58 protein-coding genes (1 of these 58 cut by a window edge) are annotated in these 53,705 nt (G+C 70.2%); 34 read left to right on the top strand and 24 right to left on the bottom strand.

Annotated features, from left to right (window positions below):
• Positions 1-87 precede the first annotated feature (87 nt).
• Entirely contained in the window at positions 88-1,092 is a 1,005-nt protein-coding gene (locus tag SGCZBJ_RS06595) for a L,D-transpeptidase (RefSeq protein WP_101717204.1), read from the bottom strand.
• Positions 1,089-1,484, bottom strand: a complete 396-nt coding sequence (locus tag SGCZBJ_RS06590) for a DNA breaking-rejoining protein (protein WP_101717271.1) — start codon at positions 1,482-1,484, stop codon at positions 1,089-1,091. The genes SGCZBJ_RS06595 and SGCZBJ_RS06590 overlap by 4 nt, the downstream gene beginning before the upstream one ends.
• Positions 1,485-1,596: 112 nt before the next feature.
• On the opposite strand from SGCZBJ_RS06590, the gene SGCZBJ_RS06585 reads away from it, so the two are divergent.
• The 5 genes from SGCZBJ_RS06585 (at position 1,597) to SGCZBJ_RS06565 (ending at position 5,318) form a co-directional block, all read left to right on the top strand.
• Complete coding sequence (locus tag SGCZBJ_RS06585) at positions 1,597-2,613, top strand: 2-hydroxyacid dehydrogenase (protein ID WP_101717203.1); 1,017 nt, start codon at positions 1,597-1,599, stop codon at positions 2,611-2,613.
• 2 nt (positions 2,614-2,615) lie between these two features.
• The gene (locus tag SGCZBJ_RS06580; RefSeq protein WP_101717202.1) at positions 2,616-3,425 is read left to right on the top strand and encodes a bestrophin-like domain; all 810 of its coding nucleotides are present in this window, start codon (positions 2,616-2,618) and stop codon (positions 3,423-3,425) included.
• A 151-nt stretch (positions 3,426-3,576) separates the two neighbouring features.
• Positions 3,577-4,218 (top strand): RcnB family protein, encoded by a 642-nt coding sequence (locus SGCZBJ_RS06575; RefSeq protein WP_101717201.1) that lies wholly within the window; start codon positions 3,577-3,579, stop codon positions 4,216-4,218.
• Positions 4,219-4,241: 23 nt separating this feature from the next.
• Positions 4,242-4,772, top strand: a complete 531-nt coding sequence (locus SGCZBJ_RS06570; RefSeq protein ID WP_101717200.1) for a hypothetical protein — start codon at positions 4,242-4,244, stop codon at positions 4,770-4,772.
• Positions 4,773-4,790: 18 nt separating this feature from the next.
• Positions 4,791-5,318 (top strand): hypothetical protein, encoded by a 528-nt coding sequence (locus SGCZBJ_RS06565; protein WP_101717199.1) that lies wholly within the window; start codon positions 4,791-4,793, stop codon positions 5,316-5,318.
• Between the two features lie 34 nt (positions 5,319-5,352).
• Here the strand turns inward: SGCZBJ_RS06565 and SGCZBJ_RS06560 are convergent, their stop codons facing one another.
• The 6 genes from SGCZBJ_RS06560 to SGCZBJ_RS06535 all read right to left on the bottom strand — a co-directional run bounded on the left by SGCZBJ_RS06560 (position 5,353) and on the right by SGCZBJ_RS06535 (position 9,752).
• Positions 5,353-5,613, bottom strand: coding sequence for a YjhX family toxin (locus SGCZBJ_RS06560; protein ID WP_101717198.1), 261 nt, complete (start codon positions 5,611-5,613; stop codon positions 5,353-5,355).
• 165 nt (positions 5,614-5,778) lie between these two features.
• Positions 5,779-6,582 (bottom strand): CPBP family intramembrane glutamic endopeptidase, encoded by an 804-nt coding sequence (locus SGCZBJ_RS06555; RefSeq protein WP_101717197.1) that lies wholly within the window; start codon positions 6,580-6,582, stop codon positions 5,779-5,781.
• A 2-nt stretch (positions 6,583-6,584) separates the two neighbouring features.
• Entirely contained in the window at positions 6,585-7,367 is a 783-nt protein-coding gene (locus SGCZBJ_RS06550; RefSeq protein WP_101717196.1) for a MipA/OmpV family protein, read from the bottom strand.
• 128 nt (positions 7,368-7,495) lie between these two features.
• Positions 7,496-8,632, bottom strand: a complete 1,137-nt coding sequence (locus SGCZBJ_RS06545) for a helix-turn-helix domain-containing protein (RefSeq protein ID WP_101717195.1) — start codon at positions 8,630-8,632, stop codon at positions 7,496-7,498.
• 78 nt (positions 8,633-8,710) lie between these two features.
• Positions 8,711-9,472 (bottom strand): Crp/Fnr family transcriptional regulator, encoded by a 762-nt coding sequence (locus tag SGCZBJ_RS06540; protein ID WP_101717270.1) that lies wholly within the window; start codon positions 9,470-9,472, stop codon positions 8,711-8,713.
• 70 nt (positions 9,473-9,542) lie between these two features.
• On the bottom strand, positions 9,543-9,752 hold the full coding sequence (locus SGCZBJ_RS06535; RefSeq protein ID WP_101717194.1) for a hypothetical protein: 210 nt from the start codon (positions 9,750-9,752) through the stop codon (positions 9,543-9,545).
• Positions 9,753-9,963: 211 nt separating this feature from the next.
• Here SGCZBJ_RS06535 and SGCZBJ_RS06530 point away from each other — a divergent pair, with 211 nt between their 5' ends.
• The 7 genes from SGCZBJ_RS06530 (at position 9,964) to SGCZBJ_RS06500 (ending at position 15,404) form a co-directional block, all read left to right on the top strand.
• Complete coding sequence (locus SGCZBJ_RS06530) at positions 9,964-10,410, top strand: TIGR02301 family protein (RefSeq protein WP_101717193.1); 447 nt, start codon at positions 9,964-9,966, stop codon at positions 10,408-10,410.
• Positions 10,411-10,490: 80 nt separating this feature from the next.
• A complete protein-coding gene (locus SGCZBJ_RS06525; protein ID WP_101717269.1) occupies positions 10,491-11,450 on the top strand; it encodes an SPFH domain-containing protein in 960 nt (319 codons plus the stop codon).
• A 4-nt stretch (positions 11,451-11,454) separates the two neighbouring features.
• Entirely contained in the window at positions 11,455-11,919 is a 465-nt protein-coding gene (locus tag SGCZBJ_RS06520) for an NfeD family protein (protein ID WP_101717192.1), read from the top strand.
• Positions 11,920-12,095: 176 nt separating this feature from the next.
• A complete protein-coding gene (locus SGCZBJ_RS06515) occupies positions 12,096-13,208 on the top strand; it encodes an ATP-binding protein (RefSeq protein WP_240621431.1) in 1,113 nt (370 codons plus the stop codon).
• Positions 13,209-13,280: 72 nt separating this feature from the next.
• Entirely contained in the window at positions 13,281-13,640 is a 360-nt protein-coding gene (locus SGCZBJ_RS06510; RefSeq protein ID WP_101717190.1) for a hypothetical protein, read from the top strand.
• 79 nt (positions 13,641-13,719) lie between these two features.
• Positions 13,720-14,646 (top strand): ABC transporter ATP-binding protein, encoded by a 927-nt coding sequence (locus SGCZBJ_RS06505; protein ID WP_101717189.1) that lies wholly within the window; start codon positions 13,720-13,722, stop codon positions 14,644-14,646.
• Positions 14,643-15,404: an ABC transporter permease gene (locus SGCZBJ_RS06500; RefSeq protein ID WP_101717188.1), complete on the top strand. Its 762-nt coding sequence runs from the start codon at positions 14,643-14,645 to the stop codon at positions 15,402-15,404. The genes SGCZBJ_RS06505 and SGCZBJ_RS06500 overlap by 4 nt, the downstream gene beginning before the upstream one ends.
• Before the next feature lie 51 nt (positions 15,405-15,455).
• Here SGCZBJ_RS06500 and SGCZBJ_RS06495 read toward each other — a convergent pair whose 3' ends face one another.
• The 5 genes from SGCZBJ_RS06495 to SGCZBJ_RS06475 form a co-directional block, all read right to left on the bottom strand.
• Positions 15,456-16,034, bottom strand: a complete 579-nt coding sequence (locus SGCZBJ_RS06495; RefSeq protein ID WP_165799258.1) for a TetR/AcrR family transcriptional regulator — start codon at positions 16,032-16,034, stop codon at positions 15,456-15,458.
• Positions 16,035-16,145: 111 nt separating this feature from the next.
• Positions 16,146-16,658: a hypothetical protein gene (locus SGCZBJ_RS06490; protein ID WP_101717186.1), complete on the bottom strand. Its 513-nt coding sequence runs from the start codon at positions 16,656-16,658 to the stop codon at positions 16,146-16,148.
• Between the two features lie 63 nt (positions 16,659-16,721).
• Positions 16,722-17,699, bottom strand: coding sequence for an L-threonylcarbamoyladenylate synthase (locus tag SGCZBJ_RS06485; protein WP_101717185.1), 978 nt, complete (start codon positions 17,697-17,699; stop codon positions 16,722-16,724).
• Positions 17,630-18,979: a YceI family protein gene (locus SGCZBJ_RS06480; RefSeq protein ID WP_101717184.1), complete on the bottom strand. Its 1,350-nt coding sequence runs from the start codon at positions 18,977-18,979 to the stop codon at positions 17,630-17,632. Before SGCZBJ_RS06480 ends, SGCZBJ_RS06485 begins: the two co-directional genes overlap by 70 nt.
• A 27-nt stretch (positions 18,980-19,006) precedes the next feature.
• Complete coding sequence (locus SGCZBJ_RS06475; RefSeq protein WP_101711541.1) at positions 19,007-19,630, bottom strand: YceI family protein; 624 nt, start codon at positions 19,628-19,630, stop codon at positions 19,007-19,009.
• Between the two features lie 196 nt (positions 19,631-19,826).
• On the opposite strand from SGCZBJ_RS06475, the gene SGCZBJ_RS06470 reads away from it, so the two are divergent.
• A complete protein-coding gene (locus tag SGCZBJ_RS06470) occupies positions 19,827-21,575 on the top strand; it encodes an acyl-CoA dehydrogenase family protein (RefSeq protein WP_101717183.1) in 1,749 nt (582 codons plus the stop codon).
• A 259-nt stretch (positions 21,576-21,834) separates the two neighbouring features.
• Here the strand turns inward: SGCZBJ_RS06470 and SGCZBJ_RS06465 are convergent, their stop codons facing one another.
• Positions 21,835-22,590 carry a MauE/DoxX family redox-associated membrane protein gene (locus tag SGCZBJ_RS06465; protein WP_240621430.1) on the bottom strand — a complete coding sequence of 252 codons (756 nt, stop codon included), beginning with the start codon at positions 22,588-22,590 and terminating at the stop codon, positions 21,835-21,837.
• A gap of 68 nt (positions 22,591-22,658) precedes the next feature.
• Between SGCZBJ_RS06465 and SGCZBJ_RS06460 the strand changes: the two genes are divergently transcribed.
• The 11 genes from SGCZBJ_RS06460 (at position 22,659) to SGCZBJ_RS06410 (ending at position 33,382) form a co-directional block, all read left to right on the top strand.
• Positions 22,659-23,075, top strand: a complete 417-nt coding sequence (locus SGCZBJ_RS06460) for a MerR family transcriptional regulator (protein ID WP_101717182.1) — start codon at positions 22,659-22,661, stop codon at positions 23,073-23,075.
• A gap of 61 nt (positions 23,076-23,136) precedes the next feature.
• Positions 23,137-24,927, top strand: a complete 1,791-nt coding sequence (locus SGCZBJ_RS06455) for a M3 family oligoendopeptidase (protein ID WP_101717181.1) — start codon at positions 23,137-23,139, stop codon at positions 24,925-24,927.
• 151 nt (positions 24,928-25,078) lie between these two features.
• Positions 25,079-26,440 (top strand): ABC1 kinase family protein, encoded by a 1,362-nt coding sequence (locus tag SGCZBJ_RS06450; RefSeq protein WP_101717180.1) that lies wholly within the window; start codon positions 25,079-25,081, stop codon positions 26,438-26,440.
• 122 nt (positions 26,441-26,562) lie between these two features.
• The gene (locus SGCZBJ_RS06445) at positions 26,563-27,411 is read left to right on the top strand and encodes a pirin family protein (protein ID WP_101717179.1); all 849 of its coding nucleotides are present in this window, start codon (positions 26,563-26,565) and stop codon (positions 27,409-27,411) included.
• A 90-nt stretch (positions 27,412-27,501) separates the two neighbouring features.
• Positions 27,502-27,975, top strand: coding sequence for a PaaI family thioesterase (locus SGCZBJ_RS06440; protein ID WP_101717178.1), 474 nt, complete (start codon positions 27,502-27,504; stop codon positions 27,973-27,975).
• A gap of 2 nt (positions 27,976-27,977) precedes the next feature.
• Positions 27,978-28,901, top strand: coding sequence for an alpha/beta fold hydrolase (locus SGCZBJ_RS06435; RefSeq protein ID WP_101717177.1), 924 nt, complete (start codon positions 27,978-27,980; stop codon positions 28,899-28,901).
• The gene (locus SGCZBJ_RS06430; protein ID WP_240621429.1) at positions 28,898-29,896 is read left to right on the top strand and encodes a glycosyltransferase family 9 protein; all 999 of its coding nucleotides are present in this window, start codon (positions 28,898-28,900) and stop codon (positions 29,894-29,896) included. The genes SGCZBJ_RS06435 and SGCZBJ_RS06430 overlap by 4 nt, the downstream gene beginning before the upstream one ends.
• Before the next feature lie 100 nt (positions 29,897-29,996).
• Entirely contained in the window at positions 29,997-30,236 is a 240-nt protein-coding gene (locus SGCZBJ_RS06425) for an aa3-type cytochrome c oxidase subunit IV (protein WP_101717176.1), read from the top strand.
• 206 nt (positions 30,237-30,442) lie between these two features.
• On the top strand, positions 30,443-31,585 hold the full coding sequence (locus tag SGCZBJ_RS06420) for a Re/Si-specific NAD(P)(+) transhydrogenase subunit alpha (protein ID WP_165799257.1): 1,143 nt from the start codon (positions 30,443-30,445) through the stop codon (positions 31,583-31,585).
• Positions 31,586-31,608: 23 nt separating this feature from the next.
• A complete protein-coding gene (locus SGCZBJ_RS06415; protein ID WP_101717175.1) occupies positions 31,609-31,932 on the top strand; it encodes a proton-translocating transhydrogenase family protein in 324 nt (107 codons plus the stop codon).
• Positions 31,933-31,963: 31 nt separating this feature from the next.
• On the top strand, positions 31,964-33,382 hold the full coding sequence (locus SGCZBJ_RS06410; protein ID WP_101717174.1) for an NAD(P)(+) transhydrogenase (Re/Si-specific) subunit beta: 1,419 nt from the start codon (positions 31,964-31,966) through the stop codon (positions 33,380-33,382).
• Positions 33,383-33,508: 126 nt separating this feature from the next.
• Here the strand turns inward: SGCZBJ_RS06410 and SGCZBJ_RS06405 are convergent, their stop codons facing one another.
• A complete protein-coding gene (locus tag SGCZBJ_RS06405; RefSeq protein ID WP_101717173.1) occupies positions 33,509-33,859 on the bottom strand; it encodes a UrcA family protein in 351 nt (116 codons plus the stop codon).
• Between the two features lie 380 nt (positions 33,860-34,239).
• Here SGCZBJ_RS06405 and SGCZBJ_RS06400 point away from each other — a divergent pair, with 380 nt between their 5' ends.
• Positions 34,240-35,016 (top strand): M23 family metallopeptidase, encoded by a 777-nt coding sequence (locus SGCZBJ_RS06400; RefSeq protein WP_101717172.1) that lies wholly within the window; start codon positions 34,240-34,242, stop codon positions 35,014-35,016.
• Here SGCZBJ_RS06400 and SGCZBJ_RS06395 read toward each other — a convergent pair.
• Positions 35,013-35,369 (bottom strand): phage holin family protein, encoded by a 357-nt coding sequence (locus tag SGCZBJ_RS06395; protein ID WP_101717171.1) that lies wholly within the window; start codon positions 35,367-35,369, stop codon positions 35,013-35,015. The genes SGCZBJ_RS06400 and SGCZBJ_RS06395 overlap by 4 nt on opposite strands.
• Positions 35,370-35,578: 209 nt before the next feature.
• Here SGCZBJ_RS06395 and SGCZBJ_RS06390 point away from each other — a divergent pair, with 209 nt between their 5' ends.
• Positions 35,579-37,711, top strand: coding sequence for a histidine kinase dimerization/phosphoacceptor domain -containing protein (locus SGCZBJ_RS06390; protein WP_101717170.1), 2,133 nt, complete (start codon positions 35,579-35,581; stop codon positions 37,709-37,711).
• Between the two features lie 2 nt (positions 37,712-37,713).
• Here SGCZBJ_RS06390 and SGCZBJ_RS06385 read toward each other — a convergent pair whose 3' ends face one another.
• On the bottom strand, positions 37,714-38,076 hold the full coding sequence (locus tag SGCZBJ_RS06385) for a DUF805 domain-containing protein (RefSeq protein WP_101717169.1): 363 nt from the start codon (positions 38,074-38,076) through the stop codon (positions 37,714-37,716).
• A gap of 329 nt (positions 38,077-38,405) precedes the next feature.
• Here SGCZBJ_RS06385 and rpoH point away from each other — a divergent pair, with 329 nt between their 5' ends.
• Both rpoH and SGCZBJ_RS06375 read left to right on the top strand, forming a co-directional pair.
• Entirely contained in the window at positions 38,406-39,293 is an 888-nt protein-coding gene (gene rpoH / locus SGCZBJ_RS06380) for an RNA polymerase sigma factor RpoH (RefSeq protein WP_101717168.1), read from the top strand.
• Between the two features lie 171 nt (positions 39,294-39,464).
• On the top strand, positions 39,465-39,947 hold the full coding sequence (locus SGCZBJ_RS06375; RefSeq protein WP_101717167.1) for an ASCH/PUA domain-containing protein: 483 nt from the start codon (positions 39,465-39,467) through the stop codon (positions 39,945-39,947).
• 15 nt (positions 39,948-39,962) lie between these two features.
• Here the strand turns inward: SGCZBJ_RS06375 and vapC are convergent, their stop codons facing one another.
• From vapC to SGCZBJ_RS06355, 4 genes are read right to left on the bottom strand one after another with little or no spacing between them, the layout of a single operon-like run.
• Positions 39,963-40,370 carry a type II toxin-antitoxin system tRNA(fMet)-specific endonuclease VapC gene (vapC, locus tag SGCZBJ_RS06370; RefSeq protein WP_101717166.1) on the bottom strand — a complete coding sequence of 136 codons (408 nt, stop codon included), beginning with the start codon at positions 40,368-40,370 and terminating at the stop codon, positions 39,963-39,965.
• Entirely contained in the window at positions 40,370-40,612 is a 243-nt protein-coding gene (gene vapB / locus SGCZBJ_RS06365; RefSeq protein WP_276308934.1) for a type II toxin-antitoxin system VapB family antitoxin, read from the bottom strand. The genes vapC and vapB overlap by 1 nt, the downstream gene beginning before the upstream one ends.
• Before the next feature lie 28 nt (positions 40,613-40,640).
• Complete coding sequence (locus SGCZBJ_RS06360) at positions 40,641-41,516, bottom strand: alpha/beta fold hydrolase (protein ID WP_101717165.1); 876 nt, start codon at positions 41,514-41,516, stop codon at positions 40,641-40,643.
• A 2-nt stretch (positions 41,517-41,518) separates the two neighbouring features.
• Positions 41,519-42,835, bottom strand: coding sequence for an MFS transporter (locus tag SGCZBJ_RS06355; RefSeq protein ID WP_101717164.1), 1,317 nt, complete (start codon positions 42,833-42,835; stop codon positions 41,519-41,521).
• A gap of 171 nt (positions 42,836-43,006) precedes the next feature.
• Between SGCZBJ_RS06355 and motA the strand changes: the two genes are divergently transcribed.
• From motA to mnmC2, 3 genes are all read left to right on the top strand, one after another.
• Positions 43,007-43,876, top strand: a complete 870-nt coding sequence (gene motA, locus SGCZBJ_RS06350; RefSeq protein ID WP_101717163.1) for a flagellar motor stator protein MotA — start codon at positions 43,007-43,009, stop codon at positions 43,874-43,876.
• A gap of 156 nt (positions 43,877-44,032) precedes the next feature.
• On the top strand, positions 44,033-44,335 hold the full coding sequence (locus tag SGCZBJ_RS06345) for a hypothetical protein (RefSeq protein WP_101717162.1): 303 nt from the start codon (positions 44,033-44,035) through the stop codon (positions 44,333-44,335).
• A gap of 69 nt (positions 44,336-44,404) precedes the next feature.
• Positions 44,405-46,177, top strand: coding sequence for a tRNA (5-methylaminomethyl-2-thiouridine)(34)-methyltransferase MnmC2 (gene mnmC2, locus SGCZBJ_RS06340; protein WP_101717161.1), 1,773 nt, complete (start codon positions 44,405-44,407; stop codon positions 46,175-46,177).
• Position 46,178: 1 nt separating this feature from the next.
• Here the strand turns inward: mnmC2 and SGCZBJ_RS06335 are convergent, their stop codons facing one another.
• Positions 46,179-47,171, bottom strand: a complete 993-nt coding sequence (locus tag SGCZBJ_RS06335) for an SRPBCC family protein (RefSeq protein WP_240621428.1) — start codon at positions 47,169-47,171, stop codon at positions 46,179-46,181.
• Positions 47,172-47,301: 130 nt separating this feature from the next.
• A complete protein-coding gene (locus SGCZBJ_RS26345) occupies positions 47,302-48,528 on the bottom strand; it encodes an OmpA family protein (protein ID WP_101717159.1) in 1,227 nt (408 codons plus the stop codon).
• Between the two features lie 740 nt (positions 48,529-49,268).
• Here SGCZBJ_RS26345 and SGCZBJ_RS06325 point away from each other — a divergent pair.
• From SGCZBJ_RS06325 to SGCZBJ_RS06315, 3 genes are all read left to right on the top strand, one after another.
• A complete protein-coding gene (locus SGCZBJ_RS06325; protein WP_133149203.1) occupies positions 49,269-50,564 on the top strand; it encodes an MFS transporter in 1,296 nt (431 codons plus the stop codon).
• Between the two features lies 1 nt (position 50,565).
• Entirely contained in the window at positions 50,566-51,573 is a 1,008-nt protein-coding gene (locus SGCZBJ_RS06320; protein WP_101717157.1) for an AraC-like ligand-binding domain-containing protein, read from the top strand.
• Between the two features lie 978 nt (positions 51,574-52,551).
• On the top strand, positions 52,552-53,364 hold the full coding sequence (locus tag SGCZBJ_RS06315) for a DUF3313 family protein (protein ID WP_101717156.1): 813 nt from the start codon (positions 52,552-52,554) through the stop codon (positions 53,362-53,364).
• On the opposite strand, the gene chrR is transcribed toward SGCZBJ_RS06315, so the two are convergent.
• Positions 53,361-53,705 carry the 3' portion of a cadmium/peroxide/UV radiation responsive anti-sigma factor ChrR gene (gene chrR / locus SGCZBJ_RS06310; RefSeq protein WP_101717155.1) on the bottom strand. The gene runs 291 nt beyond the window's last position, so 345 of the gene's 636 nt are visible here — the last part of the coding sequence; its start codon lies beyond the right edge, outside the window; it ends in the stop codon at positions 53,361-53,363. The genes SGCZBJ_RS06315 and chrR overlap by 4 nt on opposite strands.

Below are 53,705 nucleotides of genomic sequence, written 5' to 3'. Positions count from 1 at the left end.
GTGAGGTCCTCTCCTGACCCGCCGAGTTCGAAATGGTCCTCATCCTGAGCCTGTCGAAGGACGAGGACAACGCTTGACCTTTCGGGGCTATCGCCCCGACGACAGCACCGTCAGATGCTTGCCGCTGGTATCGGGCGCCAGCGGCGACTGGGTGGCCAGGATCGTCGTGCCGGGAACGATCACCTTGCGCACCGCCGCGCGGAAACCGTCGGGCATCCGGGTCTTGGCCATCAGGTCCGGATCGAGCGGCCGGTCGGCCTCGTCCTCGTGGCCGGGCGCGCCGACATAGGCCCAGCGCGGCACGCCGTCCTCGACGCCGGTGCAGACCAGCACGTGGGTCTGGAAGTCCTCGTCGGGGAAGACGACGCCGGCGCGGCCGATCTCGACGCCGTTGCGCAGCACCACCGCCCGCCCGTCGCTGCGCGAGGCGATGATGGTGACGGGACCCGTCGGCGAAGCCTCCGGCGCCCAGCGCCAGTCCTCGCCATAGGGCGGCGGCTCGGCCCCCGCTTCGAAGCCGGCGTTCATCGCCATGCCCAGCACCCCGGCCGCCTGCGGCATGTCGGCGGGCCGATCGCCGGCCTTGCCGACCACGATCACCGTGCCGCCCATCGGCGTGATCCCGAACAGCAGCTTGGCGAAGCCCATCGGCAGGTGCACGCAGCCGTGGCTTTCCGGATAGCCCGGCAGGCCGCCGGCGTGCAGCGCCACCCCGTCCCAGGTCAGCCGCTGCTGATAGGGCATGGGGGCGCTGTTGTAGAGGCTGGACCGGTGGTCGGCGTCCTTCTGCAGGATCGTGAACACGCCGGTCGGGGTCTCGTGACCCTCCTTGCCGCTGGACACGGTGGAGACGGCGATGCGCACCCCGTTGCGATAGACCGTCGCCAGCTGCCGCGACAGGTCGACATGCACCACGACCGGCCCCTTGGGCGCGATCTGCGGGGCCCACACCCACTGGCCGGGTTTCAGCGTCTCGCCCGTGCGGGCCAGTTCCACGGCCGAGCTGGCCTTGGCACCCTGGGCCAGGGCCGCGCCGGGCGCTGTCAGGCCGGCGGCCAGGACGAGGCCCAGTTCGCGTCTCGAAAGGCTCATTTGGCGGCGATGGTCAGGGTGTAGGCGGCGGTTTCGTTGCGGCGCGCGGCGTTGCGCATCAGGTAGACCTGCACGGTGTAGTCGCCGCTGGACGGGATCTTGACCGCAGCGCTGGCGCCCGAGGTCGAGCCGACGAATATCGCCGCGTCGGCGCCCGGGGCGGTGATGTTGAAATAGGCCGAGGCGTTGCTCGGCTTGAAGTCGACCTTCAGGGTCTGGCCGGCGGCGACCCCGACCTTGTAGTTCACGGACGCATAGCCCTTGATCGAACCCTTGATCGTCTTGGACGAGGTTCCCTTGGCGAAATGCACCGTCTCGGTGCGGGCGGCGTCCTGAGCCATGGCGGGAACGGCGGCCAGCAGGCAAAGCGCGGCGAGCGTGCGGGCGAGCATGTCGATCTCCTGGGCGGCGAAGGCCTGGAAGCGAGGATAGGTTGAGCCCCGGGCTAGGCGCAATCGCACGAACCATCGATAGTCGCCGCAGTCCACAGTCTGGAGCTTGCCCGTGCGCGTCGCCGTGTTTTCGACCAAGGCCTACGATCGCCGCTTCCTGGATCGGGCCAACGCCGCCGGTGAACATGCCATCGACTATTTCGAGGCTCGGCTGGACGTGACCACCGCCTCGCTGGCGGCCGGCTATCCGGCGGTCTGCGTGTTCGTCAACGACCGGCTGGACGCGGCGGCCTTAAGGATCCTGGCGGCGGGCGGCACGCGGGCGGTGGCCCTGCGCTGCGCCGGCTACAACAATGTCGACCTGGCCGAGGCCGAGCGCCTGTCGATCACCGTGGTGCGGGTGCCGGCCTATTCGCCGGAAGCCGTGGCCGAGTTCACCGTCGGCCTGCTGCTGGCGCTGGACCGCAACATCGCCCGCGCCTGGGGCCGGGTGCGCGAGAACAACTTCGCCCTCGACGGCCTGATGGGCCGCAACCTGTCGGGCCGCACCGTCGGGGTGGTCGGCACGGGCCGCATCGGCGCCCTGGCGGCCCGGACCCTGCGACTGGGCTTTGGCTGCCGGGTGCTGGCCAGCGACCTGATCGAGGACCCCGAACTGGTCGCCATCGGGGTGGAGTACGTCGCCCGCGACGCCCTGCTGCGGCAGGCCGACATCGTCACCCTGCACTGCCCGCTGACGCCCGACACCCGCTACCTGATCGACGCGGCCGCCATCGCCGCCGCCCGCGACGGCCTGACCATCGTCAACACCAGCCGCGGCGCGCTGATCGACACCGCCGCCCTGATCGAGGGCCTGAAGAGCCGCAAGATCGGCGGGGTGGCGCTGGACGTCTACGAGCAGGAGGCCGACCTGTTCTTCGAGGACCTGTCGAACGAGATCGTCCAGGACGACGTCTTCCAGCGTCTGCTGACCTTCCCCAACGTGCTGATCACCGGCCACCAGGCCTTCCTGACGGAAGAGGCGCTGTCGGCCATCGCGCAGACCACCCTGGCCAGTCTTGGCGAGATCGAGGCGGGCCAGACGCCGACCAACGCCGTCACCGCCCAGCAGGTCCGCCCGTCGCCATGAGCATGGACCGCTTTCTCAACGAGACCTCGCTGACCGTCGTCGCCGCCACGCTGTTCGTCCTGCTGGTGCTGGCGCGGGAGGGCGCCTCGTGGCTGGCCCGGCGGCTGTCGGGCGAGGGGCACGTGGCCAGCGAGTCCGGCTACGTGCTGTCGGGGGTGCTGGGCCTGCTGGCCCTGCTGATCGCCTTCACCTTCGGCCTGGCGCTAGACCGCTACGAGACCCGCTACAACCTGCTGGTGGCCGAAGCCGCCGCGCTGAACACTGCCGACATGCGGGTGAGGCTGCTGGACCAGCCGGCGTCGGGACGGCTGGTGGAGCTGGTGCGCGCTTATGCCGAGGTGCGCCTTTCCTATGGCGAGGCGGACGCCGCTCGCAAGCCGCCCTTCGCCGAGCAGTCGGCGCGGCTGCGCAAGGCGATCCAGGGCGAGACCCTGCGCGCGGCCCGCAACGTGCGCGACCGGCCCTTCGCGCCGCTGGTGGTGCAGGGGGTCAACGACGCCCTGGCCGTCGGGGTCGAGCGCGAGGCCGCCCACAACGCTCCGCTGCCGACCACGGTGTTCATGGTGCTGGTGGTCTATGCCGTCGTGGTGGCCGCCGTGCTCGGCTACACCCTGCCCGCCCCGCACCACCAGCATCGCCTGGTGTCGGGCCTGCTGTTTCTGCTGCTGACCCTGGCCCTGACGCTGATCCTGGATCTCGACCGGGCCCGCAGCGGCTCTATCCGCATCGACCAGGGACCGATGCAGCGGCTGGTGCGGTCGCTGGAGCACGCCCCGCCGCCGGCCCAGCGCCTGGTGGCCCAGCCGCATTGAAGCGCCCGGCCGCTCTTGCGCGTTTCGCGCAAAAACGTGCGGCGGCGCTGAAGCCATGGGTTGAAGCTGGGCCAGATTGGGTCTTTGCTGGCGACCTACCCGGCGTCGACCGGCGCGAGACGTCCTTCCTCCCTTTCCGCAGGAGCCGCCAATGGACCGCCGCAAGCTTCTCTCCTTCGGCCTGCTGGCCGTCCTGCCCGGCCTGGCGCACGCCCAGGGCCACGGGAACCACGGCCCAGGAGGTCAAGGCCCCGGACAAGGCGGCCCCGGCGGCCAAGGGCCCGGCCAAGGTCCGGGCGGGCAGCGCCCCGGCCAAGGCTCGGGCCCCGGATCGGGCGGCGGCCGTCCTCCGGGACAGGGCTCCGGCCAGGGTCCCGGCCACGGGCCCGGACATCCCGGCGGCGGAGGCTCGCAGCCCGGACGTCCCGGCGGCGGTTCCCCGTCGCGGCCCCCGGCCCCGCGCCCGCCCTCCGGCCAGCGCCCGCCCAGTCGGCCGCGCCCCACCCCGCCGATGGGTCCGCATCGTCCCGGCGCGGGTCGCCCGTCCGGCTTCCGGCCGATCCAGGGCGGCCGCTGGCGCTATCCGCCTGGTCAGCGTTATCGCCGCTGGGCCATCGGCGGGATCCTGCCGGGGCTGTTCCTGTCGTCGGGCTACATCTTCGACGACTACTGGCGCCTGGGCCTGGGCGGCCCGCCCTACGGCTATCACTGGGTGCGGTACGGACCCGACCTGCTGCTGGTCGAGTGGCGCACCGGCCGCGTCGTCGACGTGATCTACGGCGCCTTCTACTGATCGCCTCCAACCGGGAGACCTCGATGAACAGGACGACGAAGGCCGCCGTGGCGGTCGTCGCGGGCCTTGGCGTGCTGGCGACCTCGCTGGCCGCCGTCGCCCAGCCCCGCGACCTGATCGGCGCCCGCGCCGGCCAGGGCGAAAACAGCCTGCGCTCGCGCGGCTACCAGCTCGATCACGCCGACGGCGGCGTGCAGTACTGGTGGCATCCGGGCAACCGCGAATGCATCAACCTGTTCGTCGACGACGGCCGCTACGACACCATCGACCGGCGGCCGACCTCGGAATGCAACGCGGGCAAGGGCGGCAAGAAGGACAACACCGGGGCCATCGTCGCCGGTGCCCTGGCCATCGGCATCCTGGCCGCGGCCGCCGCCTCGTCGAAGAAGAAGCACGAGGACGACCGCTACCGCGACGACGACGACCGCCGCCGCGATCCGCCCTACTCGCCGGCCCGGGGCGTCGACTGCTACCCCTCGCAACGGGCCTGCTACGAGCGCGGACGCGGCTACTCGCCGTCGTGGACGTCGCGCGAATTCGGCTACCGCTACTAAGGCCCGGAGGACCAGATCATGCACACCCTCCGCACCCTGACGTTCACCCTGGCCGCGGCCGCGCTGGCCGCCAGCTGCACGCCCAAGCCCGCCGCCAAGACGGACCCCGCCACCGCGCCGGCGCCGGTCGGCAAGGACGCCGCCCGCCAGGAGACCGGCGCCCTGCTGGCCGACCTGATGACGCCGACCTTCACGGCCGAGCAGCAGGGCCGGATCCTCAACATGGGCTACTTCATGGCCGCCTCGTCGCTGTGCCCGGACCTCGAGGTCGATCCCCTGAAGATGGGCCGCGCCGTCGACGCCGTGCTGGCTTTGGGTCCGCCCGAGCAGACCGACGCCGAAAAGGCCCACCAGCGCGACGCGGTGATCATGTTCCTGGGCATGGCCAGCGGGGCGATGATCGGCTCGCACGCCGACGACAAGACCCAGTTCTGCGAGGACGCCGCCAAGGTGAAGGGCGGCGCTTCGGAGACCCACCTGTTCGCCGCCGGCGCGCCGACCGATCCCTCGACCGCGCCGGCGCCGCAGACCCCGGCCAAGCCGTGAAGGGCCGGACGCTTTCGCGTCCGGCCCCAGCCCCCTATCCCCTGTTGTCCAGTTGCGGACGCACGGCCTCGCGGCCGCGGCGGGAGATGCGATAGGGCCCCGACGCGCGGGACTCGATCAGGCGCTTGCGCTTCAGCTTGCCGAAGACCGCCAGGTTGCAGCTGGCGAGCACCAGCCCGTCACGGGTGACGCATTCGACGCGGGTGATGCGACGGCCCTCGTCGCGATAGGCGCGCACGCAGCCGCCCTGGGCCATGACGTGCAGCACGCGCTGCTCGTCTCTCGAGATATTCATTTGGGAAAAAGCCAGTCTGGAGTTCGGCCAAGCCCGAACGCGCCGCGTCAAGCGGCGGTTAGGTTCGGGCTGCGAGCCGCGCGCCGGAGGCGTGCGGCAGCCGTTCAGACAAGCTCAGGCATGAACATGCGGGCTTGATGCCGCAGAACCGTGATCTTCGCAACCTCACGGCTGCAGGATCACCACCAGCACGGCGGCGATCAGCACCAGCCCCTCCACCCCATGGATGACCACCGCCAGCCAGTTGGAGCGGAAGGCCTGGGCCGGCAGGGCGTAGCAGAGGCAGCTGATCACCAGCCCCGGCATCAGCCAGAACTTGTGCACGTGGTAGGCGCAAAACAGCAGGCCGTTGCCCAGCCACGCCCACCGCCCCCAGGCCCGCTCCATGCGCGGCAGCAGCACGCCGTGAAACAGCAGCGCCTCGCCCAGGCCGTAGTTGAACAGGCTGGAGACGAGGGCGAGCCCCAGGATATCCCACCGCCCCCGCGCCTCCGGCGTGATCAGGTGCTCGATCATCGCGAAAGGCGGGGCCAACCCGGCCAGCCGCTCGCCGAGGGGCGTGGCCTGGAACAGCAGGGTGGCGGCCTCGTCGCCGAGGAAGCCCAGGGCGACGAACAGCGGGACCAGCAGGAAGGCGCCCAGAAACGGCCGCCCGGTCGAGCGCCAGACCGGCGGCGTCAGCCACAGCCGCCGGCGCAGCTCGGGCCAGCGCAGGCTTACCCCCTCAAGCTTCAGCACCACCAGCGACAAGACGAGCTGCCAGGCCATGCCCAGCACCATCATGCGCCAGAAGACCAGGCCCGGCAGCGGATCGCCGGGCGCCATCAGCCGGGGCGCGACGATCCAGGCCAGAACCGCCATCGGCGCCGTGGCCGCCAGCCAGATCAGCAGGATCGCCGCCGTCCGGCCGACGGCGACCAGCCGCGCCGGCACGCCGGGCGAGATCAGGGTCGCGTGCACGGGGATCATGCCTAGAACCGGCGGACCAGGCCGACGAAGCCGGCCGCGGCGCTCTTCTTGGCCACCAGGGGGCTCCTGGTGATGTCGTCGTCGAACAGCTCGACCTCGGCGGCGGCGATCACATAGGCCCGCTCGCCGATCCGGTAACGGGCCTGGGCGCCCAGCGACGGCACGACCACCCCGCCCGACGGCGCGCCGCGTGTACGACCAAACTCGTAGGCCCTGGCCGCCCCGACCTCGCCGGCCTTGAGGCCGTAGAGCCAGGTGGAGAGCTTCTCGTCCTTCCACGACAGGCCGGCCACGGCCTGGAGCGTCAACCGCTCGCTCGGCGCGGCTTCCAGGGTCAGGTCGAGATTGACCTCCTGGCCCTTGGTCTCGCCGGAGACGTCGGCCAGGTACTCGAGGCTGAGCGTCGCCGGGCCGAAGGCGGCGCTGGCCCGGCCGCCGACGTCGATGCCGACGTCGCGTTGCAGGAAGGCGAAATCGCGGGTCTCCTTGGGATCGACCAGCTGGAAGCGCGGCGCAATGCGGCCCTCTAGGGTGAAGCGATCGCTCGCATAGGCCTTCACGGCCAGGCCGCTGAGGTCGGCGGTGACGCGGCGGTCCTGGTAGAAGAACAGCGGCAAGACGCCGGTCCCGGCCTTCTCCTTGGCGCTCTCATAGGGGTTGGAGGCGACATAGGCCCCGGCTCCGAGCAGGAACAGCCGCTCGGTCTCTTCGGCTTGGGCGGGCGGGGACAGGGCGACCAGCAGGCAGAGGGCGAGCAGGGCGGCGCCGGACAGGCGATCGATCATGACGGTTCTCTCGAAACGAGGGGAGGACGGTCACGACCCTGGACGGGGCGGCTGTGGGCGTCGTCCGAACGGGCAGGCCCGGAGCCGCAAGGCGTCCGATCCTGCCGGTCAGGACGTGGATGAAGGGCTCAGGCGGCCGGGCGGAAGGCGCTGGGCGGCCGGCCGGCGTGCTTCTTCACCGCGGTGTTGAAAGTCGAGCGCGAGTTGAAGCCGACCTCGTAGGCGATGGCCAGGATCGGCTCGTCGGAGGCGCCGATGCGGGCCACCGCCTCCTCCACCCGCCAGCGATTGACGTAGTCGAAGAAGCTCTGGCCAAGGTGCTCGTTCAGCACCTGCGACAGGTGGTTGGGCGTGACGCCGATGCGGCCGGCCAGGCCGCTCAGCGACAGCAGCGGATCGCGATAGAGAGCCTGGCCGCGCATGGCCTGTTCCAGGCGGGCGGCGATCTCGACCTGGCGTGCCTGCGGCAAGGCGGAACGCGCGTACTTGCCGGCGGCCGGCAGCGCCTGCGGCGTCTCGGTCTGGGGCGTGTAGATCGGCTTCTGCGACAGGCCAAAGAGGCCGATGGCGACGGTCCAGGCCAGCTCGACGGCGGCCGCCGCCGCGTCCAGCCACCCCTCATGCGCGGCGCCGGCCGCCAGGGCCGACTTCACCGCCCCCCAGATCCAGGCGGCCAGCATCACCAGCAGCAGGGCCCGCAGCCAGCTCAGCGTGCGGTCCTCGAGGTTGGAGAACAGGTCGCGCACGCGCCGCACGTGGCGGCTTATCACCGCGAAGGCGGCGGCGAGGTAGCCCAGGGTCACGGCCAGGAACAGCGCCACGAAGGCCAGTTGCAGCGGTCCGGCCAGCGGATCGGCGTCGGCGCCCGCGCCGGTATAGACCGCCAGCCGGGTGGAGACCGGCAGCAGGAAGAACGGCAGCACCAGCAACATGGCGACGCCCGCCGGCCAGCCGATGCGCGCGACGCGGCCCCAGGTCCAGCCCCGTTCCGGATCGCCGGTCATGGCCAGCACATAGGCCAGGATCGACGGGCCCAGGCCCAGCGAGGTGGTCCACAGGATCCCCGTCGCCCAGGGCGCGGCGGCATAGGCGCCGGCTCGGTCGAGCATCAGGTCCAGGCCCGACAGCGCGCTGAGCAGCAGGAACACCGCAAGGGCGGTCGAGGGCGCCCTGCGCCAGTCGCGCCGCACGCCCAGCTGCGCGGCCGCGAACAGCCCCACGCCGGCCGCCGCCGAGGCCAGGATCAGCACCACTGTGTCGGCCATCTTGCCCAGCGCCCGGATGAAAACGGCGCGGAGAGTGTCGCGTAACGCCGGTCGACGCAATCGCGGGGCGAGCCTCCCCTAGTCCTTGATCTCGGGCAGCAGCCGCTCGAAGTGCGCCTCGACCTGGCCGTAGCACTCGCAGGCCCGGCGCTCGAGCTTGCGGCGGTCGAGGATCTCCACCCGGCCGCGGCGGGTCTGGATGATCCCGTCGGCCTGCAGCACCTTGGCCGCGGCGGTGACGGTGGTGCGCTGCACGCCCATCATGTCGGCCAGGGCCTCCTGGGTCAGGCGCACGACGTCCTCGCCCGAGCGGTCGTGGGCCGACAGCAGCCAGCGGCAGCAGCGCTGCTCGATGGTGTGCAGGGCGTTGCAGGCCACCGACTGCATCATCTGGGCGATCATGGCGTCGGCGTAGCGGGTGAAGAGGTCGCCCATGCCCGGAAAGCGCTGGCGCATCTCGTCCAGGCGCGCGGTTGGCACCACGAAGGCGGGTCCGGGCACCTGCACCACGGCGCGGCCATAGGCAGGCTTCAGCCCGCCGCTGACGATGCCGCCCAGCGCGCCTTCCCAGCCGACGGTGGCGGCCTCGACCTCGCGGCCCTCGGCGGTGACCACCAGCAGGGCGACCATGGTCGGCCGGCACGGCAGGTAGGTGTTGCGTACGTCCTCGCCGACGTCGAACAGCACCTGCCCCCGCGCCAGGGCGGTCAGGGACAGGCCCGTCTTGAGGGCGGCGCGCGCCTCGTCGGGCAAGGCCAGCAGCAGGCGATTTCCCGCATAGGCCTGGGTGACCCGCTCGGCGCGGGCGTCTCGGTCGGTCAGTTCTGCGGAGTCGGCCATGGCGGCATCCAACGGCGGCGCTTGCTCACCGTTAAAGCGCGCGGAGGCCGCCTTTCGTTGCGTGAGGCCTTCAGCTCAGCAGGGTGGGCCTGTGCAGCTGCCCGGTTTCGTCCTGCAGGTGCATGCGCACCGGCAGGCCAAGGCCCGTCGCCTGCTCGGCCAGCCGGGTGGCGGCGCGTTCGGCTTCGTGACGGTTGCGGTAGGCCCCGAACCGGAGCTGGTCGCCGATGATGGTCCACCGGTCGCCCACCTGGACGACGCCGTAATGCACTTCGGCCATGACACGTCCTCCCTTCTGCGCTGTCGGAGTGGTCGTTTCTCGCCGCCCCTGACTTATCCACAGCCTGACGCCGATCCTTGTTGATAGCAAGGCCCTGAAGAGTCGAAGTTTCGACTCTAAAAGGGCAAGCCGGGCTGTGGATGAAATGGCCAAGCTCGCCCGCCGCGGGCGCGGCGATGACAGGCGCGCGGCTTGCGACGATAATGGCCCCATGCTTCGCGCGCGCGCTCTCGTTCCGCCCCTGGCGGCCCTACTGCTGACCGTTCCGGCGGCCCTGTCGGCGCACGCCCAGGAACGCGAGCCGGCCGACCGCCAGCGCCTGCTCGACCTGGCCTATGCGCTGGGCCAGAGCCACGCCCTGCGCCAGGCCTGCGAAGGCGCGGGCGACCAGTTCTGGCGCGCCCGGATGATGCGGCTGATCGATGTGGAAGCGTCCGACTCGGCCTTCACCGACAGGCTGCGCGACCGCTTCAACGGCGGCTTCGCGGCCAGCCAAGCCGGCCATCCGGAAGGCTGCTCCCCCGAGAGCCGCCGCGCCGAACGCCAGGCCGCCCAGCGCGGCCGCGCCCTCGCCTCCAAGCTGTCGCAGACGGTGGTGATCAACGATCCCGCGCAAGCTTCGCCGGATTCCGTGGCGGACGGGCGAGCCCCGCGCTAACCTCGTCCCATGGGCGCAGGCGACCGGCGGCGAGGGCCGCCGGGCCGGCCCCTTCGGGAGGCGTAGACTTGGCCGCTTATCTGGTTCCCCTGGTCCTGCTCGTGCTGGCGATTCTGCTGGTCGTCAACGTCATCAAGATCGTGCCCCAGGGCCGCGAGTTCACCGTCGAGCGCTTCGGCCGCTATACCCGCACGCTCAAGCCCGGCATCAGCATCCTGACCCCCTTCGTCGAGACCATCGGCCGGCGGGTGAACATGATGGAGCAGGTGCTCGACGTTCCCAAGCAGGAGGTCATCACCAAGGACAACGTGTCGGTGACCGTCGACGCCATCGTCTTCATCCAGGTGATGGACGCCTCGGCCGCGGCCTATCGGGTCGACAACCTGATCTACGCCATCACCCAGCTGGCCCAGACCAACCTGCGCACCGTGGTCGGCTCGATGGAGCTGGACGAGGTGCTCTCGCAACGCGACCACATCAACTCGCGCCTGCTGGCCACCATCGACGACGCCACCGGCCCGTGGGGCGTCAAGGTCGCCCGCATCGAGATCAAGGACCTGACCCCGCCGGCCGACATCACCAACGCCATGGCCCGCCAGATGAAGGCCGAGCGCGAGCGCCGCGCCGTGATCACCGAGGCCGAGGGCGAGAAGCAGGCCCAGATCGCCCGCGCCGAAGGCGCCAAGCAGTCGGCCATCCTGCAGGCCGAAGGCCGCCGCGAGGCCGCCTATCGCGACGCCGAGGCCCGCGAGCGGGAAGCCGAGGCCGAAGCCAAGGCCACCGCCTTCGTGTCGGAGGCCATCGCCCGCGGCGACGTCAACGCCATCAACTACTTCGTGGCCCAGAAATACGTCGAGGCGTTCGGGGACCTAGCCCGCTCGCCCAACGCCAAGACCGTGATCGTGCCGGCCGACTTCGCCGGCATCACCGGCACGGTGGCCGGGGTCGGCGAACTGATCCGCTCGCTGGGCGGACCGGACGCCGCCCCGCCCGTGCGCTCCGCGGCCGTGCCGACCAGCACGCCGCGCAAGGGAGGCTGAGGCCATGACCGGCCTGATCGACTTCTACGTCAACCATCCCTTCTGGCTGTGGCTGTCGGCGGCGGCCGTGTTCCTGGCGATCGAGGTGGGCACCGGCACCGGCTGGCTCTTGTGGCCCGCCGCCTCGGCGGCGGCGGTGGGGGTTGTAGCCCTGCTGCTGCCGACCAACCTGCCGGTGGAGATCGCCCTCTTCGCCGTACTGACCATCGCCAGCACCTACTTCGCCCGCCGTTTCCTGCGGCCGGCCCTGGCCGGGCCCGATCCCGACCTCAACGATCCCACCCTGCGCCTGCTCGGCCGCCCGGCCGAGGTGGTCGCCGCCTTCGAGAACGGCCGCGGCCGGGTGTTCGTCGACGGCAAGGAATGGGCCGCCCAGACGGAGGGCGAAGCCGAAGGCGAGACCGCGCCAGAAACCGGAACGCGGGTCTCGGTGGTGGGCGTGCACGGCGCGGTGCTGACGGTTCGTTGAAGAACCGGCGGCGCCTTTCGCCGCTTCATGCGTTACGATGCGCGCGGAAGCTTAAGTTTGGCGTCCGCGCCCATACGCTCGCAATGTCGTCTAGCAGACGGCCAAGGCGTCCAGGCTGTGCTGTAATATCGCCCGCGCCCGCGTCAAAGACCGCTCTCGGCGGCCAGGTCCGCCAGATGCAGAAGCTGGAAGCCATCGGCCAGCTGACCGGCGGCGTGGCGCACGACTTCAACAACCTGCTGACCGTCATCCGCTCTTCCGCCGAGCTGCTGCGCCGCCCCTCGCTGCCCGAGGCCAAACGCGAGCGCTACCTGGATGCGATCGCCGAAACCGCCGACCGCGCCGCCAAGCTCACCGCGCAGCTGCTGGCCTTCGCCCGCCGCCAGACCCTGAAGCCGACCACCTTCGACGTCGGCGCGCGGATCGCCAGCGTCGCCGACATGCTGGGCGCCATCGTGGGCGGCCGCATCCGCCTGACCGTCGAGCCCTGCCTGGCCCCCTGTTTCGTAGAGGCCGACGCCAGCCAGTTCGAGACCGCCCTGGTCAACATGGCGGTGAACGCGCGCGACGCCATGGACGGCGATGGCGACCTCGTCATCCGCGCCTACGAGGCCGCGTCGCTGCCGGCGCTGCGCGGGCAAGGCGCCCATGAGGGAGCGTTCGTCGCCGTCTCGATCACCGACACCGGCTCTGGCATGTCGCCCCGGGTGCTGGACCAGATCTTCGAGCCGTTCTTCACCACCAAGGACGTCGGCAAGGGCACCGGCCTTGGCCTCTCGCAGGTGTTCGGCTTCGCCAAGCAGTCGGGCGGCGACGTGGACGTCGAAAGCCTGGAGGGCGAAGGCTCGACCTTCACGCTGTACCTGCCGCAGGTCGACGCCGCGGCCGAGACGGAGGCCGCCGACGCCGTGGAGACGGCCGCCGACGAGCACGGCGCTATTCTCATCGTCGAGGACAACGCCGAGGTGGGCGACTTCGCGCGCCAGCTGCTGCAGGACCTGGGCTACGAGACCTGCCTCGTCGCCAACGGCCAGCGCGCCATCGCCGTGCTGGAGGAACGCGGCGACGCCTTCGACTACGTCTTCACCGACGTGGTCATGCCCGGCATCAGCGGCCTGGAACTGGCCAAGCGCATTCGCAGCCGCTGGCCCGGCCTGCCGGTGGTGCTGACCAGCGGCTATAGCCAGGTGCTGGCCGACGACGCCCACCACGGCTTCCCGGTGCTGCAAAAGCCCTATGCGATCGGCGAGCTTGGACGCATGCTCCGCTCGGCTCGCCGCGCCAGCTGACGACTACTGACAGATCCCGGCGCGGCCACAGGCTAGGCCAGCCCCAGCCCAGAGCAGTTCGACGGAGTTTTGATGCAGAGATCGATTTGCGTGCTGGCCGGCGCGGCCCTGCTGAGCATGGCCGCCAGCGCGGCGCTCGCCCAGGACCTCTATATCGGCACGGTGGACGTCCAGAAGGACCAGGTGATCCTCACCCGCTGCGACCTGGCCGCCAACCGCTACGTCCTGCGCGATCGCGCCGAGGAACAGGAAAGGCCGGTCGCCAAGCTGCGCGAGAAACTCCAGACCCTGAAGGCGCCGGTCTATGTCGAGGTCATCGGCCAGTATGTCGAGATCGAGGGCCAGGACGGTAACGCCCTGGACGTCATCGCCCTGGAAGGCCTGAAGGCCGGCAAGTCCTGCCACCTGGCCGACGCCCTGGGATCGAACTAGGCGCATCGCTCGCCACTGGCGCTTTTCGCCCCGCGCCCCCATCTGGGCGCGGACCGCACGGACGAGAGGGAACAGACGGGTGGAACCCATCATCACGGTGTCGGGTCTGACCAAGACCTACGCCTCGGGCCACCAGGCCCTCAAGCAGGTCGACCTGACCATCAATCGCGGCGAGATCTTCGCCCTGCTCGGCCCCAACGGCGCGGGCAAGACCACGCTGATCAGCATCATCTGCGGCATCGTGCGGCCGAGCACGGGCACGATCATCGCCGACGGCCACGACATCGCCCGCGAGTACCGCCCGGCCCGCACCAAGATCGGCCTGGTGCCGCAGGAGCTGACCACCGACGCCTTCGAGACGGTGATCGCCACGGTCACCTTCAGCCGCGGCCTGTTCGGCAAGCCGGCCAACCCCGCCCTGATCGAGAAGATCCTTCGCGACCTGTCGCTGTGGGACAAGAAGGACGCCAAGATCATGACCCTGTCGGGGGGCATGAAGCGGCGGGTGATGATCGCCAAGGCCCTGTCGCACGAGCCGTCGATCCTGTTCCTCGACGAACCCACCGCCGGCGTCGACGTCGAGCTGCGTCGCGACATGTGGGAGATGGTCCGCAAGCTGCGCGAGACGGGCGTCACCATCATCCTCACCACCCACTACATCGAGGAGGCCGAGGAGATGGCCGACCGGGTGGGGGTGATCCGCAAAGGCGAGATCATCCTCGTGGAGGACAAGGCCGCCCTGATGCAGAAGCTGGGCAAGAAGCAGCTGACCCTGCACCTGCAGGCGCCCCTGGAAGCCGTGCCCGCCGGCCTGTCGGACTACGCGCTGGAGCTGACCGCCGACGGGACCGAGCTGGTCTACAGCTTCGACGCCCAGGCCGCCGAGACCGGCATCGCCCCGCTGCTGCGCCGCCTGTCGGCCGAGGGCGTCGACTTCACCGACCTCAACACCCGCCAGAGCTCCCTCGAGGAGATCTTCGTCAGCCTGGTGAAGGACCGGCCATGAACATTCACGCCGTCGCCGCCATCTACCGCTTCGAGATGGCGCGGACCTTCCGCACGCTGCTGCAGAGCATCGCCTCGCCGGTGCTGTCGACGTCCCTGTATTTCGTCGTCTTCGGCGCGGCCATCGGCTCGCGCATGACCGCCGTCGACGGCGTGCCCTACGGCGCGTTCATCGTGCCGGGCCTGATCATGCTGTCGATCCTGACCGAGAGCCTGTCGAACGCCTCGTTCGGCATCTACATGCCCAAGTGGTCGGGCACGATCTACGAGGTGCTGTCGGCCCCCGTCTCGCCGTTCGAGATCGTGCTGGGCTATGTCGGCGCGGCGGCCAGCAAGTCCTTGATGCTAGGCGTCATCATCCTGGCCACGGCGCGCCTGTTCGTGCCGTTCGAGATCCAGCACCCGCTGTTCATGGCCGCCTTCCTGGTGCTGACGGCGGTGACCTTCAGCCTGTTCGGCTTCATCCTGGGCATCTGGGCCGACAGCTTCGAGAAGCTGCAGATCGTGCCGCTGCTGGTGATCACGCCCCTGACCTTCCTGGGCGGCAGCTTCTATTCGATCGACATGCTGCCGGGCGTGTGGCGGACGATCTCGCTGTTCAACCCGGTGGTCTACCTGGTCAGCGGCTTCCGCTGGAGCTTCTTCGGCACCTCGGACGTGGGCGTCGGCGTCAGCCTGGCGGCCACCTGCGGCGTGCTGGTGCTGTGCCTGGCGATCATCGCCTGGGTCTTCAAGACCGGCTACCGCCTGAAGAACTGACGCTGGGGTCGGATCAACATTCAGGATCTGGGACGAGGACCACGCAGAAACTCAGCCGAACAGCGCGGCGATGATGTCGCGATAGGCCCGCTCCATCGCCGCCGGCGCGGCGGTGGAGCCGCGCGCCCCGCGCAGTTGCAGGCCGTCGAGGATCAGGCCGAGGAAGGCGATGCGGGCGACCATGTCGTCGTCGGTCCAGCCCGGCTTGCGGAACGGCGCCAGGGCCTCGACGCCGCGCTCCAACTGGGCGGTCTCGACGTCGTGCACCACCTGGGCGACCACGGCGTTGCGCTCGGCCTCGGCCAGGATCTCCAGGTCCAGGGCCGCCACCTTGCTGTCGCGAGCCTGGCGCAGCGCCGAGGGCGCGTCGCGCAGCAGGGTCTCCAGCACCGGCTCGCCCTGGGCGTGGTGCTCGAACGGGTCCAGCACCTTGCGAGCCCGCGCCTGGGCCACCGCGCCGATGATGGCGTCCTTGTTCTCGAAGTGGCGATAGACCTGCCCGACGCTCAGGCCCGCGCCGCGGGCGATCTGGTCCATGGTGGCGGAGTGGAAGCCCGACGCCTGGGCGCGCTCCGTCGCGGCGATCAGGATGTCGCGCCGCTGCGCGGAAGCCTTGCGCTCTCGCTCCAACCTCGCCCCTCCCCTACGCTGATCCACACGCGCACCGGCCGGGCCGGCGCGGGCCGATCCTACAAGCGTTCGACAGCGGGTGAAATGCGTTGCGCCCGGCGTATGTCGGGATCAGTCGGCGGCGCCGCGCTCGATCCTGACCAGGTCCAGCACCCCGACGATCTGGCGGGCCCGCCAGTTGCTGAACAGGAAGGAGAGCGGACCGATCGTCAGGGTCACGACCACGGCGATGACGTTGGTCATGTTCTCGCGCACGAAGGTGCCCAGGTCGTCGCCGACGATCTCGGCCACCAGGGCCGTCACCGACACCGGCACGGTCAGGTAGGTGATGATCACCGCCCGCAGCATCTGCTCCTGCCGCCGCGCGTTCAGCGCCGCCAGGGCCGCCACCGCGTCGAAGGTCCTGTCGTCGACGCCCTTGAACAGGTCAAGGGCGCGCAGGGTCGAGGGGTTCCTGCGGAAGCCGCTGACGAAGTCGACGCCCAGATAGCCCCAGGCGCCGGGCGTGTAGAACCACGATGGAATGAAGGTCCAGCAGGAGAAGTCGCTCTTGAGCCTGCGCCACAGGTCCCAGAACGCCGGCTCCCGCGCTTCGGCCGTCTTGACCGGTTCCTTCGCCCCCATACGCGCCCCATCAACCCAGACTAGAGATTCGGATCGACCCTAGCCGGGGCCGCGTGGTCTTGCCTACCCCACGAACCCCGCTGCGCGGCGCAGGCGGTCGTTGATGGCCTCGCCCAGACCCTGGTCGGGGATCGGCGCCACGGCGATGGTCGTCGGCGCGATGCGGTCAGCCGCCCGTAGATACGAGAACAGGTTGGCGGCGGCCTGCGCCAGATCGCCCGTGGGGCTGAGGTTGAACACCCCCTCCCCCTCCGGCCACGGTCCAAAGGCCAGGAAAGCCTCGCCGACGTTCGGCGCTTCGGCATTGATCCGCACCGGCGCATCGGGGGCGTAGTGCAAGGCGAGGCGGCCGGGCGAACGCTTGGCGTCGTCGTCCGCCTCGGCGAGCGGGCCGACCACCGCCTCGAGCTGGGCGCGGGTGACGGCGCCGGGGCGCAGCAGGCGCACGGGGCCGTCGAGCACGGCGACGACGGTGGATTCAAGGCCCACCTGGCAGGGCCCGCCGTCGAGCGCGGCGGCGCACTTGTCGCCCGTTTCCGAGAAGGCGTCCTGGAAGGTGGTGGGGCTGGGACGGCCCGAGCGGTTGGCCGAAGGGGCCACGACCGGTCCGCCGAACGCGGTCAGCACGGCCCGCGCCAGGGGATGCCCCGGCACGCGGATGGCCACGGTCTCGAGCCCCGCGCGGGCCAGGTCGCAGACGGCCGAAGCATCGGCGATCGGGGCGACGATGGTCAGGGGGCCGGGCCAGAAGGCTTGCGCCAGGGCGCGCGCGCGATCGTCGAAGGCGGCGATGCGGGCGGCGGTGGCGACGTCGGCGACGTGGGCGATCAGCGGGTTGAAGCGCGGACGGCCCTTGGCCTCGAAGATCGCCGCCACGGCCGCGGGGTCGGAAGCGTCCGCCCCGAGGCCGTAGACGGTTTCGGTGGGCAGCAGGACGAGCCCGCCAGCGGCGAGCGCGCCCGCCGCGCGGACTACTTCTTCTTGGCCGTGAGCGCGAAGCTCACCTTGATCTTGGCCGGTATCTGATCCGTCGACGCCCATTCGCCCTGTCCAACCCCGAACGCGGTCCGGTCGAGGGTGGTTACACCGCGCGCCGTGGCCGTGTCGCCGTCGATCTTCAGGCTGAAGGGCAGGCTGAGCGGCTTTTTCACGCCGCGCAGGTCCAGCGTGCCGTCGGCCACGAAGCGGCCCTCGGCGGTCTTGCGGAACTTGGTCGCCGTGAAGGTCGCCTTGGGGTTGGCCGAGGTGTTGAAGAAGTCGGGGCCCTGCAGGCTCTCGTCGCGCTGGCCGTCGCCCGTGCCGGCCGAGGCCAGGTCGATACTGACGGTCAGCTTCGAGCGATCGAGCGCTTCCGGCGAGAACAGTATGTCGGCGGTCCAGCGGCTGAACCGGCCCTGGATCGGCGTGTCGGCCCAGGCCAGGTTGAAGTCGAGGTGCGAGCCCTTCTGCACCGCCCAGGCGACCGGGTCCTTCAGCGCGCTGTCGGCGGGCGGAACGGCTTCCGCGGTTTCGGCCGGGGCGGCCGGTGTCGCGGGACCGGCCTGCGTCGCGGCCGGAGCTGCGGCGGCGGGCGCCTCGTCGGGCAGGGCCAGGTCGTCGGCGCTGCTTTCGGCCGGCGCCGGCTGGGGCGCCTTGGCCTTGGCGGGGGTGTAGAGGTAGCCGGCGGCGACCACGGCGGCGAAACCGGCGGCGGCCAGCCACAGGCGCGGCTCCTTGATCCCCGGCTTGGCGCCGGCGGCCATGTGGCCGAACACCTCGTCGCGGTCGAGGATCTGGTGCTTGGCCACCGCGCCCAGGTGCAGGGCCAGCAGCACGTAGGTGAACTTCACCAGCACGCTGTGGCCGATGTGGCCAAAGTCGTTCCAGGCGTCCTTGGCCCCGGCGGCCAGCTCGGGCAGGCCCGGCAGGTGCGGCCAGGGAACCAGCCCGTAGAGGACGGTCGGGATGTTGATGCGGCTGGTCGAGGCGATGATCCAGCCGGTCAGGGGCAGGCCGATCATGATCACGTAGAAGCCGACATGCACGGCGCTGGCGGCCAGCTTTTCCCAGGTCGGCTGGCCGGCCGGGGCCGGCGGCGACCTGTGGGTGAATTTCCACAGCAGGCGCGCGACGCTGAGCACCAGGATGGTGATGCCGATCGACTTGTGCAGCTGGAAGAGGGCGAAGGTTTCCGCGCCCTTGGGGCCGTCGTCGGCCCGCCATCCCAGGATCACCTGGAAGATCAGAGCGGCGGCGATCAGCCAGTGCAGGATGATCGCCACCGTCGAATAACGGGAAGGACCCGCCGCCGAGGCGGGTTTTGAAAGCGTCTCGGCGGTCATTGGGCCGTCCCTAACTCGGTACTTCGCTTACTTCTTCGGATTGAATTCGGCTTCGATCGCCAGGTCGACGTCGTCCGAAACCATCGGCACCAGGTGGGTGAAGCCGAACTCCGAGCGCTTGATCTTGCCTGTGGCCGAGAAGCCCATGATCTGCGAGCCGAACGGGGTCTTGGCGAAGCCGTTGTAGGTGACGTCCAGGGTCACCGGCTTGGTCACGCCGCGGAAGGTCAGGTCGCCGGTCAGCTTGCCCTTGCCCGCCGAGGTCTGCTCGATCTTGGTCGAGACGAAGGTGATGGTCGGGTACTTGGCCGAGTCGAAGAACTTCGGATCGTCCGAGATTTCCTTGTTGAAGTTCGGCAGGCCGGTGTCGACCGACTTCGGGTCGACCGTGATCGACACCTTGGAGTCCAGCGGCTTGGCCGGATCATAGGCGAACGAGCCGTCCAGGCCCGACAGGCGGAAGGTGTAGTTCGAGGTGCCGAAGTGCTTCACGCGCAGGGTCAGGCTGGCGTGGCGCTTGTCCAGGGCCCAGGTCCCGGCCGGAGCGGCGGCGGGATCCGTCGCCGGTTGCGCCAGGGCGGCGACCGGGGCCGCGAGGGGAGCGGCGAGAAGGGCGCCGGCCAGAATGGCGTAGGCGAAGGGGCGAGCCATGGTCTCAGATCTCCAAACTGACAAAACTGTCATAGTGACGGTTGCTGATTACCCCGACTTAGGAACTTCACCGTCCAGTTGAAGGGGCGTCTCCTCACGAAGCCGTGATCGACAGGCGGTCCTTGGCGCGATAGGCCGCGCGATCTAAACAGGGATCACATACCCCAACCCGACGCTTGAACAGATCGGCCCCCGCATGACTTTCCGCGCCCCCGTCCGCGACCTCGCCTTCGCCCTGCGCCATGTGGCCGACTTTGGCCGCCTGGCCGACGCCTATCCCGAGGCCGACGCCGACACCGTCGACGCCGTGCTGGAAGCCGCCGGCGTGTTCGCCTCGGAAGTGCTGGCCCCGATCAACCGCCAGGGCGACCTGGTGGGCGCCAAGCTCGAAAACGGCGTGGTGCGCAGCGCGCCAGGCTTCGCCGACGCCTACAAGGCCTTCGCCGAGGCCGGCTGGACCTCGCTGGCCGCCTCGCCCGACCACGGCGGCCAAGGCCTGCCGAAAGCGCTGGAGATCGCCACGCTGGAGATGGTGCAGGCGGCCAACATGGCCTTCGGCCTGTGCCCGATGCTGAGCCTGGGGGCCATCGAGGCCCTGGCCCTGCACGGCACGGATCGCCACAAGTCGGTGTTCCTGCCCAAGCTGGTCTCGGGCGAATGGACCGGCACCATGAACCTGACAGAGCCGCAGGCCGGCTCGGACCTGGCGGCCCTGACCACCATGGCCACGCCGGACGGCCAGGGCGGCTACACCCTGTCGGGCCAGAAGATCTTCATCACCTGGGGCGACCACGACGCGACGGACAACATCGTCCACCTCGTTTTGGCCCGCACCCCCGACGCCCCTCCCGGCGTGAAGGGGATTTCGCTGTTCCTGGCCTCCAAGGTGCTGGTCGACGACGAGGGCAAGATGGGCGCGGGCAACGACGTGCGCGTCGGCGGTCTCGAACATAAGCTGGGCATCCACGGCTCGCCCACCTGCGTGATGCTGTTCGAAGGCGCCAAGGCCGAGCTGGTCGGCAAGCTGCACCAGGGCGTGGCCCACATGTTCACGATGATGAACGCCGCCCGCCTGCAGGTCGGGGCGCAAGGCACCGCCATCGCCGAGCGCGCCTACCAGCAGGCCCTGAACTTCAGCCTGGAACGCGTGCAGGGCCGCTCGGCCTGGACGGGCGCGTATCCCTCGCGCCTGTTCGACCATCCGGACGTGCGCCGCACGCTGCTGCTGATGAAGGCCAAGATCGAGGCCGCCCGCGGCATCTGCCTGTCGACCGCCGTCGCCGCCGACCTGGCCCACGCGGCCGCCGACGAGGAGACCCGCGCGGCCGCCAAGCTGCGCGAGGAACTGCTGACCCCGATCGCCAAGGCCTGGTCGACCGACGTCGGCGTCGAGGTCGCCTCGCTGGGCGTGCAGATCCACGGCGGCATGGGCTTCATCGAGGAAACCGGCGCGGCCCAGCACTATCGCGACGCCCGCATCACCCCGATCTACGAGGGCACCAACGGCATCCAGGCCATCGACCTGATCGGCCGCAAGCTGGGCCTGGCCGACGGCCAAGCCGTGGCCGACCTGATGGACGACATCCGCGACACCATCGAGGCCCTGAAGGCCGCCGAGGCCTCGCTGACCCCGGTCGCCAGCCGCCTGGAAGCCGCGCTCAACGCCGCCGCCTCGGCCACCGCCTGGCTGGTCGAGCGCCGCGCCCGCGCCATGCCCGACGCCCTCTCGGGCGCCACGGCCTACCTCAAGCTGCTGGGCGACACGGTCGGCGGCTGGATGCTGGCCAAGGGCGCCCTGGCCCCGGAAGCCGAAGCCCTGCGCGGCCAGCTGCTGCGGGTCTACGCCGAAAGCGTCCTGGCCCAGGTCCCCGGCCAGCTGGCCGCGGTAACCCTGGGCGACGCCGATATCGTGGCGGTGACGCCCGAGGCGCTGGGAGTTCACTAAAGATCCTCCCCCTCTGGGGCAGGTGGCCCGGAGGGCCGGAGGGGGGACGTTTTCAGCTTCCGCGGAGGCTAGCCGTTCCTTCCCTCTCCATCGACTTCGCCGACTGCTCCCTGCTCCTCCCTCGCTTTAGCGGGGGAGGTGGCGCGCTGCGGATACGCAGCGTGACGGAGGGGGCGAGGGACAGAGCGCCGAGCCCAGTCTCGCCCCCTCCACCGCTTCGCGGTCCCCCCTCCCCCGCAAGCGGGGGAGGAGCTTGGGCCTAATGCCCAACCAGCATCCACACGGCCATCGCCACCATCATCACGTTCTCGGTCAGCGAGATGAAGCCCAGCGGCACGTTGCTGTCGCCGCCGACGCAGGCGCATTTCAGGTCGCGCTTGTCGAGATAGACCGCCTTGAACACCGACACCGCGCCGATCCCGCCGATCACCAGAGCCAGCGGCGCGGAGAACCAGGTCAGCGCGCCGGCCGTCATCAGCACGCCCGCCAGGCCTTCGGCGAACGGATAGACATAGCCGTAGGGGACCCAGCGCTTGGCCAGCAGGTCGTAGCCCAGGAACATCGACGAGAAGCTCTCGACGTCGCGCAGCTTCTGGATGGCCAGCACCACCATCGAGAAGCTGATGAACCACTCCACCGCCCGGGCCGTGAAGGGCGTTCCGTCCACGGCGTAGGTCGCCGCGAGGGCCATCAGGGCGGTCATGGCGAAGAGGGCGATCACCGGCGTATAGGTCTTGGCCTTGGGATCGCGGGGCTTGGCGCCGAACCAGCGGCGCAGGTCGTCGAACCCGCCGATCCGCTCGCCGCCGACAAAGACCTGCGGCGTGGTCTTCACGCCATGCTCGGCCTTGAAGGCGTCGGTCGCCTCGCGCGTGGTCAGGTGATGGTCCTTGACCTCGTAGCCCTTGGACCGCAGCAGATGCCTGGCCTTTAGCCCGTACGGACAGACGTGCTTGTCCATCACCATGCGGTAGAGGACGGCCTTCTTGGGGGCGGTGGAAGCGGCGGACGTCACGGCGGTCTCCTTGTACGCGAGCGGGACCGGGCTCATATGGGTTCCGTACCATGGTACGGAGTCAAGCGATGACGACGACGAACGCCGCCACCACGATCGCAGGCCTGGCCAGGGCCGGCGGCGTGGGCGTGGAGACGGTCCGCTACTACCAGCGCCGGGGCCTGCTGGAGACGCCCGAGCGCGGCGAGGGTTCCGGGCTTTCGGGCGGCGTGCGGCGCTACGGCGACGAGGCGGTGCGGCGGCTGCGCTTCATCCGATCAGCCCAGGCCGCCGGCTTCACCCTGGAGCAGATCGGCGAGCTTCTGGCGCTCGACGCCGGCGAGGACCGCGTGCGGGCGCGCGAGCTGGCCCGCGAGCGCATCACCGATCTCGACCGAAAGATCGAGGAGCTTCAAGCCGCCCGCGCGGGCCTCTCGCGCCTGCTCCACACGTGCAGCACAAACGATCGTGGACCCTGTCCGATCATCGCCGCGTTCGAGACCTGAGCGGAGAAACCCGCCGCCCCCGATTGCCTCCCGCCCTCCAGACGCCATATCCCTTGCTGTCATGAACGCGCCCTTCAAGCCCGACGCCCTTCCCGAGTGGAACCTCGCCGACCTCTATGCCGGCCGCGAGGACCCGAAGATCGAAACCGACCTGGCCGCCGCCAAGGCCGCCAACGACGAACTGGCCTCGCTGGAGGGCATGTTCCTCGAAGCGCGCGGCGAGCCCGCGCGCCTGGGCAGGCTGCTCGATCGCGGCATCCGGCTCTACGAGGAGGCCGTCAACGGCCTGTGGGGCGTGGGCGCCTATGCGGGCCTGGCCGCCTCGACCGCCCGCGACGACCCGGCCTGGGCCAAGTTCGAGGCCGACCTGCGCGCCCGCTCCTCGCAGATCGCCGCCGACAGCCTGTTCTTCTCGCTGGAGCTGAACCAGCTGGAGGACGCCGAGCTGAACGCGGCGCTGGAGGCCCACGAGCCGACCCGCCGCTGGACGCCGTGGCTGCGCCGCCTGCGCCTGTCGCGCCCGCACGAGCTGTCGGCCGAGCTGGAGCGCTACATCGTCGACCGCGGCCCGGCCGTGGCCAACTGGGTGCGGCTCTATGACGAGACCCTGGCCAAACTCTCCGCCAAGGTCGGCAAGGAACAGCTGACCCTGCCCGAGGCGCTGAACCGCCTGTCGGATCCGGATGTCCGCCGCCGCAAGGCCGCCGCCGACGGCCTGGCCCAGGCCCTTTCCGAGCGCGCCTCCACCCAGGCCCTGGTGATGAACACCCTGGCCTTCGAAAAGCAGGTAGAGGACCGCTGGCGGCGTTACGACGAGCCCGCCCACTCGCGCCACCTGGCCAACGAGGTCGACGCCGACGCCGTCGACGCCCTGGAAGCCGCCGTGGTCGAGGCCTATCCGCGCCTGTCGCACCGCTATTATGCGCTCAAAGCCAAGGCCATGGGCCGCAAGACCCTGGACTACTGGGACCGCAACGCCCCGCTCGACGCGGCCCAGCCGCGCACCTATCCGTGGTCCGAGGCCAAGGACGTGGTGCTGGAGAGCTTCCAGGCCCTGGCTCCGAAGTTCGCCGACACCGCCGAAACCTTCTTCGCCCAGCCCTGGATCGACGCCCGCCCGCGCGCCGGCAAGCAGTCGGGCGCCTATTCGCACCCGGTCACCGCCGACCGCCACCCGTACGTCTTCATGAACTACATGGGCGAGCGGCGCGACGTGCTGACCCTGGCCCACGAGCTGGGCCACGCCGTGCACCAGACCCTGTGCGCGCCGCTGGGCACCCTGCTGGCCGACACGCCCCTGACCCTGGCCGAGACGGCCTCGATCTTCGGCGAGGGCCTGGTGTTCGACCGCCTGCTGGCCGAGGCGACGCCCGCCGACCGCAGGGGGCTTCTGGCCGGGAAGATCGAGGACGGGCTCAACACCGTCGTGCGCCAGATCGCCTTCCACCGCTTCGAGCGCAGGTTCCACGCCGCCCGTCAGGACGGCGAACTGTCGCCCGACCAGATCGGCGCGCTGTGGATGGAGACCATGGCCGAGAGCCTTGGCCCCGCCGTCGTGCTCAACGAGGGCTACGAGCATTACTGGGCCTATGTCAGCCACTTCGTGCATGCGCCGTTCTACGTCTACGCCTACGCGTTCGGCGACCTTCTGGTGCGCGGCCTGATGGAGAAGCGCCGCGAGGACCCGCAAGGCTTCGCGCCGCTCTACGAGGACCTGCTGGCCGCCGGCGGCACCCGCACCTATGTCGAGGCGCTCAAGCCCTTCGGCCTCAATCCGCGCGACAAGGCCTTCTGGGCGGCCGGCTGCCGGCAGCTGGAGCGGCTGGTCGACGAGTTCGAGGCGTTGGTGTGAGCGAAGTCGCCCGGAAGGAACCTCCCCCTGTGGGGGAGGCGGCCCGCAGGGCCGGAGGGGGGGCGTTTTCAGCTTCCTTGTCGCTAACCGCCTCAGCACTCCCCCCACCGATCGCTGACGCGATCGCCTCCCCCACAGGGGGAGGTTCCTGATGGTCGGCGACCCCGCCAAGGATCGGGAACGCGACCGCCTCTCCGGCCGCCTGGCGCGCTTCGCCAAGGTCGGCGCGGGCCTGTCGGGCGCGGCCGTCAGCTACGGCGCCAACCGCGTCTTCGCCGGCGACGACGCCGACGCCCGCAACGCCAAGGCGCTGAAGGCGGCGCTGGGGAACCTCAAGGGTCCGCTGATGAAGGCGGCCCAGATGTTCGCCACGGTGCCCGACCTGTTGCCGCCCGAGTTCGCCAAGGAACTGGCCGAGCTTCAGACCAACGCCCCCGCCATGGGCTGGCCGTTCGTGCGCCGGCGGATGGCGGCCGAGCTCGGGGCCGACTGGGCCGGCAAGTTCCAGAGCTTCGAGCACGAGGCCGCCGCGGCCGCCTCGCTGGGCCAGGTTCACCGCGCCGTCGCCCCCGACGGCCGCGCCCTGGCCGTGAAACTGCAATACCCAGACATGCAGAGCGCCGTCGAAAGCGACCTTGGCCAGCTGCGGGCCCTGGTCGGCCTGTTCAAGAAGATGGACGGCTCGATCGACCCCACCCAGATGATCGAGGAGGTCGGCGACCGCCTGCGCGAGGAGCTGGACTACGACCGCGAGGCCCGGATGATGGCCGTCTATGGCGGCTTCTTCGCCGGCCGCGACGACATCCGCACGCCCCAGCCGGTCGGCGAGCTTTCCACGAAACGCCTGCTTTCCATGACCTGGCTCGACGGCCAGGGGCTGATGGCCTTCAAGGGCGCGCCGCAGGAAACCCGCGATCGCATCGCCGCCCTGCTGTTCGAGGCCTGGTGGGGTCCGATGACCCACATCGGCGTCATCCACGGCGATCCTCACCTGGGCAACTACACCTTCGGCGGGGAAGGGGCGGCGCACCTCAACCTGCTCGACTTCGGCTGCATCCGGGTGTTCCCGCCGCGCTTCGTGGGCGGGGTCGTGCGGCTCTATCGCGCCCTGTCCGAGGACGACCGCCCCGGCCAGGGCGAGGCCTATCGCAGCTGGGGCTTCACCAACCTGACCGACGAACTGGTGGACGTGCTGAACGTCTGGGCGCGGTTCATCTACGGCCCGCTGCTCGACGACCGCGTGCGCACCGTGGCCGACGACACGCCGCCCGGCGAGTACGGCCGCCGCGAGGCCTTCAAGGTGCGCCAGGCGCTCAAATCGGTGGGCGGCATCGTCATCCCGCGCGAGTTCGTGTTCATGGATCGCGCCGCCATCGGCCTGGGCGCGGCCTTCCTGCACCTGGGCGCCCGCCACAACTGGCGCGCCCTGTTCGAGGCCTCGCTGGAGGGCTTCTCGGAGGAAGGGCTGGCGGAGCGGCAGAAGGCCGTGCTGGGAGCGGCTGGGCTTAGCTGAGCCGAACGCGGAACCGCCCTCGTCCTTCGACAAGCTCAGGATGAGGGCTATTGCAGACCGCCGAGTAGAAAACCTCTTCCTGAGCCTGTCGAAGGACGAGGTTTTCGGGCCAAGGAGTGACCATGACCCGCACCATCGCCCGCCTGCACGGCGCCTATCGCGACGACATCGGCGACCTGACCACCCGCCGCCCCCTGCCCGGCCCGGCGATCGGGCAGCTGGATCCGTTCCTGTTCCTCAACCACCACGGCCCGCAGGTCTACCGCCCCGGCAACCACGGCCTGCCGTTCGGGCCGCACCCGCATCGCGGCTTCGAGACCGTGACCTTCATCCTCGAAGGCCAGCTGTCGCACCTGGACAGCGGCGGCCACGAGAGCGTCATCGACGCGGGCGGGGTGCAGTGGATGACGGCCGGCAGCGGCCTGGTGCACGCCGAGCTGTCGCCCGAGGCCTTCAAGAAAAGCGGCGGGCCGCTGGAGATCCTGCAGCTGTGGGTCAACCTGCCCAGCCGCCTGAAGATGACCGCGCCGCACTATGTCGGCCTGCAGGCGCCCGACATTCCCAAGGTCGAGAAGGACGGCGCGACCATCGAGCTGATCTCCGGCAAGGCGGACGGCGTGACGGGGCCGATCACATCCCTCACCGGCGTGGCCATGAGCGTCGTGCGGCTGGAGGCCGGCGCGAAGCTTTCGCTGCCGATCCCATCCGGGCGCGCGGTGTTCCTCTATGTGGTGCGCGGCGCAATCGCGATCGGCGACAAGACGGCGGGCGCCTTCAATCTGGTGGAGCTGACCGACGGCGACGGGCTCGAGCTGGCCTCGGCCGACGGCGCGGTGCTGCTGCTGGGCCACGCCGACCCGATCCGCGAACCGGTCGTCTCGCACGGGCCGTTCGTGATGACGACGCGCGAAGAGATCATCCAGGCGATCCAGGACTACCAGGCGGGCAAGTTCGGCGAGGTGAGGGCGTAGGCTCCCTCCCCTCTCCGTCGGCTTCGCCGACACCTCTCCCACGGGAGAGGGTCTTGCGGCCTCATTCAAACGGCCGTTAGACTTCATCCCATGTCCGACGACCTGACCGAGGCCCAGAGCGCCGCCATCCCGCCCGGCTACGCCCAGCTGAACTGGACGCGGGGCTTTGGCCGACAGATTGGCCCGCTGTACGAGCGCGCCGACGGCCCCGGCGAGGCCACGCTGGGTTTCCGGGTCGAGGAGCACCACACCAACGGCCTGGGCAATTGCCACGGCGGCATGCTGATGAGCTTCGCCGACATGGCCTGGGGCCGGCTGATATCGCTCAAGAAGTCCTATTCCTGGGTCACGGTGCGGCTGATGACCGATTTCCTGTCGGGCGCGCAGTTGGGCGAGTTCGTCGAGGGCCGGGGCGAACTTCTGGCCGAGGAGGATGGGATCTTCACCGTGCGCGGCCGCATCTGGACGGGCGAGCGCACACTGATGACCGGCACGGGGATCTTCAAGGCGCTTAGTCCCCGCAAGCCGCGCCCCGGCGAGATCGCCTTCCGCGAGGAGGCCTGAGCATGGCCGACGACCAGACCCTGCCCGCCTCGCTGCTAGCCCCGTTCAACGGCGCGCGGCCGCCTGCCCCCGCATGGTTCGAGGCCGCGATCGCGATCCAACCCGAGCGTTCGACCATCCAGGTCGACGGCGCCGACATCGAGCTTTTGACCTGGGGCGAGGTCGGCAGGCCCGGCCTGCTATTCCTGCACGGCAACGGCGCCCACGCCGACTGGTGGAGCTTCATCGCGCCCTCCTTCGCCAAGGACTGGCGGGTGGCGGCCATCTCCTGGGCCGGCATGGGAAGCAGCGGCTGGCGGGAAGCCTACAGCGCCGACACCTTCGCGGCCGAGGCCTTCGCCGCGGTCGAGGCGGCGCAACTTGAGGCAGGCGGACACAAGCCGATCTTCGTCGGCCACTCGTTCGGCGGCTTTCCCACCCTGTTCTGCGCCGCCCGTCATCCTGAGCGCCTGCGCGGGGCGATCCTGGTCGACACCTCGATCCAGCCGCCGGAAAAGCGCTGGAAGGGTCCTCCGCCGCGCTCGGGCTTCGGGACCAAGGTCTATCCGACCCTGGAAGAGGCCCTGACGCGCTTCCGCCTGGCCCCGCCGCAACCGTGCGAGAACCTCTACATCGCCGACCACATCGCCCGCCGCTCCCTGAAAGAAGTCGAGGGCGGCTGGACCTGGAAGTTCGACCCGGCCATCTGGCAGCGGTTCTCGATGCCCGACCTTGGCCTGCTGCTCGGCGAGATCGCCTGCCCGGCCGCCCTGATGTGGGGCGAGCGGTCCGGGCTTATGCACGCCGAGACCTTGGACTATATGATCGCGAACATGCCCAAGGACGTGCTGCGCTTGCCCATTCCCGACGCCGACCACCACGTGATGCTCGACCAGCCCCTGGCCTTCGTGGCCGGGCTCCGCGGCCTGCTGGCGACCTGGGCGTGAACCTCGACCCCGCCGCTGCGGCCGAGGCGGGCCGGGGCCTCGTCATGGTCTACATGCCCGACCGGGGCGTGGGCGACCTGACCTGGCACCTGCCCACCCTGCGCGCCATCGCCGCCCAGACGCCGGAGAAGACCGTGCTGCTGGCCGCCCGTCCATCGAGCCGCGCCCGCGACCTCCTGGGCGCCGAGACCTGCATCACGGCCATCGACTACCTCGAATACCGCTCGGGGACCTGGAAGAACCTGCAGGAGATCCGCGACTTCCACGCTCTCTGCCGCGCCCGCAGGCCGCGGGCGGTGTGGGTCCTCGAGAAGATCGACCGCCCCGCCATCGGCGCGGCCCTGGCCGGCGTGCCCGAACGGCGAGGCTTTGGCATGGGGCACGCCCAGCAGCGCTGGCTGACCCACGGCCCCTACCTGCCCAAGGCCATGCGCCCGGCCCACCGCATCGACAAGCTGGCCGCCTTCGAGGCCGCCCACGGCCTGGCGGTGACCAGCCGCGAGCCGGCCATGAACCCCACCCGGACGGCGCTGGAAGCGGTGGAAGCCCGCTTCGGCGCCCTGCCCCGGCCATGGGTCGTCTATGGCGTCGGCGCCAGCGAGGCGCGCCGCATGTGGCCGCTGGACGGCTTCGCCGCGCTCAGCGCCGCGCTCGCCGACAGGGGCGGCACGCGCTTCTGGCTGGGCGGCTTCGAGGACAACGCCCGGGTTGACGCCCTGCTGGCGGCCGGCTCGCCCGACGGCGTTACCGAAGTGAATGTCTGCGACCTCAAGTTCGACGTCGGCTCGGCGCTGATGGCCCGGGCGGACCTCTTCATCGGCAACAATTCCGGACCGATGAACCTGTCGGCCGCGGTGGGGACGATGACCCTGGGCCTGTTCGGGCCCGATCCGCTGCTGGATTATTCACGCCATCTGCACACCCTGGCGGCCGACGACCTGTCGCGCCTGGAGCCGGCAAGCGTGGCCGCCCGAGCACGGGCGCTGCTGGCCTGAAGGCGGTCGCCCTCGCCGCGGCATCGCGACGCCCCAGCTTGAGCCCGGCGCGAGGGTTGCTATACCGTTGGTCAGGGAAAAATCCAGGAGACCCCAGCCGATGGGCAACCAAGCGTCCGACTACCACCGCGGTGAAATGGACATCCACGAACAGGCCGCCACCTATGACGCCTTCGGCAAGATGACCAAGTGGGGGTCGCTGGCCGTCGCCGTGCTGGTCACCTTCTTCACCCTGCTGTTCTGCACCCCGGCCGGCTTCATCGCCTCGGCCGGCGTGGCCGTCGTGATGGCCGCCCTGGGCGTTGTGTTCCTTCGGGAAAAGGCCGCCGCGGCTCACTGACACCGGTAGACATCGGCAATTTTTTGCGCCCGATGCGTGGACAATCCTCGACAAAGGGCAAGAACCTCCCCTAAAGAGCGCTCCAAGCTGCTGGAGCGACGTTCGACGAAAGTGTTAGCTTTTCGTCGAACGTCGTTTCAACTTTGGGATCTTGAGCCGCTGCGAAACGCGCCGGTTCGGAGAGCGAACAACGCTCCGGGGGAGGTATGCCGATGGCCGTCATCGCCGTCACGAAAGAGACCCGCGCAGGCGAGACGCGGGTCGCCGCGACGCCCGAGACCGTCAAGAAACTGACCGCCGCCGGCTTCTCGGTGGTGGTCGAGGCCGGCGCCGGAACCGCCGCCTCCTACCTCGACGCCGACTATGAGGCGGCCGGGGCGAAGCTGGCCAAGACCGCCAAGGACGCGATCAAGGACGCCGACGTCCTGTTCAAGGTCCGCGCGCCGGAAGCCGCCGAGATCGCGGCCCTGAAGAGCGGCGCGATCGTCGCGGCCGCCCTCAATCCCTACCAGGACAAGCACACGCTGAACGCGCTTGCAAAAGCCGGCGCGAGCGCTGTCGCCATGGAGTTCATCCCGCGCATCACGCGGGCCCAGGTGATGGACATGCTGTCGTCCCAGGCCAACCTCGCCGGCTATCGCGCCGTGATCGAAGGCGCCGAAGCCTACGGCAAGGCCCTGCCGATGATGATGACCGCCGCCGGCACCGTCGCCGCGGCCAAGGTGTTCATCATGGGCGTGGGCGTGGCCGGCCTCCAGGCCATCGCCACCGCCCGTCGCCTGGGCGCCGTGGTCACCGCCACCGATGTCCGCCCCGCCACCAAGGAGCAGGTCGAAAGCCTGGGCGCCAAGTTCCTCGCCGTCGAGGACGAGGAGTTCAAGAACGCCCAGACCGCCGGCGGCTACGCCAAGGAGATGTCGGCCGAGTACCAGGCCAAGCAGGCCGAGCTGGTCTCCAGCCACATCGCCAAGCAGGACATCGTCATCACCACCGCCCTGATCCCGGGCCGCCCGGCGCCCAAGCTGGTCAGCGCCGCCCAGGTGGCGTCGATGAAGGCCGGCTCGATCCTCGTGGACCTGGCCATCGAGCAGGGCGGCAATGTCGAAGGCGCCAAGCTGAACGAGACCGTGGTGACCGCGAACGGCGCCAAGATCCTCGGCCACGCCAACCTGCCCGGCCGCATCGCCGCCGACGCCAGCGCGCTCTACGCCCGCAACCTGTTCGCGCTCTCGTCCCTGTTCCTGAACAAGGAAGGCGCCTTCGCGCCCAACTTCGAGGACGAGATTCTGCAGGCCGCCGTCGTCACCAAGGGCGGCGAGATCGTCCATCCGAACCTGAAGACCGCCTAACCGGCATAGAAAGGGAGGCTCCCATGGAAGCCGTCGACCCCACCGTGTTCCGCCTGGCGATCTTCGTGCTCGCCATCTTCGTCGGCTACTACGTGGTCTGGAGCGTGACGCCCGCGCTGCACACCCCGCTGATGGCCGTGACCAACGCCATCTCGTCGGTGATCATCGTCGGCGCCTTGCTGGCCGCCGCCGCGCATGGCGCGTCGGGTGCGCCCGACGCCGGTTCGGTGTGGATCTCCAAGGGGGCCGGCGCCGTCGCCGCGGCCTTCGCGGCGGTCAACATCTTCGGCGGCTTCCTCGTCACCCAGCGGATGCTGGCCATGTACAAGAAGAAAGAAAAGAAGTGAGCGGCGAGCGCCACTTGGGGGAAATGACATCATGAACGCCAATCTCGCCGCCGTCCTGTACCTCGTCTCCGGGGTGCTGTTCATCCTGGCCCTGCGCGGGCTTTCCAGCCCCGAGACCAGCCGCAAGGGCAACACCTACGGCATGGTCGGCATGGCCATCGCCGTGGTCACCACCCTGGCCACGCTGTGGAGCCAGGGCGCGCTCGACGCCGTGACCCTGGGCCTGATCGTGGGCGGCGTCGCCGTCGGCGGCGGCGTGGGCGCGGTGATCGCCCGCAAGGTGCCGATGACCTCGATGCCGCAGCTGGTGGCCGCCTTCCACAGCCTCGTCGGCATGGCCGCCTGCCTGGTGGCCGTGGCCGCCATCTACACGCCGGCCGCCTACGGCATCGTCGGCGCCGACGGACACATCCACCTCAACAGCCTGATCGAGCTCTCTTTGGGCCTGGCCATCGGCGCCATCACCTTCACCGGTTCGGTCATCGCCTTCGCCAAGCTGAACGGCAACATGGGCGGCGCGCCGATCCTGCTGCCGGCCCGTCACCTGCTGAACATCCTGATCGCGGCCGCCATCGTCGCCATGATCGTGGTGCTGGTCGTCACCGGCGGCCAGGCCAAGTGGGCCTTCTGGGGGATCTTCGCCCTCAGCCTGCTGATCGGCGTCACCCTGATCATCCCGATCGGCGGCGCGGACATGCCGGTCGTGGTGTCGATGCTGAACAGCTATTCGGGCTGGGCGGCGGCGGCGCTGGGCTTCACGCTGGAGAACACCACCCTGATCATCACCGGCGCCCTGGTCGGCAGCTCGGGCGCGATCCTGTCCTACATTATGTGCAAGGGCATGAACCGCAGTTTCGTCTCGGTGATCCTGGGCGGCTTCGGCGCCGACGCCGCGGCGGCCGGCGCGGGCGGCAAGGTCGAGACGCGCCCCGTCAAGCAGGGCTCGGCCGACGACGCGGCCTTCATCATGAAGAACGCCAGCAAGGTGATCATCGTCCCGGGCTACGGCATGGCCGTCTCCCAGGCCCAGCACGCCCTGCGCGAAATGGCCGACAAGCTGAAGGAAGAGGGCGTGGAGGTGAAGTACGCCATCCACCCCGTCGCCGGCCGGATGCCGGGCCACATGAACGTGCTGCTCGCCGAAGCCAACGTGCCCTACGACGAGGTCTTCGAGCTGGAGGACATCAACAGCGAGTTCTCGACGGCCGACGTGGCCTTCGTGATCGGCGCCAACGACGTCACCAACCCGGCGGCCAAGACCGACCCGACCAGCGCCATCTTCGGCATGCCGATCCTGGACGTCGAAAAGGCCCGCACCGTCCTCTTCGTCAAGCGCGGCATGTCCTCGGGCTATGCCGGGGTCGAGAACGAGCTGTTCTTCAAGGACAACACGATGATGCTGTTCGCCGACGCCAAGAAGATGGTCGAAGGCATCGTGAAGGGTCTCTGAGCCCATCACGCTCCAGACAGACGAAAGCCCCGGTCGCAAGGCCGGGGCTTTTTCGTTTCAGGCAAAAGCAAAGGCCCCGGTTTTCACCGGGGCCTCCGCGGCGGATCGATCGGCATGGGTGGCGCTTCAGAAGGACGCCACCGCCACCGGCGTCACGCGGCCGGACGAGGCCAGGGCCTTGCGTTGCTTGACCGAGAGCTTGTCGTTGATCTCGGCGCGAACCTCGAGCGAGCAGGCGCGGCGCGACAGCAGGTCCAGGCGCTCCTTCATGGCGCGGGCGCGGCAGAAGCGCTTGGTGGCGTCGGTGGCGCGGGCGTCGAACTCGGCGGCGTCGGCCGGGTCGGCCAGGTTCAGGTCGCCGACCCGCACGGTCACCTGGCGCTCGCCGGCGTGGGCGGCCTGGGTGATGCCGATCAGCGGCACCGCCGCCAGGGTCAGGGTCGCGATCGTGGTGAGGCTGATCATGAACTTGCGCATCTGGGTCTTCCCTCTGTTCCCGGGCGCGTCCGCCGCGCCTCCATGGACAAAGGTGTACTGAACGATACTTGAAGAGTCCCGTTAAGTGTCGTTCATGACTCCGTATTCACAGTATTGCTTGCATTTAATATTCTAAAATTCACGTAATGTTTGACACATTCACAACATCGCACCGAAGAGCTCTCGGCGCCGCCACGGCCAAGCTGCCGCCTTTCCGCCCGATCGGTCTGACAAAGAGCTGCATTCACGATCGCGAAAGGCCAAGTCTGTAAGGACGACGCCGGTCGCGCAGCCTGCCGACCGGCAGGCTCCACCCCATATGCCGGGACCGCGCCAAGAGGCGCCCCAGGCATCCGACCCACCCACGAGGTTTTCGCCCCTTGGCGCCAGACACCCCGGCCCCGTCCGCACGCAACTACGCCCTGGCGCTGACGCTCGGCTTCGCCGTGGTGCTCGCCGCGGCGTCCGTGCCGGCCGCCCGGGCCCTGGCCGACCTGATCGCGCCGGCGCCGATCGCCGAGCCCGTGGCGGCCGCCCCCGCAACGCCGCAGCCAGCCCCGCCGCCTCCGCCGGCCTACGCCTTCGACGCGCCCCTGCCCGGCCGCGAAGTCGCCTCGCCCTTCGGCCTGCGCCAGTTGCCGTGGGAAGAAGGCGGCCGCCTGCACGAGGGCGTCGATATCGCCGCCCCCTCCGGCACGGCGGTGAAGGTCGCCGCCGACGGCATCGTCGCGCGCACCGGGACCGACCCCGGCTATGGCCGCTTCGTCGAGGTCCGGCACAAGGACGGCTTCTCCACGCTCTATGCGCACCTGGGCCGCAACCTCGGCATGAAGAAGGGCGTCTACGTCAAGCGGGGCACGCCGATCGCCGTGGTCGGCGACAGCGGCCGCTCGACCGGCTCGCACCTGCATTTCGAGATCAGCCGCAAGGGCCGGCCGCTCAATCCCGCCCACTTCCTGGACAAGACCTTCGCCAGCGCCGACGACCTGCCGCTGAAGGCCGCCGCCCGCGTGCCGCGCAAGGTGCGCCTGGCCCAGGTCTCGCGCTGGCCCGAGGGCATAAAGGAGAAGGTCGCCGCCCGTCGCGCCGGCAAGGGCCAGGCTGTCCGCGGCGAAGACGGCCGGGTGCGGGTGCGGATCGAGGTCGCCGCCAGCTAGTCCCTCTCGGAACCCTCGCCCAGCAGCAAGTGGCCGAACCAGCTGACGACGCCTATCACGATCGCCCCGAAGATTCCGGCCCAGAAGCCGCTGACCGCCAGCCCCGGCAGGATGTAGGCCACCAGGCCCAGCATGGCGGCGTTCACCACCAGGAGGAACAGGCCCAGCGTCAGCAGGGTGATCGGCAGGGTCAGCAGCACGACGACCGGGCGCACCACGGCGTTCACCAGCCCCAGCAGCAGGGCGGCGATGGCGATCGTCTGCCAGCCCGCGGCATGGATACCGGGCACGACGCGCGAAGCCAGCCACAGGCCAAGACCCGCGAACAGCGCACGCAAGAGAAAGCCGGTCATCTGGAAGCTCCCCGAAGTCGGCGCCGACCCTGACGCCCGCGAAAGATGCAGACAAGCCCCGTTCGCGTCCCAGCATGCGAAATGTCGACAAGGCGACGGTGAGCCTGTTCAATGAGGCGTACTGTTCAGCACCGGCCTAGGCCGCTTGGAGCCGCCGCCGTGACCACAGCTTCCCTTTCGCGCGTCACTATATCGGACCCGCCCGAGGCATGACCGCGGCGCCGACCCCAGAACAGATCCAGGCCTGCGACCGTGAGCCCATCCACATTCCCGGTGCGATCCAGCCGCACGGCGCGCTGCTGGCCCTCGACCGCGACAGCCTGACGGTGCGCATGGCGGCCGGCGACGTCGCCGGCCTGCTGGAGGTCGACGCCTGGCTCGGCCGGTCGGTCGGCGCCCTGATCGGCGACGACATGGCGGCCCAGGTCGCCGCCATCTCCAATTCCCGCCCGGCCGGCGGCTTCATCGGCGTGCTGCATCGCGGCGGCCGCAATCTCGACCTCAGCGCCACGGTGCAGGGCGAGCTGGTGCTGCTGGAGATCGAGCCGGGCCTCGAGCGGCCGATGGCCGGCTCGCAGATCCTGGCCCATCTTGAGGCTGCCGCCGCCGCCTTCGAGCGCTGCCCCGGCTTGAAGACCCTGTACGACCGCGCCGCGCTGGAATTCCGCCGCCTGACCGGCTTCGACCGGGTGATGATCTACCGCTTCGGCGACGACGACGCCGGCGAGGTGGTCGGCGAGGACCGCGCCCATCACCTCAAGAGCTTCCTCAACCACCGCTTCCCCGGCTCGGACATCCCCAGGCAGGCCCGCGCCCTCTATGTGCGCAACCTGGTGCGGGTGATCCCCGACTGCGGCTATGCGCCCGCCCCGCTGGAGCCGGCGCCGGAAACCCCGCTCGACATGAGCGACCTGGCCCTGCGCAGCGTCTCGCCCGTGCACATGCAGTACATGCGCAACATGGGCGTGGCCGCCTCGGCCTCGGTGTCGATCGTCAAGGACGGCCGCCTGTGGGGCCTGGTGGCCTGCCACCACGACAGCCCGCGCCTGTTGCCCTACGAAATTCGCGCCGCCTGCCGCGCGCTGGCAGGAGGCCTGGCCCGCCAGATCAAGGCCAAGGAAGAGGCCGAGACCTGGCGCGAGAAGTTGCGGCTGCGCGCCCTGGGCGACGACCTGGCCGCCGTGCTGGCCCAGTCCGACGTCGGCGACCGGGCGCTGGAGGAGCACGCCGCCGACCTGATCGCCCTGGGCGAGGCCGACGGCGTGGCGGTGTTCCGCGACGAGCGCATCGAGACGGCCGGCAAGATCCCCCCGCACACGGCCCTGGCCATGCTGCGCGACTGGCTGCTGGAGGTCGACGCCGGCGGGGTGATCGCCACCGAGCGCAGCGAGGCGGTGTTCCCCGGGGCCGGCGCCTTCAAGAGCTGGGCCTCGGGCCTGATGGGCGTGGTGATCGAGCGCGCGCCCCTGCTGGCCGTGCTGTGGACCCGCGCCGAGGAGGTCGAGGTCGTGCGCTGGGCCGGCGATCCCTACCGCACCGCCAAGGCGGCCCGCGGCGACGGGGCCCTGACCCCTCGCGCCTCGTTCGACGCATGGACCGAGACCGTGCGCGGCCGCTCCCGCCCCTGGAGCAGCTCCCAGACCGAAGCGGCCCTGCGCCTGCGCCAGGACCTCCTGGACCTGCGCCGCGCCCGTCGCACGGCCGAGCTGAACAGCCAGCTGCGCGCCACGCTCGACGACAAGGACGACCTCTTGCGGCAGAAGGATTTCCTGCTCCGCGAGGTGAATCATAGGGTCCAGAACAGCCTGGCCCTGGCCGCCGGCTTCCTGACCATCCAGATGAAGGCCATCGACGATCCGGCCGTCCGCGCGCCGCTGGAGGAAGCCAGCCGCCGCCTGACCGCCGTGGGCCTGGTGCACCGCCGGCTTTATCGCGGCGACCAGCTGGAGACCGTCTCGCTGGACCGCTACCTGGTCGAGCTGGCCGAGGAGCTGGTGGAGTCCCTGGGCCAGGAATGGGCGCGGATGATCCGCGTCGACGCCGCCCCGGCCACCGTCTCGACCGACAAGGCGGTGACCATCGGCCTGGTGGTCACCGAGCTGGTGATCAATGCGGTGAAGTACGCCTATGGCGGCCGGCCCGGCCGGATCGACATCGGCCTGACCGAACAGCGCGGACGGGTGCGCATCTCGGTCGCCGACCAGGGCGGCGGCAAGCAAGGCCCCCGCGTCGGCTTCGGCAGCAAGATGATGGACGCCATGGTCCGGCAGCTGGCCGGAACCCTGGCCTATCACGACAACAGCCCCGGCGTGCGCGCGGAACTGGACGCGCCGGCGGGGTAGGCTCAGACGGCGGCCGCCGGCTCCGGGCCATAGCCGTTGGACCGCGCCTGGCCCGGAACCATGGCCAGCACCACCAGGCCGACCATGCCGACGAACGGGACCAGCACGCCGAGCGCCAGCCACCAGGCCGATAGGTCGAGGTCATGCAGGCGACGGCTCGCGCCCGCCAAGGCGACGGTGATGGCGACGAGGCCCATGCAGATGGCGATGATGTCGAACACCAGCAGCGCGGCCTGCTGGGCGCCCCCCATCCCCATCATAGCCAGGGGCGCTCCGAACAGGCCAAGACCCGGGATCACCAGCCAGACGGTGCTAAGGAAGTCGATCCGGTCACCGCGCCCCCTGAAGTCGAACCAACCCTTCATCCCGTCCCCCTGAGGCGCGCCGAGCCGCGCAACCTGAAATTGCCGCCACCGATCGCTACCGCCTCCCCCCTCGCTGCACAAGGCCGCAGATCGGTGGGCGGGTTCAGGATCGCCACTTTCGAACCCGCTTGCAACTTTGAGAATGATCGTTCATTTTTTTGAGAATGAACGTTCATTCCGCCATCGAAATGTCCAATACCTGAGCCAGGGTGTCGGACATTACAAAAGCGTTATCGCTCTTACCTTAGCTGCAACCCGTACCTATCTCACCCATTCGAAAGTGGGCTCCGGACGCCAAGTTGGCGGCCAGCCCAGGGGATGTTGAACTCATGGCTGTGAATTCCTTGTCGGTGATGTCGCCGGACGGCGGCCTGTCGCGCTACCTGACCGAAATCCGCAAGTTCCCGATGCTGGCGAAGGACGAGGAGTTCATGCTCGCCCAGCGCTGGAAAGAGCATCAGGACAGCGACGCCGCGCACAAGATGGTCACCAGCCACCTGCGTCTCGTGGCCAAGATCGCCATGGGCTATCGCGGCTACGGCCTGCCGATCGGGGAAGTGATCTCCGAGGGCAATGTCGGCCTGATGCAGGCGGTCAAGAAGTTCGAACCCGAGAAGGGCTTCCGCCTGGCCACCTACGCCATGTGGTGGATCCGCGCCTCGATCCAGGAATACATCCTGCGCTCGTGGTCGCTGGTGAAGATGGGCACGACGGCCGCGCAGAAGAAGCTGTTCTTCAACCTGCGCAAGGCCAAGAGCCAGATCAGCGCCTTCGAGGAAGGCGACCTGCGCCCCGAACAGGTCAGCGCCATCGCCACCAAGCTGGGCGTGCTGGACAGCGAGGTCATCTCGATGAACCGCCGCCTGTCGGGTCCCGACGCCTCGCTGAACGCGCCGCTGCGCGCCGACGGCGAAAGCGAGTGGCAGGACTGGCTGGCCGACGACGAGCAGGTCAGCCAGGAGACCATGGTCGCCGAGAACGAGGAAAAGTCGCTGCGCATGACCCTCCTCGAGGAGGCCATGGTCGAGCTGACCGACCGCGAGCGGCACATCCTCACCGAGCGCCGCCTGAAGGACGACCCGACCACGCTCGAAGACCTGGCCGCCCAGTATGGCGTCAGCCGCGAACGGGTCCGCCAGATCGAGGTGCGCGCCTTCGAAAAGCTGCAGAAGTCCATGCGCGAGGCGGCCGTCGCCAAGAACATGGTCGAGGCGTAACAGCCTCCAACCTGCTAAGAGAACGGCCGTCGCGACACTGTCGCGGCGGCCTTTTCGTATCGAGAGCGTCGCCAAGCCGTCACAAACGGCCTTTTCCTCGCCGCCGACGCGCTCTAAGAGCCTCGCCTCCGATTTTTCCGGCGTCTTGCCGCCCCAATTCAAAGACTTCCCATGACCCGTCACGAACTGAAGACCTGGCCGCAGTATTTCGCCGCCGTGCGCTCGGGCAAGAAGCGCTTCGAGATCCGCCGCAACGACCGCGAATTCAAGGTCGGCGACGTGCTGGTGCTGCGTGAATTCGATCCGGCCGAAGACGCCTATACCGGCCAGACCGAAGAGCGCCAGATCACCTTCCTGCTGTCGGAAGAAGACTACGGCGTCATCCACGGCTTCGTGGCCATCGGCTTCGGCGATGTGGTGCACCACCCGAGCGCCGCCGAGGACCACCCGCTGACGGCCGCCGAACTGGCCGAGTGGCACGAGACCGCCGCCGCCAACGCCGCCCTGCGCGGCGAAGAGGCCCGCCGCGTGTCGAAGTCCTACGTGGCGACCAACATGAGCGTCGCCGCCGACCGCCACGGCGCCGTGGCCGCCCTGGCCGAAAGCGACGCGGCCTTCCACGCCGCCGCCGCGCGGATCATCCGCAAGGGCTGAGGGTGACTTGGCGGGCTAGATGCCCGCCAACCAATCCTCGCAACGCAGGCCCTCGACGCGCTCGAACTCTCCGAGGTCGCCGGTGATCACCACCAGCCCCCGAGAGCGCGCATGCCCTGCGATCAGCAGATCATAGCCACCGATCGATCGCCCGGATCGTTCCAGCACGGCCCGGATGTCGGCGGCGTGATCCGCCGCGGATGCGTCGAAGGACAAAACCTCCAGGCGCGCTGCGAACTGCTCCACGGCATTCCGATGATGCTCCGGCCGGGCGGACTTGGCTGCGCCATGCAACAGCTCGGTCAGCACGATCGTCGAGATGCACAGGGCGTCGGCATTCAGGTTGAAGCGATCGCGCAAGCCCATCGGCCGATCCCTGAGCACGCGGATGCACAGGTTCGTGTCGAGCATGTAGCGCAGCATCAGAAGCTCTCACGCTTCTGCGGTGCGGGCTGGTCGCGTTCTCCGAGATCAATGCTCGGCCCGACAAAGAAATCATCCCAAGCTGCGTTCGCGGGCACGATCACGCGCCGCTTTCCGTCGCGCAGCACCGTCACCGAGCGCACTCCTTCGGGAAAGGCCACATCCTTCGGCAGGCGGACCGCCTGAGACCGGTTGGACTGAAACAGTGTCGTTCGGACCACCACGCCCTCCTGGATATACAAACAGTATATCCCAGAGCTTGCTTGACGCCTACCGTCCCTCTCGCGCCGCCTTCACGCCGCTCAGGATCGCCTCGGCCACGAAGCCGGGATCCTCGTGCGGAAGGCCATGGCCGGCCGTCGGCGCGATGGTCTGGGTCGCGCGGGACGACAGGGCCAGGAACTGCTTCTGCAGGTCCTGCGTGACGCCCTCCAGCTCGACCGCCAGCGGCTCGGGTAAGTCGGGGACCATCCGCCATTTCGGGCTGTGGGTCGCCACCACCACCGGCTTGTCGCCCAGCGAGCGCAGCGCGCGGGCCTGTGCGCTGCTGGCGGCGACGTCGAGATTTTCCGGATTGAGGCTGGGATCGCGCGGCATCCGCGTGAGAAAGCCGCGCGCGTCGGACAGCGCCTTCACCTCGTCCGGCGTCGCGGCCGGCAGCCTGGCCAGCCAGGCGTCCATCTGATCGGGGTGGGTCGAGGAGATCAGCACCAGTCCGGCCGTCTGATCCGGGTAGCGGGCGGCGAAGACCTGGGCGTGCAGGCCGCCGATCGAGTGCCCGGCCAGCAGAAACGGCGGCGCGACCTTGGCCGCGCGCAGGGCGGCTTCCAGGTCGGCGGCCACGTCGGCGCTGGTGCGCGGCCTGCCCACCGGGGCCGGGTCGCTCCCGCCCAACCCGGCGCGATCATAGAGGCAGACCCGGACGGCCCCCGACACCCGCGCCGCGATGCGGCCCCAGGCTTCGTCCCCCACCGGCGCACCGCCCATGCCGGCGTCGACCACCACGGTGGGCGCGCCCTGACCCTGGCAAGAGAGACGGATCATCCGCCCGCCGCCGACATCGAAGCGTTCGTCCTGGGCCAGGGCCGGTCCGGCGGTCGCCGCCGACAGCGCGACGATCAGTCCGAGCGCCCGCCGAACATCCATCGCTACACCCCGCCCTCGTCGCCGCGCTCCAGCCCCGCGAGGGTCGCCTCGTCGGCGGCCTCGGCGTCGCTGACCTTGCGCAGCACGGCCTGGCGCAGGGCATAGACCAGCATGGCCGCCAGGATCAGCGCGTTGAGCACGAACGGCGCCCAGCGCACGGCCTCGTAGAGCAGTACGAACAGCGGGGCGACCACCACGTTGAGGCCGTTGATGGCGGCGATGGCCCCGGCCGCGCCGGCCTGGTCCTTGGCGTCAACCGACAGCGAGGCGCCGGCGGTGAAGCCCGGTCGCGCGAAACCGTAGCCCAGCGACGAGACCGCATAGCCGATGGCGACCGCCGCATAGTCCGGCGCGAAGGCCACGACGACATTGCCCAGCGCTGCCACCGCCACGCCCCAGCGCATCAGCTCGCGCGGGCCCATCGAGAACATCCGGATCAGGCCCCACTGGGCCAGCAGGCCGGCGACCGCGCCCGCCGCCATGGCCAGGGTGATGAAGCCCTGGGCCTTGACCGGCGCCACGCCCAGCTTGTCGATGATCAGGAACCCCAGGGTCTGGGTCTGGGCCGTCTGGCAGGTGGCGACCAGGAAGCCGAACAGCAGGAACGGGGCCAGGCGCGGATCGCGCCACAGGCTGTCGCCGCGTCGCAGCGACGGGAAGGCCAGGCGCGCGCGCGGCTGCGGCTCGCCGGCCGTGGCCGGCGGCGTGGTCTCGTCCAGGCCGCGCCTGACGATCCACATCATCACCGCCGCCAGCCCGGCGAAGGCGAACATCGGCCCGGCCAGCCCGACCACCGGCAGCACGAACAGCGGCGCCAGCAGCGGTCCGACCACCGTGCCCAGGCCGAACGCCCCGGCCAGGGTGGCCATGGCCTGGGTGCGCTCTTCCCGCTTGGTGCGGTCGGCCAGATAGGCCTGGGTGGCCGGATTGGCGGCCGAGCCGAACAGGCCGAACAGCGCTCGCGCCAGCAGGAACAGCACGAACACCACCATCGGCGGCATGAGCTGGTGCAGACCCGCGCTGACCACGAAGGCGCACAGGGTCATCGACACGCAGAACCCGCCCAGCCCCAGCAGGATCAGGGGCTTGCGCCCCCGCACGTCCGACCGCTTGGCCCAGAACGGCGAGGAGATCGCCCACAACAGGGCCGACAGCGAGAAGATCGCGGCCACCATGGCGTCGGGGATGCCGATCTGCCGGCCGATGGCGGGAAGGACGGACAGCATGCCCGTATTGCCCAGCGCCGTGGCCGCCGACACCCCGAACAGGATGGCGAAGGCCCGCCGGTTGACCTGTTGATCTTGAGCGGCGGCAGACATCGAACAAACGTTAGAGGGGGTTTGCGTGCAGGGGAAGGCCCCGCTTTCACCTGCTCCTCCCCCGCACGGCGCCGCGCCATCCGGTCGCGGATCCGCAGGTCCGGCCTGATACCTTGGATTAAGCATTAACGGCGATGATGCCGGCTGAAATCCCCGGGGCTCCCTGACGTCATGTTCCAGATCATCGGCATCGTGCTGCTCTTCGCACTCGTGTTCGGCAGCTACCTGATGGGCGGCGGCAAGATGGACGTGATCCTTCACGCCGCACCGCACGAGCTGATGGCCATCCTGGGGGCGGGCATCGCCGCCTTCCTGATCTCCAACTCGATGACGGTGATCAAGGCCACGGCGGGCGGTTTCGGCAAGATCTTCGCCGGCCCCAAGTGGAAGGCCAGCGACTATCGCGACCTCTTGTCCCTACTCTTCCTCCTGACGAAGACGATGAAGTCCAAGGGCGTCATCGCCCTGGAAAGCCACATCGAAAAGCCGCACGAGAGCTCGATCTTCTCGCGCTATCCCAAGATCTCGAAGGACCACTTCGCCGTCGACTTCATCTGCGACACCCTGCGGATGATGACCATGAACCTGGAGGATCCCCACCAGGTCGAGGACGCGATGGAAAAGCAGCTCGAGAAGCACCACCACGAGGCGCTCGAGCCGGCCCACGCCCTGCAGTCGATGGCCGACGCCCTGCCTGCCCTGGGCATCGTCGCCGCCGTGCTGGGCGTCATCAAGACCATGGGCTCGATCACCGAGCCGCCCGCCGTGCTCGGCGGCATGATCGGCGGCGCCCTGGTCGGCACCTTCCTGGGCGTGTTCATGGCCTACGGCCTGGTCGGCCCGATGGCCGCCCGCCTGCAGGCGGTCGTCAACGAGGACGGCGCCTTCTACAAGATCATCCAGGCCGTCCTGGTCGCCCACCTGCACGGCAACGCCGCCCAGATCAGCGTCGAGATCGGTCGCGGCAACGTTCCCAGCGTCCACCAGCCCAGCTTCATCGAGCTGGAAGAGGCCCTGACCCAGATCCCGAACGAGGCCTGATCCTCGCGCGCGATCCGTACACGCCATGATCACGCCGCCGTGATCTTTGGCTTGCAACGGCGCGTGAAAAGCGGTTCCTTGCCTTGGTGCGGCCCGGCCTCGACGCCGGGCCGTCGCCATTTCAGGCCGCAAGGCCAGTCGCAAGGGATGCCCCCGATGACCACCCAAGTCCTCCGCAAGATCCTCATCGCCGGCGCGGCCATGACCGCCCTGTCGCTGGCCGCCTGCGGCAAGAAGGACGAGGCTCCCGCCGCCGACGACAAGGCCGCCGCGGCCGCCGCCGCCGGCGCCAGCGAAGTGACCGCCGCCGACGCCGCCGGCGCCGAGGGCCAGGCCATGGCCGACGCCAACAAGGCCGCCAGCGACGCCGCCGCCGAGCCCGACGCCGTCTCGGCCGCCGAGGCCCCGGGGACCGCCCCCGCCGCCCCGGCCGAAGAGAAGAAGACCGAAGGCCACTAAGGCCTTTCGATCGTTCGAAAGATCCCGAAGGGCCGTCCGCGAGGGCGGCCCTTCTTCTATGATGGCGCCATGACTTCCGACTCTTCCCAATCCCCGCTGGTCTGGCGCGAGGACGGCCTGCCGCAGTCGCGGCTGTACGGCGACGTCTACTTCTCCAGCGCCGACGGCCTTGCCGAGACCCGGGCGGTGTTCCTGGAGGGCTGCGGCCTGCCCGGCGCCTGGGCCGGGCGCGACCGCTTCGTGGTCGGGGAGCTGGGCTTCGGCACCGGCCTCAACATCGCCGCCCTGCTCGACCTGTGGCGGCGCGAGAGGCCGGTCGGCGGCCGCCTGCACGTCTTCTCGATCGAGGCCCACCCGATCACCCGCGAAGAGGCCGCCCGCGCCCTGGCCGTCTGGCCGGAGCTGGGCGAGGCCGCCCAGGTGCTGCTCGATCATTGGCCCAGCGCAGCGCGCGGCTTTCATCGCATCGACCTGCCCGGCTTCGACGCGACGCTTGATCTTGCGGTGATGGACGTGGCCCAGGCCCTGGAGGCCTGGAGCGGCCGGGCCGACGCCTGGTTCCTGGACGGCTTCTCGCCAGCCCTCAACCCGGCCATGTGGAGCGAGGAGATCCTCGCCGCCGTCGCCGCCCGCACCGCGCCCGGCGGCCGCGCGGCCACCTTCACCGTCGCGGGGGCCGTGCGCCGCGGCCTGGCCGCCGCCGGCTTCGCCTGGGAAAAGCGCCCGGGCTTCGGCCGCAAGCGCGAGCGGCTGGAAGCGGTCTTCCCGGGCGGTGTGACGGCGCCCGTTCGCTCCAAGACCCTGGCCGTCGTCGGCGGCGGCATCGCGGCGGCCGCGCTGGCCCGCGCGGCGCGGGCCGAGGGCCTGGCGGTCACGGTGTTCGACGCCGACCAGGCCAAGGCCTCGGGCAACCCCGCCGCCCTGGTCACCCCGGCGCTCGACGCCGGCGGCGGTCCCCGCGCGGCCCTGCCCGCCCAGGCCCTGGCCCGCGCCGCCGCCCTCTATGACGCCCTGCCCGGCGCGGCGCCAGCCCGCGGCGTGCTGCGCCTGGCCACCGGTCCGCGCGATCCCGACCGCTTCGCCGCCGTGACCAGCCAGGACCTGTTCGCGCCCGGCGAGATGATCGTCCTCGACGCCGACGAAGCCGGCGCGGCCCTGGGCGAGCCGGCGGCCGGCGCGCTGCGCATGAACCTGGCCCGGGTGGTCGACCCCGCCGTCGTGCTGGCCGCCTGGCGCGGCGACGCCGTCGCGACGGAGGTCTCGCGCCTGGACAAGACTGAAGACGGCTGGCGCCTGTTCGGCGCGGACGGAGCGCTGCTGGCGACCGCCGACGCCGTCGCCCTGGCGGGCGGCGCCGATCTGGCCCGCCTGTGGCCGCAGGCGCCGATCCGCCCGGTGCGCGGCCAGACCAGCTGGACCGGCCCGACAGACCTGTCCGTGACGCCCGCGGCCTTTGGCGGCTACGCGGTTCCCACGCCGGGCGGCGGGGTGCTGTTCGGCGCCACCCACGACCGGGGCGAGACGGCCAGCGACCTGCGCCAGGCCGACCACGACCGCAACCGGGCCGCCCTGACCAAGGGCCGGCCCGCTCTGGCCGCGCGCCTGGCGGACGCCGCGCTGGACGGCCGCGCGGCGGTGCGCGCCACCACGGCCGACCACCTGCCCCTGGCCGGCGGCGTTCCGGGCGGCCCGGCGAGCTTGTACGTGCTGGGCGGCCTGGGCGGACGGGGCTTCGCCACCGCGCCGCTGCTGGCCGAACACGTGGTCGCGCTGATGCTGGACGCGCCCTCGCCCCTGCCCCGCGACCTGGCCGCGCTGGTCGATCCCGGGCGCGCCCTCTAGGTCAGGCGGCGCGCTCGGCCCGCGCCTTGATCAGGGCCAGCAGGTTGTTCTCCAGGTCGCCGAGGAACACCTCGCCCCAAAGGCGCGAATAGCCGTTGACCGGCGTCTTCATCCAGTAGGCGGTGTGCAGCGCCACCTCGGTGCGGCCATCGGCCAGCGGGGTCAGGCGATAGCCGCCGGTGGTGACCTTGAAATAGGCGCTGTCGGGGCGCAGGTGGCGATCGGTGAAGTCCCAGGCGTCGAGGTCGTCGAACACGAACCGCCAGGCGATGCGCCGGCCCGGCTCCCATTCGGTGATCACCTCGTCGAAGGCGACGCCGTGCTCCCAGCGCGCCAGACGGCGGGCGCCGACGCCCTCGCCGACCAGCCGTGCGCCCTGCGGACGAGGCACGCCCACCACGTCCTGCGACAGGTTCCAGCGCCCCTCGCCCTTCCGGACGTCCGGCACGCCTTCCAGCAGCGGCCAGATGACCTCGGGCGGGGCGTCGACGACGATCCGGCGCGTGACCACGGTGGAGGCTTCCGGGACCGGCAGCCGGGCTTCGACCTGCATGGCCAGCAGCGGCAGGACGGCGAGAGCGACGGCCCGGCTGGTCGCACCCTTGCCTCGGTTGCGCAGCTTGTGGGCCAGGGCCGCGCCGATCAGGCCGCTGCCCAGCCACAGCGGCGAGAGCATCACGACGCAGACGGTCCCCTCGCGCAGCACGATGATCGACAGCACGATCACCGCGCCCAGAACCCAGACCGGGATCATCAGGTAGAAGCCGAGGCTGCGTCGCCCCCAGGGATCGGCGACATAGGCGATGAACGCGCAGACCGCCGCCGGCAGCACCAGCAGGAACGCGAAGCTGACGAGGCCCGAGGGCTGCGTCGCCTGCGCCAGCAGATAGACGCCCAGGGAGAAGGCGAGGCCCGCGGTCAGGGCGAGACCCACCCTCAAGGCGGTGGCGCGGCGGGAATAGGTCGGCGCCGCCATCTCGTCTTTCGGTTCCACGCCGCCCCCTCTGCAAATCCGCCGGGAATATTCCCGGCGCGACAGAAGCCGTCAAAGCAAAAGGCCCCGGAGTTTCCTCCAGGGCCTTCGCATTCGTCAGGAAGCTTGAGACCTCCGTCCGACCTCGATCTTAGAAGTTGATCGAGATGGTCGAACGACGGTTCAGCGGTTCCTTCACGCCGTCGCCGGTGGCGACGGCCGGGGCGGTTTCACCCTTCCAGTCGACAGCCAGGGTCGTGGCGGGCACGCCGGCCGAGACCAGGCCATCGGCCACGGCCTTCGCACGACGTTCCGACAGGCGGACGTTGTACTTCGGCGAGCCCGAGGTGTCGGTGTGGCCCACGACCGTGATCTTGGTCGCGTTGCCGCCCTTGGCGTAGTCGGCGGCCTGCTGCACCACGGCCTGGGCTTCCGGCGTCAGCACGTACTGATCGAACGGGAAGTAGACCACGAACTCGCGGGCCTCGTAAGCCGGCGGAGGCGGCGGGGGAGGCGGCGGCGGGGGCGGAGGCGGCGGGGGCGGCGGGGGCGGAGGCGGCGGCGGCGGAGGCGGCGGGGGCGGGGGCGAGCCGAAGGTGTAGCGGACGCCCAGCGTGATCGAGGTGTCCTTGTAGTCGCCTTCGAACTTGCCGACGTCCGTCACGGCGCCGCCGGCGGGGCCGACATTGCTCGTCACCGAACCCCAGGTGAGGTTCTTGGCCACCAGGTAGCGGCCCGTCAGGTCGATCGACCAGTTCGGGGTCACGTCCCAGGCCAGGCCCAGCAGGCCCTGGTAGGCGAACGCCTGATCGACGTCGTCGATGCTGGTGTTCTGGTAGGCGGCGGCGCCGGCGGGAACGCCGCTCAGCTGGCCGTACACCTTGTTGTGGACCCAGGCCGTACCGACGCCGGCGCCCAGGAACGGACGCCACGACGAGTCGGGCAGGAAGTCATAGATGACGTTGGCCATCAGGGTGGTGGCCTTCAGCTCGCCGTTCGGCTCGCCGCAGGTCGGGTTGGTCACCGTGCGGATCGGACCGGCGGTGCAGAGACCGATCGGCTGCGGACGCGAGGTGTTCTCGCCGCGAACGCCCTTGATGTCGCTGCCGCGGTAGCCGTATTCGCCTTCCACGCGCCAGTTCGGCGAGATGCGGTAACCGAGACGAGCAAAGCCCGCCCAGTCTTCGTCCGTCGAGAAGGTCCAGTCGTAAGGACGGCCGTCGGTGGCGTTCACCGACGAGCTCGCCTCAACGCCCTCGGTCGAGTGGTAACCGACGTCGCCGGCCACATACCATCCGCTCAACGCGCTTTGGGCGGAGGCGCCGGACGCCGCGCAGAGCGCGACGGTTGCGACGCCAGCCAGCAACCCGAATTTCATGATGAGAACCCTCTAATAAAGTTAGCCTGGACGCCCCCCGCGGGGCGGCTTCCATGACGACAAACGCGCGACTTCGCAAATCGGATGTGGCGCCAGCGCCACAGTGGGGGAGTTTCGTCGAATTCTCGACAAAATGGTCCTCCGACGATCGGAACACGGACGTCGGCCGCCGCGAGGCGCAGGCCTTCGGCGCCGCAGCAATGGTCGCGTAGTTCGCCCGCGAAATCCAGATCAACCCTGACGATTATTTCAGATATCAACGACCATCGATCGTTGTTCTACCTGTCGGCGGGCGGTTTCAACCAGGGCGGAGGCGACCGGCGGCGCGTCATGCGCGCCGCCGGTCACGGGCCTTGCGGCGATCGCCCCCACGACCGGCCGCGCTGGCCACCCTCACGTCCCCGCCGCGTTGGAGGATGCGGCGAAGTCCCAGAACGGGTTCGCCTCGACGCCGCCCCCGCCTGTGGAGTGCGCGACGACGCCGAGCCGCCCCCCATTCGCGCCGACGGGGCGAGGGATCGACGACCCGTCGCGACGCTGAGAGCCCGTCTCCGTCGCGAGGGACGGGACGTTTCCGCGAGCGCTAGCACCAGGCCACGCGAACTGTCGCGTCCCAAACCTGGAACGTTTTGTCATTCCCCGGCTCGCCGAGGGCTGGACAGCCCCTGACGTTCGGTTAACTACGACTGGCAAAGATCCACGCGGGGGTGTGGATCGTCTGAGCTTGGTGCCTGAATAGCGTGACGTCGCGTCCGGACCAGTATCCCCTGCTCGACGTCTCCGGGGCGGCGTTGCTGGCGGCGGGTCATTTCATGGCCTTCGTCGATCGGGCCGTCCCCAGCGTCTATGCGCCCGCGCTCAAGGCCCAGTTCCACCTCACCGACACCCAACTGGGCGCCCTGCAGGGCCCCGCCTTCGTGGCGCTCTATGTCGCGGCCACCCTGCTGGCCGGCCATCGCGGCCACCGCCTGCCGCCCGCCCCGCTGCTGGCCGGCGCCGCGGCGCTGTGGACCGCCGCCACGGTCGCCCTGGCCTTCGCGTCGACCTATGAAGGCCTTCTCGCCGCGCGGCTGGTGCTTGGCCTGGCCCAGGCCGCCTTCGCCCCCGCGGCCCTGGCCCTGATCGTCGCCGCCGCGCCGCCCGAGCGGCTGTCGCGCTGGGTGTCGATGTTCACCTCGGGATCCTCGATGGGCCGCAGCGGCGCGCTGCTGGCCGGCGGCCTGGCGCTGGGCGCGTTCTCCGGGGGCCTGCTGAGCGCCTTCGGCCACGCCCCGTGGCGCGCCGCCATCGTCCTCCTGACCCTGCCCAACCTGCTGCTCGTGGCGCTGCTGGCCTGGCGGCTGCGCGGGCTGAGGCCAAGCGCCTCCGACGACCAGGGCCTGGGGCGCGCGATCGCCCGCCTCGCCGCGCGCCCCGCCGGCCTTGGGCTGCACTTCCTGGCGTCCGGCTGCGTGATCCTGGCCGTACAGGCGGCCGCGGCCTGGGCCCCGTCGATCGTCAACCGCGCCTGCGGCCTGCCCCCCGCCGCCAGCGCGCTGCTGGCCGGCGCCGTGGTGCTGGTCGCCGCCCCGAGCGGACACCTGGCGGCCGGCTGGCTGATGGACCGCCGCCTGCGGGCGGGCGGCGGCCCGGCCCTGGTGCTGGCCGGCGGCCTGGCCCTGGCCGTCCTGGGCGCGCTCCTGCTGGCGGGCGCGAGCACGCCGGCCGTCGCCGCGGCCGCCCTGTTCCTGATCACCGCCGGCGGCGGCGGCGCGGCCCTGGCGGCCCTGGCCGGCCTGCAGCCGCTGAGCCCCGCGGGCCTGCGCCCGCCGATGAACGGCCTGTACCTGGCTTTCGTCACCGTCGCCGGCCTGGGCTTTGGGCCCCTGCTGACCGGCGAGGTCAGCGACCGCCTGTTCGCCGGCCCGCACGGCCTGGCCATGGCCCTGGCGCTGGTCACGACCCTGGCCGCCGCCTTCGCCGCCCTGGCCGCCGCCCTTGGCGCATCCCCCTGGCGACGGCTGGCGCGCGAGACCCTTCGGGCCGCGAACGCCTGACATGCCCACCAGCGCCGCCGCCGACAGCTTCCGTTTCTCCAGCGACGACCATCCGGCCGACGAAGCCTTCGCGCTCTACGCCACGCTCTATTCACGCGGTTCCGACGTCAGCCGCGGCGAAGGCCCGTTCTTCGCCCGGGTGCGCGGCTGGCGCCTGGACAAGGTGCTGCTGTTCGAACGCCGCCTGTCGGGCGTGGTCCATGCCCGCCGCGAGCGGATCGCCGGCGACGGCTTCGACCACTTCGTGCTGACCCACGTGCTGGAAGGCCAGGTGCGGCTACAGGTCCCCGGCCCGCCGCGCCTGCTGACCGCGGGCATGAGCGTGCTGCTCGACACCCGGCGGCCGATGCGCACCGAGCACGACGACGCCCTGATCCTCACCGCCAGCGTCGCGCGCGACGTCATCGAGGCGGCCCTGGGACCGGCGGGCCGGCTTCATGGACAGGTGCTTGCCGCGCCCGACAACCTGGTGCTGGCCGACTTTCTCGCCTCGCTGGCCCGGCGCGGCGACACCCTGGCCTCGGCCGCGCTGCCGGCCCTGGGCCGGGCCTTCGTCGACGTCCTGTCGTCCGCCGGCGGCGACGCCGCGCGCGCCGGCCGCGAGGACCAGCGCCGCGACCTCTCGCGCCGCGAGGCCGTGCGCCGCTTCGTCATTCCGCGACTGGCCGACAAGGCGCTGTCGGTGGAGGCCATCGCCGCGGGCGCCGGCATCTCGCGGTCCTCGCTCTATCGCCTGTTCGAAAAGCAGGGGGGCGTGGCCCGCTTCATCCAGCTGATCCGCCTGGACGCCCTGCGCCGCGCCCTCGACGCCCAGGACCCCGCCGCCTCCGACGACGCGGCCCTTGTCCAGCGCCTGGGTTTTTCAGGCCCCGCCCAGATGGCTCGCCTGTTCGCCGACACCTACGGCGCCACGCTGGCGGACTACCGCGCCGCCCTGGAGGACAAGCCCCGCGACGACCCCGGCGCCAGCAAGCGGCGCTGGGACGGCTGGCTGGGGGAGCTGGGGTGAGGGCGGCCGCCTGAACCGGCCCACGCCAGCTGTTGTTCGAGACCGAGACGTCCGACGCCGTCGGCGCCGGCGGCGGAGCCACCGTCAGGTTGACGGTCGCCTCGATCCCCGAGGGCGGCGACGCCCGGCAGAGGCCGTGACGCTGTCACGGACAGGCGCTCCGAGCACCGCCAAGAGCGCGCCAGGGCCAAGAGAGGCCCTCGAGGATGCTTTGCGGGAGCGCGACCAAGGCGCGTCGCTCCGCGCGCCGACGTCGGACCGACCGACGTCACGCGGATCGCCGCAGCCGATACGGCTGCAAGGACGCGGCCGAGGACCTGCGCCCGCAGCGGAGTTCGTTTTTGGGGAGGCTAAGCCAACCATAGTCAGATCAAGCGCGATCACGTGCGCTGGACTTCTGGTCTCGACTTAAAGGAAGGGATGGTGGACGCGACAGGGATTGAACCTGTGACCCCTACGATGTCAACGAAACACCCACACCAAAAGCGCTTTGTTTTATAAGGGTTTCCTAGTCAGCATGTTCCGCTTTGTTCTGCTATTTTCGGGGGTTTTTCGGGGGGTAAACTTCAGATACTGGGTTTGTTCCCCCGAGCGAGTCAAACCGGGGACCTCCAACTGTTGCTTCGCTCGTCACTTCAAGTGTGATGAAGATGGCAGGATCGCGGCCAGGCCGCACCGACCACCAGAGGACTGGCCCTTCTGGCCGGCGCTGGTGGGCGACCGCGCCTTGGAGCGCTAGCGCCATGAACGTCCCTTCCAGCATAATGGTTGGGCCATAGGTCTATTGGACAAACGCCGCTCGTCGCAGCTTCGAGAGAAGCGCGATGGTCGAGGGATCATGATATCCGACGACGCCGAACGGTCCCTACTTCGCGGTGCACGACAGGCTCCGGCAGGCCGGTAGAGCCGCGTTCGGCTGCAACTGAGAATGATCCAGCGCCCGCCTCCCGCCGTATAGAGCGTGACAGAGGAGGCGACATGTTCGACAAGGTCACCCGTGCGGCCGCGATAGCAGGTTTGGTCGCGACGTGCGCGGCGTGCGCCAGCGGCGGCGCCTCGCATTCCGGCTTTCTAAGCAGCTACGATGGCCTGGCCAAACGGCCGGGCAGTGTTCGAGCCACGGTGTACGAGCGCCGCGACGAGACGCTGGCCGCGCCCATCGAACGACTCTGGATCGCGCCGGCCGCGAGCCATTCGAGCCAAGCCCTGTCGGTCGAGGACGAGCACCGCCAGGCGGTGCTGACCGAGGTCGACCGGCAGGTCTGCTACGAGCTGAGCAAGCGCTTCACCTTGATCGACGCCCCCTCCCCCGACGCGGGGACCGTCAAGGTCGGCGTGACCCGCATCGAACTCACCAATCAGGCCGGGGCGGCCGCCTCGGCGGTGGCCAATTTCTTCATCCCGGGCCCGGTCTCGCTGCGGGCGCCGGGCGGGGTCGGCGGGCTGTGGGCCGAGGCCGAGCTCCTGGCGCCGGACGGCGCCCAGGCCGCCGCCCTGGTCTGGAGCCGGCAGGCCATGGTCGTGGGCGCCGACAAGCCGTCGCTGTCGCCGGTCGGAGACGCCCACCAACTGGCCGAACCGTTCGGGGACGCCGTGGCGGCGGCCCTGGCGCCGCGCGACCGCAAGCCTCGCCCCGTGGCGACGCCCGACCCTTGCGAGCGCTTCGGACCGCGCCTGCGTCCCGAAGGGCTGCTGCTGCGCATGACCACGGGCCTCTATCAACCGGAGCTGAGCGGCGCCAAGCCGCCGCCTCGCGACGAGACGTCCGGCGAGCCGGGCCAGCGCCCCTAGAGGCGCACGAATGGCGCCAGCAGCTTGCCCAGCCTGCCGGGCAGCATGATCTGGCCGTCGAGCGCGGCGACGCAGAGGCAAGGCTCCTTGGAGACGACCTTGGGCTGGTGCGTCACGCTCGGGTCGGCCTCCTCGAAGTCGCCGCGCGAAAAGACGCCGTCCTCGGTGGCGTAGGCGCCGTCGATCACGCAGGTCAGTTCGACGCCCCCGTGGGTGTGGCGCGGCGCCGACTGTCCCGAGGCGATCTTCAGCAGGATGACCCGGCAGTCGCCCTCCCGGGTTCCCAGCACGTCGCGAACGTGCACGCCGGGCCCCAGCCAGCGCCAGGGCCCGAGCGCGAA

It is taken from the genome of Caulobacter zeae (genome assembly GCF_002858925.1).
GTDB lineage: Bacteria > Pseudomonadota > Alphaproteobacteria > Caulobacterales > Caulobacteraceae > Caulobacter > Caulobacter zeae.
Note: the sequence above shows the minus strand (reverse complement) of the source record. Positions and strands in the feature narration are given on the sequence as shown.

Bases quoted from the DNA above. Each gene is read 5' to 3' on its own strand.
- SGCZBJ_RS06360 (WP_101717165.1), bottom strand. From the start codon at position 41,516: ATGGATGTTCGGCGGGCGCTCGGACTGATCGTCGCGCTGTCGGCGGCG.
- SGCZBJ_RS06460 (WP_101717182.1), top strand. From the start codon at position 22,659: ATGACGACGACGAACGCCGCCACCACGATCGCAGGCCTGGCCAGGGCC.
- SGCZBJ_RS06515 (WP_240621431.1), top strand. From the start codon at position 12,096: ATGCAGAAGCTGGAAGCCATCGGCCAGCTGACCGGCGGCGTGGCGCAC.
- mnmC2 (WP_101717161.1), top strand. From the start codon at position 44,405: ATGACTTCCGACTCTTCCCAATCCCCGCTGGTCTGGCGCGAGGACGGC.
- SGCZBJ_RS06520 (WP_101717192.1), top strand. From the start codon at position 11,455: ATGACCGGCCTGATCGACTTCTACGTCAACCATCCCTTCTGGCTGTGG.
- SGCZBJ_RS06480 (WP_101717184.1), bottom strand. From the start codon at position 18,979: ATGACCGCCGAGACGCTTTCAAAACCCGCCTCGGCGGCGGGTCCTTCC.
- SGCZBJ_RS06570 (WP_101717200.1), top strand. From the start codon at position 4,242: ATGAACAGGACGACGAAGGCCGCCGTGGCGGTCGTCGCGGGCCTTGGC.
- SGCZBJ_RS06560 (WP_101717198.1), bottom strand. From the start codon at position 5,613: ATGAATATCTCGAGAGACGAGCAGCGCGTGCTGCACGTCATGGCCCAG.
- vapC (WP_101717166.1), bottom strand. From the start codon at position 40,370: ATGCTGCGCTACATGCTCGACACGAACCTGTGCATCCGCGTGCTCAGG.
- SGCZBJ_RS06575 (WP_101717201.1), top strand. From the start codon at position 3,577: ATGGACCGCCGCAAGCTTCTCTCCTTCGGCCTGCTGGCCGTCCTGCCC.
- SGCZBJ_RS06550 (WP_101717196.1), bottom strand. From the start codon at position 7,367: ATGATCGATCGCCTGTCCGGCGCCGCCCTGCTCGCCCTCTGCCTGCTG.
- SGCZBJ_RS06375 (WP_101717167.1), top strand. From the start codon at position 39,465: ATGACCCGTCACGAACTGAAGACCTGGCCGCAGTATTTCGCCGCCGTG.
- SGCZBJ_RS06320 (WP_101717157.1), top strand. From the start codon at position 50,566: ATGCCCACCAGCGCCGCCGCCGACAGCTTCCGTTTCTCCAGCGACGAC.
- SGCZBJ_RS06445 (WP_101717179.1), top strand. From the start codon at position 26,563: ATGACCCGCACCATCGCCCGCCTGCACGGCGCCTATCGCGACGACATC.
- SGCZBJ_RS06490 (WP_101717186.1), bottom strand. From the start codon at position 16,658: ATGGGGGCGAAGGAACCGGTCAAGACGGCCGAAGCGCGGGAGCCGGCG.
- SGCZBJ_RS06440 (WP_101717178.1), top strand. From the start codon at position 27,502: ATGTCCGACGACCTGACCGAGGCCCAGAGCGCCGCCATCCCGCCCGGC.
- SGCZBJ_RS06555 (WP_101717197.1), bottom strand. From the start codon at position 6,582: ATGATCCCCGTGCACGCGACCCTGATCTCGCCCGGCGTGCCGGCGCGG.
- SGCZBJ_RS06455 (WP_101717181.1), top strand. From the start codon at position 23,137: ATGAACGCGCCCTTCAAGCCCGACGCCCTTCCCGAGTGGAACCTCGCC.
- SGCZBJ_RS06355 (WP_101717164.1), bottom strand. From the start codon at position 42,835: ATGTCTGCCGCCGCTCAAGATCAACAGGTCAACCGGCGGGCCTTCGCC.
- SGCZBJ_RS06395 (WP_101717171.1), bottom strand. From the start codon at position 35,369: ATGACCGGCTTTCTCTTGCGTGCGCTGTTCGCGGGTCTTGGCCTGTGG.
- SGCZBJ_RS06470 (WP_101717183.1), top strand. From the start codon at position 19,827: ATGACTTTCCGCGCCCCCGTCCGCGACCTCGCCTTCGCCCTGCGCCAT.
- SGCZBJ_RS06545 (WP_101717195.1), bottom strand. From the start codon at position 8,632: ATGGCCGACACAGTGGTGCTGATCCTGGCCTCGGCGGCGGCCGGCGTG.
- SGCZBJ_RS06565 (WP_101717199.1), top strand. From the start codon at position 4,791: ATGCACACCCTCCGCACCCTGACGTTCACCCTGGCCGCGGCCGCGCTG.
- SGCZBJ_RS06540 (WP_101717270.1), bottom strand. From the start codon at position 9,472: ATGGCCGACTCCGCAGAACTGACCGACCGAGACGCCCGCGCCGAGCGG.
- SGCZBJ_RS26345 (WP_101717159.1), bottom strand. From the start codon at position 48,528: ATGAAATTCGGGTTGCTGGCTGGCGTCGCAACCGTCGCGCTCTGCGCG.
- SGCZBJ_RS06535 (WP_101717194.1), bottom strand. From the start codon at position 9,752: ATGGCCGAAGTGCATTACGGCGTCGTCCAGGTGGGCGACCGGTGGACC.
- motA (WP_101717163.1), top strand. From the start codon at position 43,007: ATGTTCCAGATCATCGGCATCGTGCTGCTCTTCGCACTCGTGTTCGGC.
- SGCZBJ_RS06485 (WP_101717185.1), bottom strand. From the start codon at position 17,699: ATGGGCGTCGACGGATCAGATACCGGCCAAGATCAAGGTGAGCTTCGC.
- SGCZBJ_RS06405 (WP_101717173.1), bottom strand. From the start codon at position 33,859: ATGCGCAAGTTCATGATCAGCCTCACCACGATCGCGACCCTGACCCTG.
- SGCZBJ_RS06425 (WP_101717176.1), top strand. From the start codon at position 29,997: ATGGGCAACCAAGCGTCCGACTACCACCGCGGTGAAATGGACATCCAC.
- rpoH (WP_101717168.1), top strand. From the start codon at position 38,406: ATGGCTGTGAATTCCTTGTCGGTGATGTCGCCGGACGGCGGCCTGTCG.
- SGCZBJ_RS06595 (WP_101717204.1), bottom strand. From the start codon at position 1,092: ATGAGCCTTTCGAGACGCGAACTGGGCCTCGTCCTGGCCGCCGGCCTG.
- SGCZBJ_RS06410 (WP_101717174.1), top strand. From the start codon at position 31,964: ATGAACGCCAATCTCGCCGCCGTCCTGTACCTCGTCTCCGGGGTGCTG.
- SGCZBJ_RS06475 (WP_101711541.1), bottom strand. From the start codon at position 19,630: ATGGCTCGCCCCTTCGCCTACGCCATTCTGGCCGGCGCCCTTCTCGCC.
- SGCZBJ_RS06590 (WP_101717271.1), bottom strand. From the start codon at position 1,484: ATGCTCGCCCGCACGCTCGCCGCGCTTTGCCTGCTGGCCGCCGTTCCC.
- SGCZBJ_RS06435 (WP_101717177.1), top strand. From the start codon at position 27,978: ATGGCCGACGACCAGACCCTGCCCGCCTCGCTGCTAGCCCCGTTCAAC.
- SGCZBJ_RS06315 (WP_101717156.1), top strand. From the start codon at position 52,552: ATGTTCGACAAGGTCACCCGTGCGGCCGCGATAGCAGGTTTGGTCGCG.
- SGCZBJ_RS06580 (WP_101717202.1), top strand. From the start codon at position 2,616: ATGGACCGCTTTCTCAACGAGACCTCGCTGACCGTCGTCGCCGCCACG.
- SGCZBJ_RS06450 (WP_101717180.1), top strand. From the start codon at position 25,079: ATGGTCGGCGACCCCGCCAAGGATCGGGAACGCGACCGCCTCTCCGGC.
- SGCZBJ_RS06385 (WP_101717169.1), bottom strand. From the start codon at position 38,076: ATGAAGGGTTGGTTCGACTTCAGGGGGCGCGGTGACCGGATCGACTTC.
- SGCZBJ_RS06390 (WP_101717170.1), top strand. From the start codon at position 35,579: ATGACCGCGGCGCCGACCCCAGAACAGATCCAGGCCTGCGACCGTGAG.
- SGCZBJ_RS06415 (WP_101717175.1), top strand. From the start codon at position 31,609: ATGGAAGCCGTCGACCCCACCGTGTTCCGCCTGGCGATCTTCGTGCTC.
- SGCZBJ_RS06530 (WP_101717193.1), top strand. From the start codon at position 9,964: ATGCTTCGCGCGCGCGCTCTCGTTCCGCCCCTGGCGGCCCTACTGCTG.
- SGCZBJ_RS06420 (WP_165799257.1), top strand. From the start codon at position 30,443: ATGCCGATGGCCGTCATCGCCGTCACGAAAGAGACCCGCGCAGGCGAG.
- SGCZBJ_RS06500 (WP_101717188.1), top strand. From the start codon at position 14,643: ATGAACATTCACGCCGTCGCCGCCATCTACCGCTTCGAGATGGCGCGG.
- SGCZBJ_RS06345 (WP_101717162.1), top strand. From the start codon at position 44,033: ATGACCACCCAAGTCCTCCGCAAGATCCTCATCGCCGGCGCGGCCATG.
- SGCZBJ_RS06510 (WP_101717190.1), top strand. From the start codon at position 13,281: ATGCAGAGATCGATTTGCGTGCTGGCCGGCGCGGCCCTGCTGAGCATG.